Genomic DNA, 53262 nt, shown 5'->3' on the forward strand with positions numbered 1-53262 from the left:
CACCGCACCCGGCCCGCCCACGGCCCCCCGGTGCCCGTTCGGCCCCCGGCTTCGGGGCCACGAGGCCCCTGTCGCCACAGGCGCGGGCGCGCGATCCTGAAAGGTGTGGTTCCGCAGGCCATAGCGGTTCCTGCTGGGAGGCGAGGGCAATGATGTGGTTCGACGGCGGATGGGGGTGGGGCGGCGGCTGGTTCATGATGGCCTTGCTGATGGTGGTGTTCTGGGGGCTGGTGATCGCTGCTGTCATCGCGGTCGTCCATTACGTCCGTGCCGCCCCCCGGGACGGCCGGCCCGGTCCGTCCGGTCAGCGAGAGTGGGGCTGGGGGCAGGGGCGCGCCGAGGACCTGCTCGCCGAGCGGTTCGCCCGCGGGGAGATCGATGAGGACGAGTACAAACGCCGGCTCACCCTGCTGAGGGAACATCGGTGATCGCGAGGCGCCTGCACGGTGGGGCTCGACCGTGATACTCGCGGACGGCCGGCTCCGGCAACCATGCACCCCTCCAGGAGGCCGGCTCGTCCTCAGTCGCGTTCGACGGTCAGGTCGAGGAAGCGTGTGGACCACGAGATGCACGGATCGTGGTTGCGGATCACTCGTTCACCCAGGGTCGTCAGCTCGGCATCGGTGGGGTGGGGGCCGGCGCCGAGGCGTGCTTGCACCGTGCGGCGCAGGTCCTGCTCGATAGCGAACCTCCTTCCGGACAGAGCAACTAGACGAGTAAGTCCTCTCTCCCTTCTGGCCTACGGGCGGACGAAGGGAGAGAGGACTTACTCGTCTAGGGCTCGATGTCGAGCACCTCCGCCAGCGGGCGACGGGGGGTCGCGGTGCCCCGCGGGCCGTAGCCGAGTCGCAGCACCATCTGCACATACCCCGTACCGAACACGGGGTCGCGCAGCGTCCATCGAAGGTCGGGCCATTCGAGGGCCTGCGTGGCAGGTGCGCTGGAGAGTCCTTCCCGGGTGGCCAGCAGCAGGACGCGCTCCATGGCCTGACCTGCCCGGAGCCAGTCCTCGGGACGGTCACCGGACGTACTCAGCAAAGCCAGATGAGGCGAGGCTTCGAAGGTCGCGGCGTCGCGGCCGGGCACCTGTCCGGTCCCCGCGAAGTCACGGACGGGAGCCTTGCCACCGCGCTTGCGTGGGCCGAAGGCGTACGCCGGCACCCCTTCCCCGGTCGCGCCCCCCGCTGTGGCGTCGGTGCGGGTCCAGCGTGACAGGTCCGCTGCCTGGCCGCGGTCGGTGCGGCTGCGTGTCTCCCCCTCCTCGACCAGCTCCAGTACCCACTTCAGATGCCATGCGGTGGGGAAGTCCAGCGTGGCGCCCTCCCTCCGGGCGGCGTCGCTCAGGGCCGACCGCACCGTCCCGGGTATGTCGGTTTCGGCGAACGGGTAGCGGCTGGTGTGCCGGCGGTGGACCGCCGGATACAGCGCGTCGAGGTCGCTCTCGCCACTGCCGAGGCCGGTCAACTGCACCGTGGCGAGGAGAGCGGGATCCCCGGGGTCCGGGAGCAGCCGGGTCGCCGGGTACCAGCCCGCATGGGCCACGGCCACCCGCAGGTTCAGCACGGCCGCGCCGCAGCCGAGGTGGAGGGCACGGTTGTCGGGGTCGGCGTGCGGCAGGACGCGATCAAGGTCCGCACGCACGTCGAAGGCGCGGCTGTGCTGCACGTATCGGAAGTGCCACGGCTGCGCGTTGTGCAGGGACGGGGCGGTGGCGGCGTCATCCGCCAGCGCCGCTACGCGCTCCTCGGAGAGCACTCGTGTGGTCACTGGAGCCTCCCTCGGCTCTTCCCCCCACCGACTCAGTCGTTGTCGATGCGTCGCCCGGTGACGCGCTGGGGTTCGATCAGTACCCAGAGCGGGCGGTCGCCTCCGGCCCAGGGCTTGGTGTGCGCCCTCTCGGTCAGCCGACGTACCGCCTCGGGTTCGGTGACGGCCCGGGCCGGGCCGAGGGCGAGCACGCTCCAGCCCTGGCTCATGGCGTCGTCCACGTGGTCGACCTCGAAGGCCACGTCCGTTCCCACGGCCGCTGCCGGAGCCGCGCCGGGCGCGGTCCGGAAGGCGATCCCGTCATCGACGACCTCGTAGTTCACCGGGAGCACCGCCAGCCCGTCGGCCGTCGCCACGGCGACCCGCCCCACACCGTGGGTGGACAGTCGGTCCCGGCACTCCTCGGGACCGAGTTCCCGCAGTTCGGGGTGGTGGCCGGCCTCCCCGCCGCCGGGCGGGAGATCGACTCCTCCGCCGCGCAACCGGGCCACCGTCGTGCCCAGCGCACCGGCCAGCCCGGTGAGCGCGGCGAGATTCGGATTCGCCGGCCGCTCCTCCAGGTAGGCCAGGTAGGACGCGGCCATACCGGCGCGATCGGCCACCTCCGCCCGGGTGAGCCTTTGCCGCCTGCGCTCATGGGCCGCACGGCGGCCTATGTCGCCGGGGTCGAGCGGCCGGCGGGAGGGCTTGTCGGACACCGGCCGCTCGGCCCGTACGGGATCGGCCTCGGGCCGGTGCTCGAAGTGCTGGACATGTGCGTCAGCGCCCGGGAACACGAGTGTCACGTCATTCGTGTCCGACCAGCGCACCTCGTAGGGAGGAGTTCCGTCCTCGTGGTGAATTCCGACGATTTCCCCATCCCGCCTGGTGGCGCCCGTGGCCGGACTTTCCACCACGAGTTGATCGCCGATGTGAGCCCGCATGTCCTCACCGCTCTCCGGCTCTGGGTCCCTGCCACCGATGTTCCTCCTCCAACCTGGCACGGCGGCTCGTCGACGGCAGGTGACCAGAAGGCCTCATCAGAGGGCCGAACGGACCTGATGAGGCCGTCCGTCCCGGAAGGGGGCCGGTCGGCTCATTCGGCAGGGAACACCTCGGTTCAGGATGGAAGGGCGGCCGGGCGACCGGCTGTCACGATCCGCCCGGAGGGAGAAGGCCATGCAGCACCGAACGGTCGGAGAACTCATGACCAGGGGCGTTGTCCAGGTGAGGCCGCAGACGCCGTTCAAGGAGATCGTCAAGACGCTGACGGAGAACGACGTCACCGCCGTCCCTGTAGTGGATGCCACAGGCCGTCCGATGGGTGTGGTGTCCGAGGCGGACCTGCTCCGCAAGTCAGCCGGTTACGCCGACCCGTCCGGCCGGACGCCGATTCCGCATCTGGAGGCGTGGGAGCGCGCCAAGGCCGAAGGAGCAAGGGCGGAGGAGCTGATGTCGGCTCCCGCCGTCTGCGCGCGAGCGGAGTGGACCGTGGTCGAGGCGGCCCGCCTCATGGAGGTCCAGAACGTCAAGCGGCTGCCCGTGGTGGATGAAGCCGACAAGCTGGTGGGCATCGTCAGCCGTGGTGACCTGCTGCGGGTCTTCCTGCGAAAGGACGTGGCGATCCGCGAAGAGATCACACAGGATCTGCTGCACCGGGCCCTGGGCCTCGCCCCTTCCGGGGTGACCGTCGAGGTGCGCGACGGTCAGGTCACGCTCAGCGGAACCGTCCAGGACAGAAGCCTGATCCCCCTCATCGAGCGGCTGTGCCGCAGCGTGGACGGCGTGGTCTCGGTCTCCGAGCACCTTGCGTACGAGACCGACGACACCCGACGCGCTGTGTCCGGAGCATGATCGGAACATGAGAGGTCACAGAGCTTCGTGGACCTCCTCCACACCCTGGCACTCCGGAGCATTTGACGACACATCAGGACGTCGGCAAGGAGTCGGCAGGAGCGCGACCGGACATGGCCGGAGTCGCTCAACCTGAGTCCTGGCACGAGCCGGGGTGGGCCTCGCGACCTGGTCAGACGCAGGTCGCGAGGCCCACCCCGGCCTCGCCCACGCCCGATTCGGGCGATCCCCCGCGTCGCCCGAATCGGGCAGCTTGACCGGATTCCTGTCCTGGGACGGATTTCCGGAGTCGTCCTGAGTATATTGGCCATCAGCCAGTCAACGCAGGAGTATTCAGCATGTCCCCCCGCAGCGCATCGGTCAACGAAGAATTGCGGCGGCGCTCCCGCGAGCGGCTGCTGCGGGCGACGGTCGAACTGGTCGGGGAGCGCGGCTTCGAGGCCACGACGCTCGGCGACATCGCCCAACGGGCCGGAACCGCCCGGGGTTTGATCTCCTACTACTTCCCCGGCAAGCGCCAACTGCTCCAGTCGGCCGTGCACCGACTGATGCATCTGACCCTGCAGGAGGCGCTGGAGCGGGAGCCGCGGCCGAGCGGACCGGACGCGGGCCGGGAGCTGCTGGCCCGTGCCATCGACGCCGTCCTGGGGCTCGCCCATGACCGGCCATTGCTGATGCGGACGCACATGGCGGGAATTCTGACCGCCGAGGGATTCATCCAGTGCCCCGAGCAGCAACGGCTGGCGCACTTGCTGCGCGAGACGGTCGTGGCGTACGGATCCCCAGCACCCGACACCGACTATCCGCTACTGAGGGCCCTGTTGATGGGTGCGGTGGTGCCGATGCTGCTGCCGGGCGCGCCGATGCCGCGCGTACGACTGCGCGCGGAGTTGTTCCAACGGTACGGGCTGGAGTGGGAGTTGGGTTTTCCTCCGGGCGAGGAACCGCCCCGGGTGACGCGCTCGCAGGGAACGGTACGGGGGTAGCCGGTCAGCGGCGAGCGGGCGAAACGGGCGGCGTTGCGGCGCGGATCACCGCAGCCCCGTATACCGGAACCGGCGCCACGGAAGGCAAGTTGCGCGGCCATGGCACACCGCACGGCACCTCGGCCGGTTCATCGTCACGGCGCGGGCGGATGCGTACGGGCGCAGGCGGGGTACGGGCGCGGACGGGTACGGGCTCAGGCGGCCCGGCGTCCTGGCGTCGTCGCGGCGCTGCGCTAGCGCTTGTTGTGACGTGGCGCCAGAAGACCCTCGTCGCGGGCGCCGGCGATCAGCCGCAGCGACCTCCGGCGGTTCCGGCCGGTGGCCAGCATGACGGCCAGTACCGGATCGTTCCCTTCCCGCTGGGCCTGCCGGTAGGCGTCCGCGGCGATCCTGCGGCGCTCACCGGACCGCGACCGGGCGAGGACGGCGGAGCGCGTCCGCTCGGCGGGCGGGACGACGGGAGCGGACGGCTCGGCGGAGGCGTCAGCGGGCAGTTCGGCCGACGGCCCGGCGGAGGACGTCTCGGCGGAACGCCCGGCGTCCGATGCCGTCGAGTCGGCCGCACCGTCACCCGGAACCGTGCCCGTCGACGCCACTGGCGTCTCCCCCGCTGCCGCCGCCTCCGTCGCCGAAGATGTCGGGCTCTCCCCCGCCCCGGCATCCGCCGGTTCCGGCGCGCGCTCCGGGAGTGGCCCGTGCACCGGCTGCGGTGGCGGCGCCGGTTGGTGCGGCGAAGGCGGCCACGGGCCCGACACCGGACAGGACGTCGTGCCGTCGGCCGGCTCCGGGTGGGACCCGGCCGGCAGTGCCTCGTCGCACGCCGCCGGGACATCCACGGGGCCGGGCTGACGGGGCGCGGGCCGGGCCTTTTGCGGCCGGCCGGTGGCCGCCCGGAAGGCGTCGTCCAGGGGGCCTTCGATCCAGCGGGCCAGGCCGGCGAGGGCGGCGAGGGTCAGCGGCGGGTCGGCCCGTACGTCCTCGACGGTGAGGCGTTCGTCGGAGACCGTCACCAGCACATCGATCCGGGCGCCGTCGGCGAAGGTCAGCCGGGCGCTGCACCACGGGCCCAGCGGATCGAGCCGGGGCAGCGGGCACCCGGAACCGTCGGAGCCGGCCGGATCGTACGGGGTGGCGGACTCGGGGACGGGCGCGGCAGAACCGTGCGCCCGCACCTCCCATGTGGGCCACTCCAGTGGCGCGTCCTGGGCTTCATATCGGTGATTAACGGTATAAAAGTCACTTTCCGACACATTGAAAACCTAGCCTCCAGCTCACCCGGCCCAGTAGCGCGGCACGCTCATCCCACCGGGAGCAACCCCGATAGCGCATCTCCCGTCGCGCGCCCACCGGTGCGACCCTGGGGGTATCCCGCGGAAGGGGCCACCCGTGCTTCGTGTCGCAGTGATCGGTTCCGGACCCAGTGGCGTCTACACCGCCCAGTCCCTGATCGAGCAGGAGGCCGTCCCGGACATCGAGGTCTACGTCCTGGACCGGCTGCCCTGCCCGTACGGCCTGGTGCGCTACGGCGTCGCGCCCGACCACGAGAAGATCAAGTCGCTGCAGAACAATCTGCGGATGGTCCTTGAGCACCCCAGGGTGCACTTCCTGGGCAATGTGGAGGCGGGGGCGCCGGGGCTGGGCGTCGAGGAGCTGCGGGAGATCTTCGATGCGGTGGTGTTCTGTGTGGGCGCCGCCACCGACCGGCATCTGGGCATCCCCGGCGAGGAGCTGCCCGGCAGCCATCCGGCGACCGAGTTCGTCGCCTGGTACAGCGCGCATCCGGATGCGGCCGCGGTCCGCTTCACGCTCGCGGCGCGGTCCGCGGTCGTGATCGGCGTGGGGAACGTGGCGGTGGACGTGGTGCGGATGCTCTCGCGCGGCGCCGCGGAGCTTGCCGCCACCGATATGCCGCAGGGGCCGCTCGGCGCGCTCGCGGACAGCCGCGTCGAGGACGTCTGGATGGTCGGCAGACGCGGCCCCTCCCAGGCCAAGTTCACCACCAAGGAGCTGCGGGAGCTGGGCTCCCTGCCGGATACGGAGGTGTGCGTCCGGCCCGAGGAACTGGCGCTGGATCCGGCGTACCGGGATCCGGGCGAGCTGCCCGCGGTGGCACGTCGCAACGTCGCGGTACTGCGCGGCTGGGCGGAGCGGACGGCGGCCGGACCGGCGGACGCGGGGCCGGCGGCCCGGGCCCGGCGCCGCATTCATCTGCGGTTCTTCCTGCGGCCGGCCGAGGTGCTCGGGGACGCCTCGGGGGTGCGCGCGGTCCGGTTCGAGCGGACCGCGCCCGACGGCCGTGGCGGGGTCACGGGAACCGGTGAATTCGAGGAGATCGAGGGGCAGTTGGTGCTGCGTTCGGTCGGCTACCGGGGCACGCCGCAGCCGGGCCTGCCGTTCGACGAGGCCACCGGGACGGTGCCGCATCTGGCCGGCCGGGTGCTACGGGACGGGGCCCCGCTCCCCGGTGTCTACGCAGCGGGCTGGATCAAGCGCGGGCCCACGGGCGTGATCGGCACCAACCGGCCGTGCGCGAAGGAGACCGCATCGTCGCTGCTCGCGGATACCCCGATGCTGGCGGAGCGGCACACTGCGGGGGATCCGGTCGCGGCGCTGGCACGGGCGGGACAGCGGCCGGTTCCCTGGCCGGGCTGGCTGGCCATCGAGGCCGCCGAGGCCGCTTGGGGGCACGGTCTGGGGCGGGGCACCGTCAAGCTGCCGGACTGGGCGGGGCTGTTGGCGGCGGCACACGCGAACGGGTGAGCCGCTGACCGGACGGGCAGGGACGGGCCGATCCGCCCCGGATCACCGGACCGGACCGGCCTGCTCACTCCTCCCCGAGGCGGCCGGCCTGAAGATCCGCGGCCCGCAGCACGCTGTCGACCAGGCCGGGGAAGAGCTCCTCCAGATCGTCCCGGCGCAGCCCGTTCATCTTGGCCGTGCCGCGGTAGAGCTGGTGGATGACGCCGTGCTCGCGCAGCACCCGGAAGTGGTGGGTGCAGGTCGACTTGCTCACCGGGAGTTCGATGTCGGCGCAGTTCAGCTCGTCCTCGGCAGCCGCCAGCACCCGGACGATCCGCAGCCGCATCGGGTCGGCCAGCGCATGCAGCACGTCGGCCAGCCGGATGTCCGCCCGGTCCGGGTGCTCCAGCGACCGGGCGCCCGACGGCGCACGGGTGGAGGTCGTTTCGGTCGGCATCACGGCTCCTGACTCGTTCCGCGGGCCCGGTCCGGCCTGGTGCGTTGCCCGCACGCCCATTGTACGAGAAGCGTCGTAGTTTGACATCCACCGTAGTACGACGCTTATCGTATGAGCCTGGATCCGACCGGACCCGCTCCTCCCCAGGTACAGGAGTCTGCTGTGAGCGCACTGTTCGAGCCCCTCTCCCTCCGCTCGCTGACCGTCCCGAACCGCCTCTGGATGGCACCCATGTGCCAGTACTCCGCGGCCCCCGAGGGTCCGGACGTGGGCGCGCCCGGAGACTGGCACTTCCAGCATCTGGCCGCGCGGGCGGTGGGCGGCACCGGCCTGATCCTCGCGGAGGCGACCGCCGTGAGCCCCGAGGGACGCATCAGCCCGTACGACCTCGGGCTGTGGAACGACACCCAGACCGAGGCGTTCCGGCGCATCACCGGCTTCCTCAAGGCGCAGGGGACGGTTCCGGGAATTCAGCTCGCCCACGCCGGCCGGAAGGCGTCCACCGAGCGCGGCTGGGTGAACCGTGGCGGGCCGATCCTCCCTGGTCAGCGCTACGGCTGGGAGCCGGTCGGGCCGAGCCCGGTGCCGTTCGACGAGGGATACCAGGCCCCCGCGGAGCTGTCCGTGGCCCAGATCGGCGAGATCGTCGCGCAGTTCGCCGCCGCCGCGCGGCGAGCGCTGGCGGCGGGCTTCGAGGTGGTCGAGATCCACGGTGCGCACGGCTATCTGATCAATGAGTTCCTCTCGCCGTTCACCAACCGGCGCACCGACGAGTACGGCGGTTCGTACGAGAACCGGACCCGCTTCGCGCGGGAGGTCGTGGACGCCGTGCGCGCGGTGTGGCCCGACGAACTGCCGGTCTTCTTCCGGATCTCGGCGACCGACTGGCTCACCGAGGACGAGAGCGATGCGCGCGTGGGCTGGACCGGCGACGACACCGTGCGCTTCGCCCGTGATCTGCGCGAGCGCGGCATCGACCTGCTGGACACCTCCACGGGCGGCAACGCGCCGGACGCGAAGATCGCCACCGGCCCCGGCTACCAGGTGCCGTTCGCGGAGCGGGTGAAGAAGGAGAGCGGTCTCGCGGTGGGCGCGGTCGGTCTGATCACCGAGGCGCGGCAGGCGGAGAAGATCCTCGCGGACGGCCAGGCCGATGCCGTGCTGCTCGGCCGCGAGCTCCTGCGCACCCCCAGCTTCGCGCGGGACGCGGCGCGGGAGCTGGGGGCGCGGCTCACGGTGCCGCCGCAGTACCTCCGGGCCGCCTGAGCACGACGACCGCGCGGCCCCGCGGCAGGAGCGGGGGCGCACCGCGCGACCTGCGCGGACATCCTTCGGGGCGCCTTTGTCAGTGGTCGGGTGCAGACTTGCCACTGTCTGAGACAACGGCGTCCCGGAGGTGTTTCCGGCATGACTGACGTACTCCTCGCGGTGGGCACCCGCAAGGGCCTCTTCCTCGGCCGTCGACGGCACAGAAGCTGGGAACTGAGCGGTCCGCATTTCCCCGCCCAGGCGGTGTACTCCCTCGGCATCGACACCCGGCGCGCGACGCCCCGGCTGCTGGCCGGAGCCGACAGCGCCCATTGGGGCCCGTCGGTGTTCCACTCCGACGACCTGGGCGACACCTGGCACGAGCCCGCCCGCGCCCCGATCAAGTACCCGTCGTACACCGGGACTTCCCTGGAGCGGGTGTGGCAGTTGCATCCGGCCGGCCCCGCCGCCCCCGATGTGGTCTATGCGGGCACCGAGCCCGGCGGCCTGTTCCGCTCCGAGGACGGCGGCGAGACCTTCGACCTCGTCCGGGCGCTGTGGGACCACCCGAGCCGGGAGAAGTGGGTCCCGGGCGGCGGCGGACTCGCGGTCCATACGGTGCTCACGGACCCGCGGAACGCCGACGCGGTCACCGTGGCCGTCTCGGCGGCCGGGGTCTTCCGCACCCTCGACGGGGGTGCCAGCTGGGCACCGTCCAACAAGGGCGTCAAGGCGGTCTTCCTGCCGGATCAGCATCCGGAGTTCGGCCAGTGCGTCCACAAGATCGCACCGGACCCGGTCAACCGCGACCGGTTGTATCTGCAGAACCACTGGGGCGTCTACCGCAGCGATGACGCGGGCGCGACCTGGCAGGACATCGGCAGCGGGCTGCCCTCGGACTTCGGCTTCGCAGTGGCCGCTCATCCGCACACCGGAAGTGTGGCCTACCTCTTCCCGATCACCGCCGACATCGACCGGGTGCCTGCCGGGAACCGCTGCCGGGTCTACCGCACCTCCGACGCCGGCGGAAGCTGGGAGCCCCTGAGCGACGGCCTGCCCAAGGAGAACCACTACGGAACAGTGCTCCGGGATGCCTTGTGTGTCGACGACACCGATCCCGCCGGGGTGTATTTCGGCAACCGCAACGGTGAGGTCTACGCCAGTGCGGACGACGGCGACAGCTGGCAGCAGCTCGCCTCCCATCTGCCGGATGTGCTGTGCGTACGGGCGGCCGCCGTGGCCTGAGGAGAAGCAGGCCCCGGGGGGCCGTGCGGGCGGGGCGATCCGTGTGCGGACGGCGATCCGCGTGCCGGACAACGAGGTGTGAGGGAGCGGCAGTTGGCGTCGGAGGTGTGGGAGAGCGGCGGTGCACCGGGGTCGCGTCCTCCTGGGCGGCTTGGGCATGGCCATCGATTGAAGGGGAGCGGGTCCGGGCCAGTAGGGTGATCCCGTGGCTGCACGACCTCTCCAAGACATTGTCGAACCAGGCTGGGCCAAGGCACTTGAGCCCGTTGCCGACCGGATCGCCGCGATGGGCGACTTCCTGCGGGCGGAGATCGCCGCGGGACGGAGCTATCTGCCGGCCGGCAACAATGTGCTGCGCGCCTTCCAACAACCCTTCGACGAGGTGCGGGTGCTCATCGTCGGGCAGGACCCCTACCCCACACCGGGGCATGCGGTCGGGCTCAGCTTCTCCGTGGCGCCGGAGGTGCGCCCGCTGCCGCCGAGCCTGGAGAACATCTTCCGCGAGCTGCACTCCGACCTCGGACTGCCCCGGCCGTCGAACGGCGATCTGACCCCGTGGACGCGCCAGGGCGTACTCCTGCTGAACAGGGCGCTGACGACAGCGCCCCGCAAACCGGCCGCGCACCGCGGCAAGGGGTGGGAAGAGGTCACCGAGCAGGCCATCCGCGCGCTGGTGGCCCGCGGGCGCCCGCTGGTGTCGGTGCTGTGGGGACGCGATGCGCGCAATCTGCGGCCGCTGCTCGGCGATCTGCCGGCCGTCGAGTCCTCGCACCCCTCCCCCATGTCCGCCGACCGCGGCTTCTTCGGCTCGCGGCCCTTCAGCCGGGTGAACGACCTGCTGGTACGACAGGGCGCCCAGCCCGTCGACTGGAGGCTGCCCTGACACCGGGCGATAGTGTGCCTGGCATGACGAATGCGAACATCCCTGCGGGTTGGTACGCCGACCCGCAGGGCACCCCCCACCAACTTCGCTGGTGGGACGGGTCCCAGTGGACGGAGCACACCCACCCGGGACAACAGCCCGCGGCCCCGGCCCAGAACCAGCCACCGCAACCGGGCCCCGGGCCAACACCCCAGCAGCAGCCGATGCAGCAGCAGGCGCCGCAGCAACAGGCCACCCAGCAGCCGCCGCAGCAGATGCCGCACCAGTCCGCGCCGCAGCAGCAGATGCCGCACCAGCAGGCGCCGGGGCAGCCGACGCCCGGTCAGGCCCCGGGCCCGCAGCAGGGCGGCGCACCGTACGGGCAGCAGGGCTACGGGCACCCCCAGCAGGCGCCCGGCCAGCAGGCGCCCGGCCAGCCGATGCAGCAGCCGTACGGACAGCAGCCGATGCCGGGGCAGCCCGTCGGGAACCCGGGCGCCGTGCAGCGGCAGGTGCAGCAGCAGGCCGGGGTGGCGCCCGGCGGGCCGGGCGGCGGCAGCCTGTTCACCGAACCGGTGCTGGTGGTCAACCAGAAGGCCAAGCTCATCGAGGTGAGCAACGAGTACAGCGTCTTCGACCAGCACGGCAACACCATCGGTACGGTCGTCCAGGTCGGCCAGAGCACGGCCAAGAAGGTGCTGCGCGTCGTCTCCAGCCTCGACCAGTACATGACCCACAAGCTGGAGATCCGGGACGCCTACGGCCAGCCGCAGCTGGTGCTGACCCGGCCGGCGAAGATCCTCAAGTCCAAGGTGATCGTGCAGCGTCCGGACGGCTCGCCGGTCGGCGAGATCGTGCAGCAGAACGCCATCGGAAAGATCAACTTCGGGATGATGGTCAACGGCCAGCAGATCGGCGCCATCAAGGCCGAGAACTGGCGCGCCTGGAACTTCGCCATCGTCGACCACGCCGACACCGAGATCGCCCGGATCACCAAGACCTGGGAGGGCCTGGCCAAGACGATGTTCACGTCGGCGGACAACTACGTCCTGCAGATCCACCACCAGCTGCCCGACCCGCTGCTGAGCCTGGTCGTCGCCACGGCCCTGACCGTCGACACCGCCCTCAAGCAGGACGCCCGCGGCCTTGGGTGAGCCCTCCGGGCGCGGCCGGGGGGCCGTCGGCGCCGGTCATGTTCTCGGGGTCGACTCGGGCGGGTCGGGCCTGCGGATCGCCGTCGCCCACGCGGCCGACGAGGCGCCCCGTCCGCTGGCCGTACGCACCTCCCGCGAGCCGGTGCGCATCGGCCCCGCGGGGATCGACGCCGGGCATCTGCTGTCCCAACTACTGCCCGCGGCCGAGGAGTTGCAGCGGGAAGTGCGCGCGGACGGGTTCACCGCGGTGTGCGTGGGCGCGGCCGGTGCGGCCACGCTGGGCGACGAGTTGCGTACCCGGCTGCCCGCCGCGTTGGCCACTGCCTTCGGTGCGCGGTACTGCGCCCTGGCCGCCGATGCGGTCACCGCGTACGCCGCGGCACTGGGACAGCGGCCCGGTGCCGTGATCGCCGCGGGCACCGGCCTGATCGCCCTGGGCACGGATCCGACCGCGGCGGGCGGCTGGCGCCGCGCGGACGGCTGGGGGCATCTGCTGGGCGACTGCGGCGGCGGTGCCTGGATCGGCCGCGCCGGACTGGAGGGCGCGCTGCGGGAGTACGACGGTCGGCCCGGTGGCTCGGCCGCCCTGCTGGCGCGCGCGGAAGCGGTGTTCGGGCCGGCCCGCGCACTGCCCGGCGCGCTCTATCCCCGCCCCGACCGGCCCGCCGTACTCGCCTCGTTCGCCCCGGAGGTGGCCGGCTGCGCCACCGACGGCGACACGGTGGCGCTCGGCATCCTGCGGGCCGCCGCGGGCCATCTCGCCGATGCCGCGGCCGCGGTCTGCCCGCCGGCCGCGGACAGCGTGGTGGCCTGCACCGGCGGGCTGTTCGGCCTGGGCGAGCCGCTGCTGGCGCCGCTGCGGCAGGCGCTCGCCGAGCGGCTGCCGCGGGCGCGCCGGACGGTCGCCGCCGGGAGCCCGCTCGACGGGGCGCTGGCCATCGCCGCCGCACTGGCCGGCGACCGTCTGACGCTCCCCGCCGACGCCGAGTTGTTGCAGATCACACGGCCTGCGCCGGGCCCGTGACCCCTGACCCGCGGGATAAAACGGGACGGATACCTCGTCACCGAACCCTCCCTCCGCGCGGGTATGACCCGAGGCGTTAGCATGCGGCGCCATGAGTTCCCCCACTGGGCCCGCACCTGGCTCGCCCCATTTTGACGCCGCACCCCCGAGCCCGGGAGCCGCACCCGGCCTGCCTGTACGAATGCCGCGCGCGCGGCAGTCCGGCCGTCACCGCAAGCCGGAACCCCTGGCCGCGCCCGAGGGCGCGCCCGCCCTGGTGCTGGCCGTGCCCGGCACCCCCTCGTCCGCCGCGCGCAGCCTGGCCGACGAGGTCTCCAGCATCGCCCGCTCCGAACTCCCCGGCCTCGACGCCCGTATCGGCTACGTCGACGGCGGCGACGACGAGTTCCCGTCCCTGGAGGCCGTGCTGGCGCACGCCGCCACGGAGCACAAGGCGCGGGAGGACGCCGACGGGCAGCCCGACCCCGGCCCCGTCGCCGTGGTGGTGCCGCTGCTGGCCGGGCCGGACAGCGCCCTGCTGCGCCGGATACGCCAGGCCGTCATGAACAGCGGCTCCGGCGCGGAGCTGACCGATGTTCTCGGCCCGCATCCGCTGCTCGCCGAGGCGCTGCACGTCCGGCTCTCCGAGGCCGGTCTGGCGCGCGCCGACCGGGCCCGGCTGTTCACGGTCGCCACGGCCGCCGACGGCATCATCCTCGCCACCGTGGGCGGCGAGGAGGCCGTGCAGGCCGCCGGGATCACCGGCATGCTGCTCTCCGCGCGGCTCGCGGTGCCGGTGCTGGCCGCCGCCCTCGACGAGGAGGGCGCCATCTCCCGTACGGCCGACCAGCTGCGCGAGTCCGGTTCGCAGCAGCTGGCGCTGGCCCCGTACCTGATCGGCCCGGAGATCGCCGACGGCCTTCTGGGGGCGGCCGCGGCGGAGGCGGGCTGCGCCTCGGCCGAGGCGCTCGGCGCCTACAGCACGGTGGGCCGGCTGGTGCTCTCGAACTACGCGGCGGCGGTGGGCATCACCCTCCCGACGCAGTCGCAGGGGGTACCGGTCCGCTAGGACCCCTCCCCTCCCGGAGGCACGGCTTCGAAGGGCCGTCCTCGCGCGCCGCGCGGGGGCGGCCCTTCGCCCCGTCCGGTCGGAGGCGCGTGCCGGCGGAGGCGCGGAATCCGTTCCCCGTCCCGAGCGGCACAGATGCCCGTCAGACGGCCCGGGAGGGCAGTGGCCGAGGCGCCGAGCGCCGGCCGGCCGTACGGCTGCCAGAACAGTGCGCAGGGCGCCTGCCCTACGCCTGACGCGCCGGGCGAGGAGTGCGGTAACCCGCCGGCGACTAGCGTCCTGCACAGGTCACTCGCCGGCCGCGCTCTCCCGGGCGCGAGCGGGCCGCCCACGGAAGGAAGTTCATGTCGCACGTCGATGTCGTCCGCGCCGCCTTCGAGGCCTATCTCGCCCAGGACCGCACGGCAATGGACCGGCTGCTCGCCGAGGACTACGTCTTCACCAGCCCGCAGGACGACCACATCGGCAAGGCCGCGTTCCTGGAGGTCTGTTTCCCCACCGCGGACCGGCTGCGCCGGCAGGTGATCCTCGATGCGGTGCCCCTCGACGACGAGCAGGTCTGTGTGCGCTACGAGTACGAACTGAAGACGGGCGAGCGGCATCGCAATGTCGAGGTGACGACGGTGCGGGACGGCCGGCTCACCGAGACCCAGGTGTACTTCGGCGGGCGCTTTCCGCAGGGCTGAGCGGCCGCGCGGCCGCTCAGGCGAAGGCGACGCAGGAGGCCGCGGGCGCCGCGACGGATCCGGTGCGGGCGGGGATGCCGGTCGCCGGGTCGACGGTGAACCAGGTGACGTCGCCGGAGCGCTCGTTGGCGGCGTACAGATGCCGGCCGCCGGGGTGCATCGCCAGGTCCCGGGGCCAGTGGCCGCCGCAGGGGACGGTGGTGACGAGGGCTGCGGCAACGCCGTCGAGGGCGAGGACGGAGAGGCTGTCGTGGCCCCGGTTGGCGGCCCAGGCGAACCGGCCGTCCGGGGAGACGACCAGTCCGGAGGGGAAGGTGCCGTCCGTGGCGGCGCCGTCCGGCAGCAGGCCCGTCTCCGCCACCGGCGTCAGCGCACCGGTGCCGGCGTCCCACCGGCAGACGGTCACCATCGGAGCCAGCTCATGGATGACGTAGGCGAGGTCGCCGCGCGGGTGGAAGGCGAGGTGGCGCGGGCCGCTGCCGGGCCGCAGCCGGGTCTCGCCGCGTACGGTCAGCGCCCCGTCGGCAGCGGCCAGGGTGCAGCTGCGGACCGAGTCGGTGCCCAGGTCGACGCTGAGCAGCCAGCGGCCGCTGGGGTCGGGCAGCACGGCATGGGCGTGCGGGCCCTCCTGGCGGTCGGTCCGCGGGCCGCTGCCCTCGTGGGCGAGCACGGTGGCGGGGCCGGCCGGTGTCCCGTCGTCCCGTACCGGGAGCGTACTGACGCTGCCGGAGCTGTAGTTGGCGGTGACGAGATGGCCCGCGGCCAGGGTGAGATGGGTGGGGTCGGCGCCCTGGACGGGCACAGCGGGGGTGAGCAGTTCGGGTCCGCCGGGGGTGAGCGCGAAGGCGGCCGCGGCGCCGTCCGGGGTCTCGCTGACCGCGTAGAGGTACCGGCCGTCGGGACTCGGCACCAGGTAGGAGGGGTTGGGGACGGCATCGGTGGAGTGCAGCGGAGTCAGGGCGCCGGACTCCGGGTCCACGGCCGCGGTGGTGATGCCCAGGCCGCCCGCCGAGGTGAACGATCCGATGTACGCCCGTAGTCCGCTGTCGCCCGTCGCCACGGCTCCACCCTTCGTCCGCCTGCCCGTTGAGGTGCTCGGGCGACGCTAACAGGCACGGACGGCGCGGCCGGGGCGATGACCGGTTCCGCCCACGGGCGCGCGCCGCCGTATGAGCGGGACCGTGGCCGTGGATCAGGCGTCGACCAACGGGGAGCGCGGGGAGCTGCGCAGGGGTGTGGAGAGTTCGGCCAGCGCCCGCTCCAGGCCGTGCAGATGCATCAGCGCGGGTTCCGCCTCGGGAGGGTGCGCCACGGACACCGTGGCGGCGGCCGCGTCGCCCGGCAGCTGTGGGGTGGTGAGTGCCTCGACGGCGGCCTCCACCCGCCGGCAGGCCGCAGTGAGCCGCGCGTCGTGGGAGGCCTCCGGGTCGGCGGCGACCGCAGCCAGCCCGCGCACCTCACGGGCGCAGTCGTCGAGCAGGGCGAGCACCTGGCGGGCCCGCGCCTTGCGGGCACGCAGCGGGCTCAGGGGGTGCACGAGCGGGGCGAGGGAGAGCCGCACCCTGCTCAGCAGGGGCTCCAGTGCGGCGACGTGCGGGGTGGGGTCGGCGGTCCGGGAGCCCGCGAGGCGGGCGGCGGCCTCGGCGGTGCAGAGGTGCACACAGCGCAGGGCGCGCTGGATCCAGGCATCGGTGGTCGCGTGGGTGGTGACGGGTAGCACGCAGAGCACGGCGAGCGCGGCGCCGAGCGCCCCGACACCGGTCTCCGCGAGGCGCAGCGCGAGCAGCGCGGGATCCAGCACCCCCAGGAGCCCGTACAGCAGCCCGGCCAGCAGCGTCACCGCGAGCATCATCCAGGTGTAGGACACCGCCGCCGTGTAGAAGATCCCGAAGACGCTGACCGCGAGCAGGGCCACCGTGGGGACGACGGCGCCGTGCAGCGGGACGGCGACGAGCAGTCCGAGGGCGATGCCGAGCACCGTGCCCAGGGCCCGGCGGAAGCCCCGGACCAGGGTTTCGCCGCGCGAGGCGGTGTTGACGAAGATCCACCATGTGGCGCCGACGGCCCAGTACCAGCGCTGGTCGGAGAGCAGCTGGCCGGCCACGAGGGCGAAGGTGGCGCCGGCGGTCGCCTGGATCGCCTGGCGGGTGGTCGTCCGGGCGAGCCCACGGCCCCCCGGCGGGGCGGGTACGGCAGCCGGGGACAGCCGGCGCTCGTAGCACCAGAGGCCGAAACGGACGGTGGAGGAGACGAGCAGGGCGAGGGTGACCGCGGCGTACAGCTCGGGCAGCCGGCCCGGCTCGGTGTGCAGGAACTGCGCCGCGAAGAACGTCATGAACGCGAAGACGCCCAGGGCGTGCCCCCGCGGCCCCCACCTGCGGGCGTAGACCCCGGCACCGACCACGGCGAGGAAGACCGTGTCGCGGGTCACCGGGTGGTCGTGCAGCACCGCCGCGGCGGCGAGCACCGGGAAGCCGACGGCGGGCAGCAGTGCCGTGGTGACCAGCTGGCCGCGGACCGTCGCGTCGGTGACCGTGAAGAGGGCGAGCAGTGCCGCCAGCCCGCCGGTGACGGCGCCGACGAGCGAGTGACCGGCGAGACCGCACACGGTGACCGCCAGGCCGATGCCGAGGACGGCCCGCACGGCGCCGCGCAGCCGCAGCCGCCCCGGATCCGGAGCCACGAACACCCTCTTCAGCACGGCTTTTGCCCCTTCGACGGTTCGGCATGAAAAAGGCGCCGCGGAGTCCGCAGCGCCATCGACGGGGACATCAGAGCATCACCACGACACCTTGCTCAACAGGGGCTGGAATCGCTGTGCCATTGGTATAGCGTGCGCCGCTTCCGCCGGGCCAGAAGGGGGCCATTGGGCGGGAGTGCGGCCATCGGCGGCCTCTCCCCGCGGATCCGCACCAGGCGGCCGGGACGGACGGAAGCAGGACCACTGGCCCGGCCATCACCCACATCTCTGAGCCATTGGTAGCGTCATCAGCAGATTTCGCCGACCGTGAGGAGCCCTGGGGCCATGGCCGTGGATGCGCTGGACGCCAAGATCCTTCGGCTGCTGCTGGAGCAGCCGCGCACCAGCGTGCGGGAGTACGCGCGCCTCCTCGGGGTCGCCCGGGGAACGGTGCAGGCGCGCCTGGACCGTCTCGAACGGGACGGTGTGATCACCGCGTACAGCCCCCGGCTGTCCCCGGCCGCGCTCGACCACCCCGTTCTGGCCTTCGTCCACATCGAGGTCACCCAGGGGCATCTGGAGGAGGTGGCCGACGCACTGGCGGAGGTGCCGCAGATCATCGAGGCGTTCTCGACGACCGGCGGCGGGGACCTGCTGACCCGGGTGGTGGCCCGGGACGCGGCACATCTGGAGGATGTGATCCAGCAGCTGATCAGCATGCCGGGCGTGGTCCGCACCCGTACGGAGGTGGCACTGCGCGAGCGGGTGCCGCACCGGATGCTGCCGTTGGTCGAGGCGGTGGGCGGCGCCGCCAGGTCGCGCTGAGGGGGCGGATGGGCCCGCTGCGCCGGCCGCCGCGTACGGGGACGGGCCCCACAGACGGCTTCGCACCGCACACAGCTTCGCCCCGTCGGCGGCCGGATGCCGGGCTTGCCGGGCATCGGCTGTCGACGGGGCGGTCATCGCCTGAGAAATCCGGCACTTACCGAAGGGTGCCGGTGTGCGCTCAGTTCAGGCCGAGGGACTTGCACTGCGCGCTGAGGCCGTCGGCGCAGAGCAGGTCGGTGCGCACGACGCCGTCGCGGACGACGGTGTCCTTCATGTTCTTCCTGGTGACGATCTGCGCCTTGAAGAGCTGAGCGGGGATACCGGACTTGCTCTTGCTCTGGGCGGTGGTCGAGGTGAGGGACGTGATGCTCTTCCCGCGCAGGAGGCGGAAGGCGATTTCGGCGGCGGTTTCGGCCTCCGGCCGGACTTCCTTGTAAATGGTGAAGGACTGAGTGCCGGCGACCAGCCGCTGCAGCGCGGGGAGTTCGGCGTCCTGACCGCCGAGCACCACATTCTTGATGCCGGCGGACTCAAGCGCCGCGGCGATGCCGCCCGCCATGCCGTCGTTGGCCGAGTAGACCGCGTCAAATCCCGCCGCTCCACGAGCGTCGATGAGGTCGCTCATCTCCTTCTTGGCCTTCGCCGCGGACCAGTCGGGGATGCTCTTCTCGTAAACAATCTTGTGGACCTTGCCGTCGAGGACCTGATGGGCGCCCTTCTTGTAGGACGGCGCATTCGGGTCGGTCGGCGAACCGTTCATCATGACGACGTCGGAGGCGGCCGCCTGCGAGCCGAGGGCGGCGAGAATTCCCTGCCCCTGGAGCCGGCCGATCTTCTCGTTGTCGTAGGAGACATAGGCCGCGACATCGCCCTCGGCGAGCCGGTCGTACGCGATGACCTTGACGCCCTTCTTCGCGGCCGAGTCCACCCAGCTCTTGGCCGCCTCGGCGTCGACCGGGTCCAGGATGATGACCTTGACGCCCTTCGTCACCAGGGCTTCGAACTGTCTCTTCTGGGCATCGACCTGCTGCTCGGCATTGTGGTAGTCGACTTTGCATTCGAGGCAGAGGGACCCAATGCGTGCCGAAATGATACGGCGGTCGAACTTCTCGTAGCGGGCCGCTTTGTTTTCCGGGAGCAGCAGACCGATGGTGTCTTTGCCCGCACCGGCATCCTGATGATCACTTCCGCAGGCCGCCAAGGGCGCTGCGAGCGAAAGCGCCATCGCGCCGGTGAGGGCGCGCCGCATTATTACATTCATTCCCGGTACCTCCAAAGGGGCCTCCTGACCGGCCCAGAACTGCTGAAGTGAACGTCACCCACGGCGCTTTCGTCAAGAATCGAACCAACAATGATATGAAAGCGAGTTGTGATGTCGCTCTCTGAAGAGGCGTCACTCGGCGGGCGTTCCGGACAGTCCCGAAACGTTCAGTTCGTTCCGTATCGCTCCGGAAATTCCGGTTACGGCTGTGTCATGCGATCCGGGTCACGGCAGCGGCGACACGGCAGGTCGGGCGGCTCCCGGGCGCTCCTGCACAGGTCAATCAGGGGCTGGCGGAGGTTGGTTGTGCAGCGGCTGTCGCGCGGCGACGTCCGCCGCGGGCGCGGATTCGGCCCGCGCCCTGCTTGCCGGACTAAGAGAAGCGAGGGGAAGAGAAGGGAAATGGGTGCTGGGCGCAGCTTTCCCGGGGCAGCGCGGCGCCGGTGCGGGCGCGGACCGCGCACCGAAGTGGCAGTCCGCGGCGCACCGGCGACGACCGCGGCGAATTTTCCCGCTCCGCAACCAAATACGGTGGGGATTATGGGGAATCCCTGGGAATCTCTTTAGCTTGATTCCGCGCCGATCGGCCGGGCCGGAAAGCCTCCCGGATTGACCGGACCGGAAAGCCGCGCGGATTCCGGGTGCAGAACGCAGGTGACAAACAGGGGTCCGCGAAAGCGGTCAGCTCACCCACTGGGCCGTGAGGCCGAGCACCGCCGAGCCGTCCAGGTCGGCGAGCTTGGTGCCGGTGAAGCCGCGCGCCCAGTCCGACGTGTGGATCCGGAACGCGGGCCGGTCCGCGGTGAGGGCCTCCAGCACGGCCTCGGCAGCCTCGGCCGGGGACTGTGCGCCGTTGAGGAACTGCGCGGTGGTGCGGTCCAGGTAGGCCTGCAGCGGCTTCGCGTACGGGCCCGCGGCGTCGACCTCGGCCTGCAGATCGACCCCGATGTTGTTGACGAACTCGGTGGCCACGGCGCCCGGTTCGACGACGGACACGGACACCCCGAGGGTGGCCGCGACCGGCGCCAGGCTCTCCATGTAGCCCTCGACGGCGAACTTGGCCGCGCAGTATGCCTCGTTGAAGGGCTGACCGACGACTCCGCCGACGCTGGTGACGGTGATCAGACGGCCGCCGGCCGCGCGCAGATGCGGCAGCGCCGCCTTCGACACATGCAGCACGCCGAAGAAGTTGACCTCCATGACCGCGCGGACATCGGCCACCGACTCGTTCTCCAGGGTGCCGAGGTGCCCGGCACCGGCGTTGTTGATCACCGCGTCCAGCCGGCCATGGTCGGCGATCACCCCGCTGACCGCGGCGGCGACGGAGGCCTCGTCGGTGACGTCGAGCTGCCGGACATCGAGCTCCACCCCCGCCTCGGCGGCGGCCGCGCGCAGCGCCCCCGCGCGGCCGGTGTCCCGCAGCGTCGCCACGACCTGCCAGCCGGCCCGCGCGGCGGCGATCGCCGCGGCCAGGCCGATACCGGAGGACGTACCGGTGATCAGAGCAACCTTGGGAGCGGTGGAAGACGAGGTGGACGAGGTGGAAGTCATGGTGGTGGGGCCTTTCGGTCTGCTGCGAGGAGCAAATTAAGTGCGTGTACACACACCATAGACATTATGTGTGCGTACACGCAAACGGTAGTCTTGCCCGCATGGCGAAGAGGAAGCTCACCCAGACCGAGATGCCGGCGGCCGATCACGCCTTCTACGGGCTGGTCTGGGCCGGGACCGTGTTGACCGAACGCGTGGACCGCGCCCTGAGCAAGGCCCATGACCTGCCGGTCTCCTGGTTCGAGGTGATGCTCTGGCTCGCCTCCAGCCCGGACCCGGTCCCGGCCTCCGTGCTCGGCAACAGCACCATGCTCAGCCGCAGCCAGGTCTCCCGCGTGGTCGATGCCCTGCAGAGCCGTGGGCTGGTCGTCCGCACCCCCTCGGCGCGTGACGCACGCTCCGTCGAGGTGTCGCTCACGCCGGAGGGCCATCAGCTCTTCCAGGAGGCCGATGCCACCCGCCGCAGCTGCCTGGCACCGGTGTTCACCGACCTCCTCGACGAGGAGGACCTCGAAGCGCTGAGCACGGTGTGGAAGAAGCTCAAGGCCAATAAGGGCGGCCAGTAAGGACGGCCAGGACGGGCCGTAGGGCGGGTTCCGCGAAGACCCCCGCTGACCGCCGAGCGTCTCAGGGGCCGATCGTGCGGGCGATGTCCAGAGTGAGCCGCTGCCAGGGATCCCGTGGGTCGCGCAGGGTGAGCTCGGCTATGCGGCGCAGCCGGTAGCGCAGCGACTGGGGGTGCAGGCCGAGGCTGCGGGCGGCGGCGTTCGCGGAGCCCGCATCGAGGTAGCTGGTCAGCGCTTCCCTGAGGTGGCCGCGGCCCGGCTGGACGAGCGGGCCGAGGATCAGCCGGCTGATCTGCTCCGGGGCGGCGGCGGGGCGGCCGCCGAGCAGTGCCAGCACCTGGGCGTCCCCGTCCGTCAGGACCCGCGCGGGGTGGTGGGCGTGCGCGGGCGCGGTGTCCAGGGCATCGGCCGCGAGCCGGTAGGCGGCGGCGATCCGGTCCTGGCTCTCCCCCGAGATCGCACAGCCGCGCAGGCCCCGCTCCCGCAGCGCCTCCGGCGCGGCCCCGCCGGCCGCCGCCGGCAGCAGCAGGACGAGGCGGGAGCCGCGGACCGTCGCCAGCGAGGTGGCGTCGTGGCCGTGTCCGTCGAGCGCGGCCAGCAGCCCGAGAGCCGCCTCCTGGGTCACCACCGGACCGTCCGCCTCGACCGGCTCCGCCACCAACAGGCAGTACGGGTCCGGGAGTTGACTGCCCAGCCGGGCCGCCCGCGCGGTCAGGGCACCGGCCGAGGCATGCCGGCCGGCGAGCAGATCGTCGAGGAGCAGCCGCAGCGCCCGGTCGCGGTCCGCGGCGAGGTCGTCGCTGGTGGCGGTGTACGCCGTGGCCATCTCCTCGGCGAGGGTGTCCAGGGTGGTCAGGGCCATGCGGACGAGCGCGAAGGCGTCCGGTACGGCCGGCGCCGGCGTGCAGGCCGCGACCTCGTCCGTGAGGACCGTCGCCGCGACCCGGTAGGCCCGCAGGACCGCCTGCACCGGGCGGCCGTCGGCGGCCCGCGCCGCCGCGATCCCACGGAACCGCCGCAGATCGGCCGGGGTGAGGGCGCCGTCGGTGGCCCACAGCTGGAGCATCCGCTCCAGCGCCCAGGCGGCGATGGCCCGCACCTCGTGGAGCCGGCTGTCGTCGAGGGCGGCGTAGGCCGGTACCTGCGCGCGCACCGCGGTGACGATCGAGGCGGCCACGCGCGGGGAGGCGGTCAGCTGCTGCCGGATGCGCTCCCGTTCCTTCATCACAGGGTGATGATGTCAGCCGCGCGTTGTGCGCACGGTGGTGGACGGGCCTTGTCACTGTCGCCAGGATCTCGGTGAGCATGCGGTTTCAGCGAACGAGAGGCGGGACGTACGGATGGCGAAGCACTGGGCGGACTTCCAGTACGAGATCTATCTCCGCGGGATGACGGGCGCCGTCCCACGGCTGCCGACCGATCTGTCGCGGCTGGAGGAGCTCACCGAGCAGCGGCTCGGCCCCGGCCCCGTCGGCTATGTGGCCGGCAGCGCGGGTACCGGCAGCACCGCCGACGCCAACCGGGCCGCACTGGACCGCCGGCGGATCGTCCCGCGGATGCTCCGGGACGTGGCCGAACGCGACCTGTCCGTGGAGGTCTTGGGCCACTCGCTGCCCGCGCCGCTCGCGCTGGCTCCGGTGGGCGTGCTGTCGCTGATGCATCCGGACGCCGAGCCCGCCGCCGCCCGGGCCGCCGCCGCGCAGGGCGTGCCGTACATCCTGTCCTCCGCCTCCAGCACCCCCATGGAGCAGGTCGCCGAGGCGATGGGGGACGGGGAGCGGTGGTTCCAGCTGTACTGGGCGAAGGACCGCGAGGTGACCCGGAGCTTTCTGCACCGGGCGAAGGCGGCGGGCTTCACCGCGCTGTTCGTCACCCTCGACACCCCGCTCCTCGCCTGGCGGCCACGCGATCTCGATCAGGCGTACCTCCCGTTCCTGCGCGGCGTGGGCACCGCCAACTACTTCACCGACCCGGCGTTCACCGCCGGGCTCGCCAAGCCGGTGCACGAGGACCCCGACGCGGCCGTGATGCACTTCGTGGGGATGTTCGCCGATCCCGCCAAAACCTGGCCGGATCTGGCCTTCCTGCGCGAGAACTGGGACGGCCCGATCGTGCTCAAGGGCATCCTGCACCCGCAGGACGCGCTGCTGGCCGCCGAGGCCGGTATGGACGGGGTGGTGGTCTCCAACCACGGCGGCCGCCAGGTGGCGGGCTCGGTCGCCGCCGCCGACGCACTGCCCCGGGTCGCGCAGGCGGCCGGGGACCGGCTGACCGTCCTCTTCGACAGCGGGATCCGCACCGGCGACGACATCCTGAAGGCGCTGGCCCTGGGCGCGAAGTCGGTGCTGGTGGGGCGCCCTTACGCCTACGGTCTCGGCCTCGACGGCCAGGCGGGCGTGGAGCACGTCATCCGCTGTCTGCTCGCCGAGTTCGATCTGACCCTCGCCCTGTCCGGGCACTCCCGCCCCACCACCCTGACCGCCGACGACCTCATCGAGGAGTCCGCATGACCCCCACGACAGATCCGGCCGCGGACCCCGGGACGCGGCCGGTGAAGAATGTCCTCGCCGTCATCTCCCCGCACGTCGGCGGCCGTACCGCCGGCGCCGCGCTGACCGGTCTCTTCCCCGGTCAGGCCCGGGTCACCGTCGTCGAGACGGCCGACGAGGACCCCGCGGCCCTGCGCGCGGCGAACGTCCTGATCACCGGTCTGAGCCCGGTCACCGCCGCACACCTCGCCGCCGCGCCCGATCTGGAGCTCGTCCAGTGCGCCAGCCACGGCTTCGACTACGTCGATCTGGACGCGGCCCGTGCGCGTTCCGTCCCGGTCTGCACCATCGGCTCCAGCAGCGCCGAGAAGCAGAACGTGGCCGAGCAGACCTTCGCCCTGATGCTCGCCCTCGCCAAGCAACTGGTCCCCGCGCACACCGCCCTGGTCGAGGCCGACTGGGCACTGCCCCGCCTCCAGCAGTCCCTCACCGAACTGTCCGGCAAGACCCTCGGCATCATCGGGCTCGGCCAGATCGGTACGGAAGTGGCCCGGCGCGCGGTCGCGTTCGACATGAGCATCGTCTATGCCGGGCCGAGTCCGCTCGCACCCGAGGCCGCGGCCCGGCTCGGCGGCGCCCGTCATCTGAGCGTCGACGAACTGCTGCGCACCGCCGACTACATCAGCCTGCACGCCCCGCTCACCGAGCGGACCCGCCACCTTCTCGACGCGGAGCGCCTCGCCCTCCTCAAGCCGACCGCGTTCGTCATCAACACCGCCCGCGGCGCCCTCATCGACCAGGACGCCCTCGCGGACGCGCTGGAGGCCGGCACCCTCGCCGGCGCCGGCCTCGATGTCTTCGATCCCGAACCGCCCACGGCGGCCCTGCGCCTGCTCAAGGCCCCGAACGTGGTCCTCTCCCCGCATGTCGCGGGCGTCACCCGCGAGACGCTCGTCCGCATCGCCCTGGCCGCCGTACAGAACGTCCTCGACCATCTGGCGGGCAAGCCCGTGCGGGACGTCGTCTCCTAGTCACCTCCCAGGGGAGGCCCGCAGGGGCGTTGGCCCTGGGGCGGTGCGCACCGTGCCAGGGCCCTGCCCCGAATTTCGGCCATTGTTCGACGCGTGGGGCGCGCGGTGCCGGCCATCCCGGCGGGGCGATGCGGCCGGCAGCCTCCTGACCGGACACCGCCAATTCTCGACACCCCGCGGCTGCCGGCCGCGCCACAGGAGTAGCGTCCGCCCGGAATCCGGGCGTCCCGCCGGTCGGTTCGGGCCGTCCGGTCCGTTCGTCAGCGGACCGCTGTGCCCGGCGGGACCTCCGGCCCGGACATCCGAGGGCCGTCCCGGTAACCGGCGACGGCCGCACCAGGAAAGGCGGACGCACGCTCGTGGAACCCCGTGGACGCACCCGTTGGGCGATCGGCGGATTGCTGGCCGGCGGTATCGTCGTCAACTTCCTCGACCGCACGGCGATATCGGTGGCGAGCTCCTCGATCGCCGAGGACTTCGGGCTGGACCTCCAGCAACTCGGGGTGGTGCTGTCGGCCTTCACCTGGTCGTACTGCCTGGTCCAGTTGCCCGCCGGGATGCTGGTCGACCTCCTGGGCGTCTCCCGGCTCACCCGGATCGCGTCCGCGTTATGGGCCGTTGCCGGCCTGCTGACCGCCGTGGCCAGTGGGGTCGGCCCGCTCATCGTGGCCCGGCTGCTGCTCGGGGTGGCCGAGGGGCCGTCGATGGTCGGCGCCTCCAAGGCGACCGCTGCCTGGTTCCCCGTCGGTGAGCGCGGCATGGCGACCGCGCTGTTCGACGGAGCCACCAAGCTCGCCAACATGATCGCTTTCCCGGTGCTGGCGTTCGTGATGAGCGAGTGGGGCTGGCGGGCCGGGTTCCTGTTCAGCGCCGCGGTCAGTGTGCTGTTCACCGCCGTGTGGTGGTGGGGCTACCGGGACCCGTCCGCGCTGCGCTCACTGCGTCCGGCAGAGCGGGACTTCATCCTTGCGGGCGGGGCACGGGACGCCGACCGGGGCGGCGCCCGGCAGTTCCTCGTGGCCCTGCGCTCCCGCAGGATCTGGATCCTGTCCTGCGGCTTCGCCTGTTACGGCTACACCATCAACATCGTGCTGACCTGGATGCCGGAGTTCCTCCAGCGGCAGTTCCATGTGCGGCTGCTGCAGTCCGGCCTGTACTCGATGATTCCGTGGGCGGTGGCGACAGTGGCCGAACTCGCCTTCGGGGGCTGGCTGGTGGACCGGCTGGTGCGCCGGGGCCGTCATCCGTGGCGGGTGCGCAAGGCCGTACTGACCTGCGGGCTGGCGCTCGGCGCGGCGATCGGCGCCGCGGGGAGCGCGGCCTCGCCGGCGGTCGCGGTCTGCTGGATGTCGGCCTCCCTCGCGGGGCTGGCGATCGCCGCGCCCGTGGCCTGGAGCCTGCCCGGCCTGCTCGCCCCGCCGGGGACGGTGGGGGCGGTCAGCGGGCTGATGAACTTCCTCAATACGGCGGCCACCGCCGGCGGTGTGCTGCTCACCGGCCGGCTGGCGCACGTGACCGGATCGTTCGCCGCGCCCTTCCTGTTCGCGGTCGCCGTCCTGGCCGTCGGCGTCGCCCTCTACTGGTGGGCGCTGCACCCGTCCTCGGTGCCGGACGACGCCCCGCCGACCCGGCAGCCGGCCCGCGTCTGAGGCGCGGAGCCGCACTTCCTGCGCAGGTAGTGCAGCTGCATCGCCCAGGCAAGAGCTGTGGCTGTCGTCACAGATTCCGTGTCCCGCCCGGGGGCATGCCTTGTACGCACCGGTAGTTCTGGCAGGGGAGCGTGGAAAGCAGCTATGCACACCGTCGGTCCGATCCGGCTCAGGTCCGGCCTCACCCGGGGACCGGCCGGGCAGTCGCCGGAAGCGGCCGTCCCCGCTCCGGCGACCAGTGCACCGGCGCCGAGGGCGGCCGCGGCCGAAGGTGTCCGCCGATGACCGATACCTCCTTCTTAGCCTCGTGTCTGGCGCGATTATCCTGGCCGCCGGAGCGGCTGGCCCGTGAGATCAACAGACGCTGCGGCAGCGGCACCATCAGCAGCAAGGCCCCCTACAACTGGCTGAAGGGTTCCTGTCCCCGCCGCCGGCTGCCGCACATCGTCGCCCGGATCCTCTCCGAGCAGCTCGGTGAGCCGATCGCGGTCGAGGCGCTGTGGCCCCAGCACTTCCCGGCCGGCACCCCGCCGCTCCCCCAGGGCCCCACCCATCGTCCCCCGGTGGCACCCCTCCATCTGCCCTCCGATCAGGACCCGTTGACGGCATCGGTGGACTGGCTGGTGACCGACGACCCGCCACCGCCCTCGCGCAGCCGCGGCGACGAGGTCCCCGATGCCGCGGTCGGCATGCTGACCGTCCGGATCCAGCAGCTGCGTCAGCTCGACGACAGCGCCAGCAGCGGACTCGTACTGGACTGGGCACTCCAGGACCTGCAGTGGGCGCAGAAGCTGGCCGCCAAGTACTCCTACGGCGCCGAGACCGGGCTGCAACTGCACCGCATCATCGCCGAGCTCGGCCAGCTCACCGCGTGGCTGACCGCCGATCAGGGCATGGACGCGCTGAGCACCTCGCGTTTTCTGAACGCGCTGAGCGCCGCCCGTGCCGCCGGCGACCGGCCGCTCGCCGCGTACATCATCTCCTGCATGAGCTACCGCGCCGGCTGGGCCGGCCGGGCGGAGGAGGCGCTGCGGCTGAGCCGCATCGCCCGCAAGGGGGCGGCGCACGAGGACATGGGCATCGGCCAGGCGCTGCTGGCCACCCGCGAGGCCAGAGCCCATGCGAGCCTCGGCGACGAAGCGGGCTGTCAACGCGCCCTGGAGGAGGCCGCCGAGCTCAGCCGGGCCGGCCGGCCCTCCTGCGAGCCGCCCTGGGCGTACTGGCTCACGCCGGCGGTCATGGTGGCCGACGCCGGACGGGCCTGGCTGGAGCTGGGCCGCCCCCAGCGGGCGGAGTCCCATCTGACCCGCGGGATCGACATGCTCAAGGGCAGCCAGCCGCGCAACCTGCTGCTGCACAGCGCCTCGCTGGCCGAGGCGCGGCTGGCGCGCTGTGAGCTCGACGGCGCGGCGGAGGCCACCGCGGACGCGCTGGCGCTGACCGGGAACGTCACCTCACAGCGCGCCCACACCCGGCTCATGAGCCTGCGCCGGAGGTTTCTGCGGTACGACAGCGCGGTGGCGCGCGAGATCGTGCAACGGGCGGACGAGCTGCTGCATGCGGGCCGGCCACCGGCGGTGTGCCAGGGCCGGACACCATGACCTCCTTCGGCAGGTCAGCGGCCTGCGCATACAGTGCACGTACGCGCGAGCTCCCCATGGCCGGCACGTACTGAGCGCGGGCTGAGCCCCGCCGCTGCGCAACCGCGCCCCCCTCTGACACGGAACGGCATCCAGGAGAAACAGGACCCTATGCGAGTCACTCACGCGGTACCGCTTGCCCCGATGACGACACTGGGCATCGGAGGACCGGCCGCGGCCCTGATGGAGCTGCACGATCCGGCGGACTTCCCCGAGTTCGTCGCGCTGGCCGACACCCTGCCCGGCGAGCCGGTCTGCCTGGGCGAGGGAAGCAATGTGCTGGTCGGTGACGCCGGATGCGACTGCGCCGTGCTGCGGATGAGCACCAAGGGCGTACGGATGGCGGGGAACACGGCGGACGGCCGGGTGCGGGTCGAGGTGCAGGCCGGTCATCTGCTCTCCGACCTGGTCGACACCACCATCGCCGAGGGCCTCACCGGTATGGAGATGCTGGTGGGCATTCCGGGGACCGCCGGCGCCACCCCGGTCCAGAACGTCGGTGCCTATGGTCAGGAGACCGCCGACACCCTGGTGGAAGTGACCGCGTGGGACTGGACGTTGCGCCGCATGGTCACCATGGATGCCGCGGCGTGCGGGCTGGGCCACCGCACCAGCGTCTTCAAGCGTTCCCGCCGCTGGACGCTGCTGACCCTGGTCTTCGCGCTGCGCCGGTCCGAACTCAGCGCGCCGGTCGGCTACCGTACGGTCGCCGCCGAGCTCGGTGTGCCGGTCGGGACCCGGGTCCCCCTGGAGGAGGTGGCGCAGGCGGTGCTGGCCGTCCGGCGGAGCAAGGGCATGGTGCTGGGCTGCAGTGGCACCGACGACCGGTCGGTCGGCAGTGTGTTCCTCAGCCCCGAGATCTCCCCCGCCCAGGCCGAGAGCCTGCGGGCGCAGAACGCTCCGGTGAACCACTTCCCGGACGGCTCGGTGCGGGTGAGTGCCAGCTGGCTCATCCGGCAGGCCGGCTTCGAGCTGCGCCGCCCGATCGTGCCGGGCGTCCGGCTGTCCTCGCTGCACTACACGCTGGTCGCCGACGAGGGCGCGAGCGCAGCCGGCTTCACCGAGGCGATCGACATCGTCTTCCAGGAGGTCCTGCGCCGCACCGGGGTACGGCTGACCTCGGAGATCGACTTCCTCTGAGGGCGGTGTGGCGGCCGGGCACCGGCCGGCGCGGTTCTCAGGAGCCGGTGAGCGAGCGGGGACCGGAACCCTAGCGGACGTCGAAGCCCGTCAGGCCCTCCGGTTCCTCCTCCTGGACGGACACGGCGCCGACGGTCGCCAGGGGCGGGCCGTCGTGCGCCCAGTCCACCAGCTTCTGGACCCCCTCGGGCGGCCCCTCGAACACGGCCTCCACCGTCCCGTCCGGGCGGTTGCGCACCCAGCCGGCCACGGCGTGCTCATCCGCCGTGCGCCGGCAGGTGTCGCGGAAGAACACCCCCTGTACGTCCCCGGAGACCACCACATGTCGGCGGATCATCCGTGTCTCACCTCGCTTCCTCGCCCTGGCGGTACCCGCGCAGATATATCCCGGCCCCGTGGTCAGCCCGCGGCGCCACGCCCGGTCGGCGTACGGCTCACACGGCGGCCGGCGGCCGCGACGGCGCGGCCGAAGTGCGCGGCGTCCAGGACGGCCGCGCCGTACAGGTCGTTGTTGAAGTACGCGTAGATGTCGGCCCGCTCCGGCCAGGTGTCGCTGAGCCGCCGCACCCAGGTGCTGAGCGCCTGTCGGCCGTAGCGCGGCCAGGGGTCCGCACGGCCCGCGTGGAAGCGCAGATACCCCCAGTCGGCGGTCCGCCAGAGCGGCGTCACGGGCCGGGAGCCGCGGTCGGCCCAGCACAGCGCCGCGCCCCGCCGCTCCAGCACCGTACGGATCTCCGCGGTCCACCACGAGTCGTGCCGGGGTTCGACCGCCACGCGTGTGCCGGCCGGGAAGCAGCCGAGGCAGGTGTCGAGCAGCCGGGCGTCCGCGGGCAGGGTGGGCGGCAGTTGGAGCAGGACGGGGCCGAGCCGGGGGCCGAGGGCGGCGGCCCGCGACATCAGCCGCCCGACCGGCTCCTCGGGATCGCGCAGCCGCTTGATGTGGGTGAGGTAGCGACTTGCCTTGACGGCCATCACGAACCCGTCGGGGGTCCGCTCCCGCCAGTCGGCGAAGGTCTTCTCCTCGGGCAGCCGGTAGAAGGCGGCATTGCTCTCGACGGTGGCGAAGTGCCGCGCGTACTCCTCCAGCCACAGCCGCTGCGGCCGGTCGGGCGGGTAGAGGACCGTACGCCAGTCCTTGTACTGCCAGCCGGAGGTTCCGACGAGGACGGTCATGTGCGGATCCCTGCCCGGCCGGGGTCCGGACGTATCAGCCGCCCCCCTTACGGTCCGGCGGCCGGGTGGGCGTCAGGCCGCGGCGGGTGACCCGGCCGCACCGGATCCCCGCTGGTCCGCGTCATGGTGAATCGGCCGCCGCGAGCCGGTCAGCGGCACGCCCGTGCCGCCCCGCCGGGCCGCGACGATCTCCGCCGCGATGGACAGGGCGGTCTCCTCGGGGGTACGGGCGCCCAGGTCGAGGCCGATCGGGGAGTGGAGCCGGGCCAGTTCGGGTGCGGTGAGGCCGGCTTCGCGGAGTCGGCGGTTGCGGTCCTCATGGGTACGGCGTGAGCCCATCGCGCCGACGAACCCGACCGGCAGCCGCAGGGCCACCTCCAGCAGGGGGATATCGAACTTGGCCTCGTGGGTGAGCACGCACAGCACCGTGCGGCCGTCGGTCTCGGTGCGCTGGAGATAGCGGTGCGGCCACTCGACGACGAGCTCGTCGGCCTCGGGGAAGCGGGCCCGGGTGGCGAAGACGGGGCGGGCGTCGCACACGGTGACGTGGTAGCCGAGGAACCTGCCGGCGCGCACCAGCGCCGCGGCGAAGTCGACCGCACCGAAGATGATCATGCGGGGCGGTGGCGCACTCGATTCGACGAAGAGCGTCACGGCGGGCTCACAGCGCGATCCGTCCTCCGCGAGGTCGCAGCTCCCGGTGCGCCCGGCGTCCAGCAGCGCGCGGGCCTGCTCCGCCGCCGCGCGGTCCAGCTCCGGTGGTCCGCCGAGGCCGCCCTCGTACGTCCCGTCGGGGTGGACGAGCAGCGGTCGGCCGAGGAGTTCGGACGGGCCCCGGGCGACCCGGGCGAGGGCCGCCGCCGTGCCCCGGGCGGCGGCCGACAGCGCCGCCGCCCACACCCCCCGGTCCGGCGCGGCCGCCGCCACCGGCGTGACCAGGACCTCGATCTCCCCGCCGCAGGTCAGCCCCACCGCGAAGGCGTCCTCGGCGCTGTAGCCGAACCGTTCGCGGACCGTCACTCCGTCCCTGAGCGCCTGGACGCACAGGTCGTAGACGGCCCCCTCCACACAGCCCCCGGAGACCGAGCCGAGGGCCGTGCCCCGGCTGTCGACGGCGAGGGCGGCGCCGGGCCGGCGCGGTGCGCTGCCGCCGACGGCCACGACGGTGGCGACGGCGAAGTCCCGGCCCTGTTCGACCCAGCGGGTCAGCTCGTCGGCGATGTCCAGCATCGTGGTCTCCTCGTGGTTCGTGGTCCGGCGGGGCGGCGGCACCGCGGACGTGCGGACGGGCTCAGCCGGCGGCGCGGTCGCCGCCTCCCGCCAGCAGGACACGGTCGGGGCGGATCGGCAGGTCCCGGTGGCGCACCCCGGTCGCGTGCCAGACCGCGTTGGCGATCGCCGCCGCACCGCCGACGATCCCGATCTCACCGATCCCCTTGATGCCGACCGGATCGTCCTCGTCCGGGTCGTCGACCCAGTCCGCCTCGATGGGGGGTACGTCGGCGTGCGCGGCGACGTGATAGCCGGCGAGGTCGGCGCCGACCGGGGCGCCCGAGGCGCGGTCCCGGACCGCCTCCTCGTGCAGCGCCATGGAGAGTCCCCAGGTCATGCCGCCGATGAACTGGCTGCGGGCGGTGAGCGGATTGACGATCCGGCCGGCGGCGAAGATGCCGAGCATCCGGCGTACGCGGACCTCACCGCTCGTGACGTCGACGGCGACCTCGGCGAACTGGGCCCCGAAGGCGTGCCGTTCCTTCTGGGCCAGCGCGGCGATCGCGGCGGTGGTGTCCGACCGCACCGTGATCCCCTGCGGGGGTATCCCGCCGCCCAGGGCGAGTTGCTCCCGCAGTTCGCGCGCCGCGGCGGTGACCGCCCAGGCCCAGGAGCGGGTGCCCATCGAGCCGCCGGCGATCATCGCCGGGCCGAAGTCGCTGTCCGCGATCCGCATCCGGATGCGCTCCGGCGTCACCTCCAGCGCGTCCGCGGCGATCAGGGTCAGCGCGGTGCGCGCGCCGGTCCCGATGTCCGCCGCGGCGATCCGTACGATGAAGTCGCCGTCCGCTTCCGCCGTCACGGACGCCGTGGATGGGGCGGCCCGCGCGGCGAAATGCGCCGCCGCCGTGCCGGTGCCGAGCAGCCAGCGCCCGTCCCGCCGCCGGCCGGGACGCGGGTCCCGGTCCGCCCAGCCGAATCGGCGGGCGCCTTCCTGGAAGCAGGCGAGCAGCTTGCGGCTGCTGAACGGAAGCCCGGAGACCGGACCCGCCGCCGGTTCGTTGCGGGCCCGCAGCGCGATCGGGTCCAGTCCGCACTTCTCGGCGAGTTCGTCGAGCGCGGACTCCAGCGCGAACGAGCCCGGCGCCTCGCCCGGCGCACGCATCCAGCTCGGGGTCGGCACATCGAGCCGTACGACGCGGTTGACGGTGTGGTGCGCGGCGGCGTCGTACATCACCCGCCCCATGTCGGCGCTCCGCTCGATGAATTCACGCACCGTCGAGGTGACGGACTCCCCTTGGTGGTCGAAGGCGCGCAGCCGTCCGTCGGCGTCGGCGCCGAGTCTGATCCGCTGCGCGGTGGGGCTGCGGTAGCCGACGACCGAGAACATCTGGCGGCGCGTCAGGACCACCCGGACCGGGCGCTGGAGGACGGTCGCCGCCATGGTGGCGAGCACCTGGTGCGGGCGCAGGGCCTTGGAGCCGAAGCCGCCGCCGACGTGCTCGGACCGTACCCGTACAGAGGCCGGGTCGAGGGAAAACAGGTTCGCGAGTTCCTCCGCCACGAATCTGCTGCCCTGGTTGGAGTCGACGACCTCCAGCCGGCCGCCGTCCCAGCGCGCCATCGCCGCATGCGGCTCCAGTGGATGGTGGTGCTCCTCGGGAGTGGTGTACTGCGCGTCCACCACCACGGCGGACGCGGCGAGTTCGGCCGCCAGGTCGCCCTTCTCGGTCTCCGCCGGGGACTGCGGGGAGTTCTCCGGCGTGTACCTGTCCGGATGCCCGGCGGCGAACGCGACCTCGTGCGGCTCCTGGTCGTAGCGGACCACCAGCGTCTCGGCGGCCTCCCTCGCCTGCTCGGGCGTTTCGGCGACGACCAGCGCCACCGGCCAGCCGGCGTACGGCACCCGGTCGTGCTGGAAGACCTGGACGACCGGGTCGGGCGCCCCGAGAGGCCCGGTGTAGTTGCCGTCGACGCGCGGGGCGTTGCCGTGGTGGAGCACGGCGAGCACTCCGGGCATCGCCAGCACGGGGGCGGACTCCACGGCGCGGATGCGTCCACGGGCGATGGTGGACAACACCAGCCAGCCGTGGGCGAGTTCGGCGAAGGGGATCTCGCCGGCGTAGCGCGCCGCGCCGGTGACCTTGGCCAGGCCCTCCAGGCGGGTGTGGGCGGCGCCGACCGCTCCCGTCACCGCGGTGGTTCCCGTGGTCGTCGTGGTCATCGCGCGGCCTCCTCGGTGAGCTCGGTCAGCAGGGCGACGACGAGGTTGCGCATCAGCGTCACCTTGTAGCCGTTGTGGGGCAGCGCCTCGGCGGCCGCCAGCTCGGCATCCGCGGCGGCGGCGAACGCCTCGGCGCTCGCCGGCCCCCCGGTCAGCACCCGCTCGGCCGTCCGGGCCCGCCACGGCCGGGACGCCACCGCCCCGAAGGCGAGCCGGACCTCGCGGACCGTGCCGTCGTGGACGTCGAGGGCGGCGGCGAGCGAGCCGATCGCGAAGGCGTACGAGGCGCGCTCGCGCACCTTGCGGTAACGGGAGACGGCGGCGACCGGAGCCGGCGGGAGACGGAGCCCGGTGATCAGCGCGCCGGACGGCAGCGCGGTCTCCAGATGCGGGGTGTCCCCCACCGGGAGGTAGAACTCCGCCAGGGGCAACTCCCCCGGCCCGTCTGCCGTTTCGTACCCGACGACGGCGTCGAAGGCGGCGAGCGCCACCCCCATGTCCGAGGGGTGCACGGCGACACAGTGCCCGGAGGCCCCGAGGATCGCGTGGTTGTGGTGCTCGCCCTCGATGGCCGGACACCCGGCGCCCGGGACGCGCTTGTTGCACGCCGCGGCCGGGTCGGTGAAGTAGCCGCAGCGGGTGCGCTGGAGCAGATTGCCGCCGACCGTGGCCATGTTGCGCAACTGCCCCGAGGCACCGGACAGCACGGCCTGCGCCAGCGCCGGATAGCGGCGCCGGACCTCGGGATCGGCGGCGAGTGCGCTGTTGGTGACCGTCGCGCCGATGCGCAGACCGCCGTCCTGGGTGACCTCGATCCGGTCGAGGGGAAGGTCCTGTACGTCGATGAGCAGCGCGGGCCGCTCCACTCCGGTCTTCATCAGGTCGACGAGATTGGTGCCGCCGCCGAGCAGGCGCGCCTCGGGCTCGGCGGCGAGCAGCGCGACCGCCCCATGGACGTCGTGCGCCCGCCGATAGCCGAATTCCCTCATGCCGCCGCCTCCCCGTCCGCCGGGGCGCCGGCGTCGCCCGGGCCGGTCCCCTGCCGCGGCACCACCGGGGCCCCCGCGGCCCCGGCCGCCCGGGCCACCGCCTGGACGATCGACACATACGCGCCGCAGCGGCACAGGTTGCCGCTCATCCGCTCCCGGATCTCGTCGGCGGTGAGCGCCGGCACGCCCGCCTCGGGCCGTACATCGGCGGTCACGGCGCTCGGCCAGCCGGCCGCATGCTCCTCGATCACCGCGAGGGCCGAACATATCTGCCCCGGCGTGCAGTAGCCGCACTGGTAGCCGTCGAGGTCGAGGAAGGCCTGCTGCACCGGATGCAGCCGCTCGCCGTCCGCCACCCCCTCGATGGTGGTGATCTCGCGCCCCTCGGCGGCGACCGCGAGCTGAAGGCAGGACACCGCCCGGCGCCCGTCGAGCAGCACCGTGCAGGCGCCGCACTGGCCCTGGTCACAGCCCTTCTTGGTGCCGGTCAGATCGAGCTGCTCGCGCAGCGCGTCGAGCAGGGTGGTGCGGTGATCGACGGGCAGCGTGTGCTTCTCGCCGTTGATGCGCAGGGTGACGGCGCTGGACGTCGGTGGGGCCATGGTCAGCCTTCTTTCGCGTGTGTCAGGCGCGGCGGGCGTCGGGGCGCGGGCCTGATGCCGGCGGGTCCCTCGGAAGTCGGACGGTCCCCGTGCCGCGGAACCGGGAGCGCCGGGCGGGAAGCTCACGGGCAGTCAGGGAGGAAGGGCTCTGTGCAGGACGACTCGGTGCGGGCGGCGTCAGCTCGGCGGCCACGGCGGGGGCGACGGGAGACGGACCGGCGACGGGCACCATCGGTCACCACTCACCGACCCCCGTCACCGACCACCACTCCGGCCGTATCTGCCGCTATGGTGGACCTAAACGGACAACTGTCCACTCCATTGAAACTACCGGACAACTGTCCGGTTAGCAAGACCGGCTTTCCCGTGATTGCCGGAAGGAGGACGAGTGCAGCAGCACAAGGACGCACCCCTGCGCTCGGACGCGCAACGGAATCGCGAGCGCATCCTGGAAGTGGCGCTGGCGGAGCTGACGCACTCCGCGGACGCCCCGCTGAGCGCGATCGCGAAGAAGGCGGGCGTCGGGCAGGGGACGTTCTACCGCAACTTCCCCAACCGCGAGTCACTCGTCCTGGAGGTCTACCGCTACGAGGTGCAGCAGGTCGCCGACGCCGCCTCCCAGTTGCTCGAAACCCGCGCACCCGAGCAGGCCCTGCGGGAGTGGATGGACCGGCTCGCCCAGTACGCCATGGCCAAGGCCGGCCTGGCCGATGCCATGCGCAAGGCCACCAGCGCCCGCGGCAGCCTGGCCGGCCTGGGCCACGGCCCGGTGACCTCGGCCGTGACCCTCCTCCTGAAGGCGAACGAGGAGGCCGGCACCATCCGCCCCGACGTGACGCCCGACGACTTCGTCCTCGCCATCGCCGGCCTCTGGCAGATCGACCCGCACAGCGACTGGCAGTCACGCGCCGGCCGCCTCCTCGACCTGGTCATGGACGGGCTCCGGACGGGCGCTCCGGGGGCGTGAGGGGCCGGCACCGCACCGCGGCAGCCGGACGTTAGCACTCCGTTAGTGAACCGACAGTGATCGCCGGAAGGGTTGTCCCTGCTCGCCGCAACACCCGGCCCCACCTGACCGCCGTACGCGTCAGGGGTGTTGCGGCGCCTGCCCCCAGGGAGCAGGTACCCGAGTGCAGCACAGCTCATCTGCCAGGCCGAAGATCAGGAGCACCATGTCCCCCCAGCCCTCCCCCCGCCACACCCGCACCCTCGCTGCCGCGCTGCTCGCCGTGACGGCCGCGGCCGCGCTCACGGCGTGCCAGGACGGCAAGCCCGCCAGCGCGAAGAGCCCGTCGTCCGCCGCCTCGGACGGCAGCTCTTCGGGCGCGGCGTCCGGTGCCAACGGGGGCGGCACCGGAGCCGGTTCGCAGCACACCGGCGGATCGGCGGACTCGGGGCAGCCCACCGCCGCACGGGGCGCCGCGTCCACGGACCACTCGTCGAACCGCTGCACCGCGGCGTCGCTGCGCATGTCGCTGGGGCAGCCCGACCAGGGCGCGGGCAACATCCGCTACGCGCTGACCTTCACCAACAGCGGCAAGGCGTCCTGCACCCTGCGCGGCTTCCCCGGGGTCTCGCTGCTGGCCAAGAACGGGCAGTCGGTCGGCAAGCCGGCCACCCGTGAAGGCGCGGCGGGCGCGGCCGTCACGCTCGCTCCCGGCAAGAGCGCCCATGCGGTGCTGCACACGGTCGCCCAGGGGACGAAGGGCTCCGGCTGCTGGCCGGCCGGGGCCTCGGTGCAGGCGTACCCGCCCGGTTCCAAGGAGTCGATGACCGCTCGCGCCTCCGGACTGCAGGTCTGCGGCGACGAGTTCAGCGTCACCTCCCTGGCACCCGGCGCGGCGGCGTAACTCCGCATCCGGGGGCGTGCCGTCTCCCGCCGCGTAAGCGACCAACGCGGCCTCGGCGCGAGGCTCGGCACTGCGATGCCCGCCCCGTACCGGCTCCGGCCGGCGTACGGGCCCGTACGGAGGGCGGGCCCGCACACGGGCGGGCGTCGCTGGGCGCGGGCGTGGAGGCGGGCGACTACGGCTCCGCCCGCGCGTACCCGGTCTCACAGGGGGTGTACCGGGGAGGACGAGGAGGCGTGGCGCACACGGGGAACGCCCGCCGCGCGGTGAGCTGCCGGGTGGCTGCGGATGACCACCGCACGCCACCACGCACTCGGCACCGGCACCGGCATGACCCGCCGGTGCCGAGTTGCCGGAGGTCACGGGCCCTGGGCAAGGTGGAGAGCGGACGGGGGTGCGGCCCACCGCCGTCGGAACGGCGTGGCGGCCGGGCGGTGACACACCGCGCAGGTCCGGCTCCGTCGCCGGTCCCCCGACCGCCCCGGCCCGCACGGGCCCGGCCCGGGACCGGGGCGCCGTACCGGGGAGACGCCCTGCCCAGGAACGTCCTGCCCTGGAGCGTCCGACGCCACGGAGCGGAGGAACCATGGCGACAACGCACACCTCCCGAACCGTTACGGAGTGGCCGCAGTTGCGGGTGGCCGACTGGACCGACACCCGCGAGACGCTGCACATGTGGACCCAGATCGTCGGCAAGGTCCGGCTGGCGCACGCGCCGCTCGTCAACCACTGGTGGCAGGTAACGTTCTACGTCAGCCCGCGCGGACTGACCACCTCCGCCGTCCCCCACGGCACGGGCGCCTTCGACATCGAATTCGACTTCCTCGACCACACGCTGCACCTGCGCACCAGCGACGGCGGCACCCGTCGCATCACGCTGGAGTCCATGCCGGTGGCCGATTTCCACGCCCGTGTCCTGCGGGCCCTGGAGGAGCTGGACGTCCCCACCACGATCCAGGGGCATCCCAATGAGATCGAGCCGGCGATCCCGTTCGCGGAGGACTACCGGCACCACACCTACGACCCGCGTGCGGCGCAGCTGTTCTGGCGACAACTCCTCCAGGCCAACCGGGTGTTGGGGGAATTCCGCAGCGCCTTCGCCGGGAAGGTCAGCCCGGTCCACTTCTTCTGGGGCGCCATGGACCTGGCCTGCACCCGCTTCTCCGGGCGCAGCGCTCCCCGGCACCCCGGCGGCGCGCCGAACTGCGGCGACTGGGTCATGGTGGAGGGCTACTCCCGCGAACTGAGCAGTTGCGGATTCTGGCCCGGCGGCGGGGACGAGGGCGCCTTCTACGCCTACGCCTACCCCGAACCGGACGGCTTCGCGGACGCTCCGGTGGCCCCCTCCGAGGCGTTCTACAGCCCGGAAAACGGTCAGTTCCTGCTGCCGTACGAGACGGTGCGCGGCGCCGACGACCCCGACCGGACGCTCTCCCGCTTCCTGTACAGCACCTACGAGGCAGCCGCCGACCGGGCCGGATGGGACCGGGCGGCGCTGGAAATCGATCCGGAGCGCTGGAACGCCGTCCGGTAGCGGCGGCCCGCCGCGGTGTGGGACGTACACGGGGTTCCCGCACCGGCACCGGACGGCTTCGACGGCACCACGGGGAACGACAGCGCGCCCACCCAGCCGAAGGGATCACCTGATGACGCATCACGACGACTGGCCGACACCCGCTGAGGGGCTCGTCCTGACCCACTTCCTGACCGTGCGGGACGTCGCCGTGTCCCGCCGCTTCTACGCGGAGGTGTTCGGCGGTGAGGTGGTGCTGGCCGAGAACCCCTGCATCGTGAAGATCGCCAACGGCTGGATCATCATGAACCCCGGCGGCGGCCCGACCCCCGACAAGCCCGAGGTCACCCTCACCCCGCCCGAGCCCGGCGACCCGGTGTCGGCGTTCCTCAACGTACGGGTGGCCGACATCGCGGCCTTCTACGAGCAGGCCGTCGCCAAGGGCGCGCGGTTCCTGACCGAGCCGATCGACCGCAAGGCCGAGATCCGCTGCTACCTCCGCGATCCGGACGGCCATCTGATCGAGGTGGGCCAGGTCACCGGGATGCTGGAGGGCATCTTCGCGGACCCCAGCGGTCCGCCCGCGTCAGGCGGAAGCTGACGAGTCCTCGCGGAGGGCATAGGTGAGCGTGCGTTCCCCCAGCAGATCCTCGACGAGATCGAGGAGTTCCAGCACGGCCGCCGCGATGGTGTCCGGCTTTTCGCCCGCCACGAGGCGTCGGCCGATCTCGCTGTAGACCAGCGAGTGGAACCACCCGATCTGGGAGGCCACCGCGCGCGGCGTCTGGTCGTCCGGCGCGGCCCCGGTCTCCTCGGCCAGGACGACGCCGAGTGCCTCGGTCATCTGCCGGCCGAGGTCCTCCAGGCGGGCGGTGAGCGTGGGGGCGGCCCGCATCATGGCGAAGACCGGGCCGAAGCCCGCGGTCAGGCCCACGGTGCGGTCGCGGCGGCGCAGTTCGTCCCGGAGGTGGGCGAGCACGGCCCGGGCCGCGGACTCCCCGGGCTGCCGGGCGCGCACGATATCGGCGAGCCGTTGCGGGGAGGCCTCGTCCGGCGGCAGGACGAGGTCTTCCTTGGCCTCGTAATAGTTGTAGAGGGTGTTGACCGAGACCTCGGCCGCCGCCGCGACCTCGGCAATGGTGACCTGGTCGAAGCCACGCTCCACGAACAGGCCGATGGCCACCTCGGAAAGGTGTTGCCGTGTCTGCCGCTTCTTGCGCTCCCGCAGCCCTTCGCTCATGAAAGGAGCCTAACCGCGCTGCTCATGGGCGTTCATGCACCGACCTGCCCGTCCCCGCGGACGTTCCCCGGAAGCCACCGGGCGGAGACTTTCGCGCGCGCTGCGAGGTGGGCGACATAGGCATCCCGGACCTCGTCCGGCGTGGCGAAGCCCGGCTCCTCGCGCAGCCATTCGTCCGGGACGGCCGCGACGACCTCGCGCAACAGCCGTGCGCTCACCCGGGGTGCGAGGTCGGCGTCCGCCTCCGCCACGTCCGGGAACGGGGAGCCGAGCACGTGATGACGGAAGTCGTAGGCCTTTCCCACCGCGTCCGCCGCGCTCTCCCACCGGTGGTGGAAGACGAGCGCGGCGCCGTGGTCGATGAGCCACAAGCGGGGCTCCTGGTGACCGGAGGTCGGCCAGACCATGAGGTTCGAGCTGTGCACCGTACGGTCCACATTGGCGGTGAACGCGTCCAGCCAGATGATCCTGGCGGCCTCCACCGGATCGGCCTGCGGCGCGTGCGGCGTGACGTCGGCGGCTCCCGGCAGGTAGTCCATCCCGAGATTGAGCCCCGCACTGGAGCGCAGCAGATCCTGGACTTCTTGATGCGGTTCCGCCTCGGCCACCGCGGGGTCGAACTGCACCAGCACCAACTCCGGTACCCGCAGCCCGAGTCGCCGCGCCAGCTCCCCCACGATGACCTCGGCGACGAGCGCCTTGCGCCCCTGCGCCGAGCCGGTGAATTTGACGACGTACGTCCCCAGGTCGTCGGCCTCGACGATGCCGGGGACCGAGCCGCCGCTCCTGAGCGGGGTCACATACCGGACGGCCGTCACCGTACGCAGCTCGTGCGTTGCCGTGGCCATGCGTGCCCGCCCCGTTTCCTCATGAAGTGCCGCCCCACCCCGGAAAGCCGACGGCCGAGATAAATTGAACCCTACTCCAAATATGCAGTCCATTATAGTTTTCTGGGACGGCGTCGGATTCGGGCCGTCAGCACAGGACGGACCGCTTCGACAGGAGATCCGAGCATGGCAACGCCACAGGCGCACGACGCGGCGGTCACCCGCGCCAACGAGGCCCTCCGGACGTACACCCTCTCCGCCGAGGGCTGGCACCGCAGCCCTGGCGAGACCTTGCAGCACGCCCTCACCGACTTGCTGCACTGGTGCGACGACACACAGCGCGACTTCGACGCCGCCCTGGAGCGCGCACGACGCCGGCACGCCGGGGACACGGGTCAGGCGGACGGCACGGGCTGACGGTTTGTGGACCGTCACATGAGCTGTGGTGGCCCGCAGTTGCCTCTGCGGGCCACCACAGCGCCCCCGCGGTCACGTTCAGGAGACGGGCACCATGTTCCACGTCAGTTCCTGCCGGTGGGGCCGTGGCGCCAGCCACGGGTGTGCGCGGGTCGGCGCACTACGCCCGGACCGGGGAACTCGGCCTCGCCCAGATCGGCAGCGCCCTCCACGCCCGGCCCGGCGGCCCGGACGCGCCGGTGATCGCCGCCTTCGTCCTCGTCCTCACCGGTCTGCTGGTCAAGGCCGCGGCGGTGCCGTTCCACTTCTGGTGCGCGATGCCCGGGGTTCCCTGCACGACACCTGGCCGGTCAGGAGTGGGGAGCGCCGTAGTAGCCCGTGAGCCTCTGGTGGTAGTCGTCATCGTCGATGTGCTTGTCCTTGTCGAACTCGGGGGCGTGCGCGATGTCGTCCTTGGTGCGGGAGAGGTAGATCGTGGTCGCTTCGACGTCGATGGAGGAGATGGTTCCGGCCGGCAGCAGGACATGCCTGCCGAAGATCCATATCCCGGTGTCGACGACCAGGTAGGCGGTGCCGACCTCCTCGGAGTGCTTGTCGACCTTGCCGATCCTGCCGTCGATCGCCTCGACGTCGAAGCCGGTCAGGTCGGTTCCTGCCTGGTAGCCCGTCGTTCCTTCGAAGCTCCAGATGGTGTCCGTCATGGGAACCCTCCCGTCGTGGTGGGCCGCCCGGCGGCCGGAAGGGCGGAACGCCGGCGGCTGCGCATTTCCAGGGGAATTCAGCGGCCTTTTTGCGCGCGGTCTTTTTTGCACGATCTTTTTGCGCGCGGTCTCCTTGTGCACCGCCTCTTTGTGCTCGCCGAATCGGTTTTCTTCATTCTATTGCGGCGGCGCGGGCTCCCCGCAGCAGTCAGCTGCGAGGAGCCCGCGCGGACGGTGAAGTCACCAGCGGTACCAGCGGCCGCGCCGACCGGCGGCGCCCGTCGACCGCATCAGGAAACCGAGCAGCCAGAACGCCAGCACGACAACGGCGACGATCCATAGGGCCTTCAAGGCGAATCCGGCACCGAAGAGAAGGAGCGCCAGAAGCAGGACGAGAAGCAGGGGAACCATGAGAGTCAACCTCCGAACAGGGGACTTCGACTCCACGCAGTGAGTTCGCCCTCCGGCGGAAAGCGCCGGATGTGGCGACCGGGAGTATTCAGGTGTGGTGAGGGAGGCGGGGTCGGCTCAGATACGGCCGTGGGCAAAGTCGCGTCAGGGGGCCTTGGCACGATCACCGGCCGCCGCGGTTTCCTCGGTGGCGACGCGAGCCGTATGTTCGGCAGCCTTCCTTCCCTTGGAGGCAGCCGCCTTGGATTCGCGCTGCACCGCCCCCCAGGGGCCGTCGGACTTCTTTCGTTCGTCACTCATACCATTCGTCTCGCCACTCCTGCCTTTTTGAAACCCCGGACGTTTGCTCGCTGTTACCGGTATCCGTTGATTCCTCGTCAGTGGCGCTGCCACCAGCGATCATTTACTGCCGCCAGATGCTGCTCCAGGGGCGGCAGGGAGCGCCTCAGCCGTCGCCACGCATACGTTCGACGCCGTCGGGCAAGCGGTGTTCTACCGCCCAAACGGCCACCCGCACTTGGCACTTGGGACTGCAACAGGACCACCACACCACGACGTGCAACGGACGGGATCATGGAAACGACGGAGAGCACGGAAGGAAAGAGCGGCCCGAAACGGATCGGCGCTCCCGCGGCGATACGTCACGCCGCCGCGCAACTCGCCCAGATGCTCCCCTGCGAGCCCGACTCGGTATCCGCACTCAAAGGCACCGACGACGGCTGGTCGGCGGATGTGGAAGTAGTGGAGATCCGACGCGTTCCGGACACCACGAGCGTGATGGCTTCCTACCGCGTCCACCTCGACGAACAGGGTGAACTCGTGGGATACGAGCGCACCCGCCGCTATGCCAGGGGTCACATCGACCGATGAGGTGAACGGAAAGACGCTCGCCAGATATCACGAACGTTCCAAGACCCGCTCCAACGCACTGGAAGGGGAGATCGATCGTGACTGTCGTCCAGCAATCCAATGCACCGAGCAGTGGGAGTGGTTCAGGAAATCTCTACGATGTCCTTGAGCTGATACTCGACCGAGGACTCGTCATCGACGCCTTTGTCCGCGTCTCCCTCGTCGGGATCGAGATACTCAAGATCGACGTACGTGTCGTCGTGGCGAGCGTGGACACCTATCTGCGTTTCGCCGAGGCATGCAACCGACTGGATCTGGAATCGGGCCGCAAGGCGCCCAGTCAACTCACCGATCTGGTCGGCGAGGTGACCGAGGACGGCGCCAAAGGAAAGTCCAAAGGCGCACTGACCGGCGCCATCGAGGCTTTCAGTGATTCCTTCCAGAAGGGTCACGAGGAACCCGAGCAGGAGGAGGAAGCGGAGCGCCCGGCACGCAAATCTTCCGCGTCCAGCAAGCGCCGAACGGCCCGCCGCCGGGAGGAGTGACCGTGCCGACCTACGTCTACGCCATCACCGATGCCGACCACCCGCTCCGTCTGGACGGCATCGCAGGGGTCGGCAACCCCGCAGCGGAGCTGCGCACCGTCCGGACCGAGCAGCTGAGCGCAGTGGTCAGCGACGCGCCGGCGGATCTGCGGGCCAAGCGCAGGGATCTGGTCGCCCACCAGAGCGTGCAGGAGCGCCTGCTCGCCGACGGCACCGCGCTGCCGATGCGGTTCGGCCTGGTGGGGCCCGACGACGACCAGGTCGCGGCCGTCTTGGAGGAGCAGCGCGACGCCTACACCGAACGCCTCAAGGAGATCGCCGGCTGCCTGGAGTTCCATCTCAAGGTCGCCCGCGACGAGGACGACCTGCTGCGGGAGATCATGGCGGAGTCCGTCGCCGTACGGCGGCTCAACGAGCGCACCCGGCGCGATCCCGGTGCGCACCACGACCGGGTGGCACTCGGCGAACTGGTCTCCCAGGAGGTCCATGCCCGGCAGGACCGTATGTGCGCCGAGATGGTGGCCCGCCTCACGCCGGCAACGGAACGTACCTCGGTCGCCGACCCGACCAAGTCCCACTTCCTGAACGTGTCGTTCCTGGTCAGGCGGGAAAAGACCGCAGCGTTCTCCGAGGCTGTCCAGCAGGAGGCCGAACAGCGCGGCGTGGCCTACACGTTCCGCCTGAACGGCCCGCTGCCGCCGTACAGCTTCGTCTGAACCGGCTGCCCACACCCGCCCACGCCGTCGAGCGGAGACACCCCCATGGGCCTCCTCACGAACATCCTGACCCTTCCGCTGGCCCCGGTGCGAGGCACGGTCTGGGTACTCGACCAGGTGCTGCTCACCGCGGAGCGCGAGTACTACGACCCGGAGCCCGTACGCCAGGAACTGCGGGACATGGAACGGCAGTTGCTCGACGGGAGCATGACGCCTGCAGAGTTCGACCGGCGCGAAGACGAACTACTGGACCGCCTGGAGTGGCTGGAGGCCCACCAGCAGCGGCTGCGTACCGACTCCTGATCACGAGGAGAACGAGGTGTACGAGAGATGATGAGCAACGCCAAGATAGGTGTGGCCCTCGTAGGGGGCTACGTCCTGGGACGTACGAAGAAGGCCAAGCTGGCCATCGGACTGGGCATGTACCTCGCCGGCAAGCGGCTGCCCCTGGACCCGAAGCAGCTGAGCAAACTGGTGGCCGATTCACCGGTCCTCGGTCCTCTCCACGACCAGGTCCGCAGCGAACTCGTGGACGCCACGAAGTCGGCGGTCAGCACCGCGCTCACCCAGCGCATGTCTGCGCTCACCGACTCCTTGCAGGAGCGGACCCTGGAACTCGGCGACGCGGACCTCGACTCGACCCCGGAGGCAACGACAAAGGCAACGACAAGGGCATCGACAAGGGCATCTGCGAAAACGGCCGAGTCGGCCGGTGGTGCCAAGGCCGCCGCCACGGACAAGGCGGCTCACGGGACGGGAAAGGCCGCCTCGCGTGCGCGAAAGACCGCCACGGGCGCCCGGAAGAAGGCCTCCGGGGCGGCACGCAGGACGGCTGACCGCGGGGGCCGCAATGACTGAGTCCACTTTCAGCAAGGTGAAGGACGACGTGGCGGCGAGCCCGGCCGCGGACGAACTCAAGGAAGAATTCCAGCGGTACCTCCAGGCCCGGGCGCAGCACGCCATCACCGGCCTCGGCCGCCGGCTGGGCGAAAGCGTCGCCCGACTCGGCGAGCCCGGCCACGGCTCGGGCGCGCTCCTCAACGGCCTCGCCAAGGGCGGCAAGGCGCTCGGTGCGGGCAGCTCACCGGCACAGGCCGCGCTGACCGCTGGCGCCTCGCAGCTCAAGGACACCGTCAAGGACAAGATCAAGGGCCTGTTCGGCGCGGGCCGCAAGAGCGGGGGCGGCGCGTCCAGGAGCGTGACGATCGTCGAGGACATCGATGTGGGTGTGCCGGTGCGCGACGCGTATGACCAGTGGACGCAATTCCAGGAATTCAGCACCTTCGCCAAGGGTGTCGTGAGCGTCGAGCCGTCCGACGACACCACCAGCAACTGGAAGGTGAAGGTCGCCAAGTCCACCCGCAGTTGGCGGGCGAACGTCACCGAGCAAGTGCCCGACGAGCGCATCACCTGGACCACCGAGGGCGCCAAGGGAACGGTCAAGGGCGTGGTGACCTTCCACCCCCTCACCGAAGACCTGACGCGAGTGCTGCTGGTCCTTGAGTACTTCCCCAAGGGCCTCTTCGAGAAGACCGGCAACCTCTGGCGCGCCCAGGGCCGGCGCGCCCGCCTCGACCTCAAGCAGTACCGGAAGTTCCTCATGATGCGAGGCGAGGCCACCGACGGCTGGCGGGGCGAAATCCGCGACGGCAAGGTCGTCGTCGAGCACGCCGACGCCGTGGAAGACGAAGAGGGCGCATAGCCCTGTCCGCAACCCCTCACCAGCCCTGTCCCACCTGAACTGACGCACAGATGAGGCTGATCACGTGTCTGATTCACTGGCCGGCCGTATGGGGCCGTCCTCCGGGATGTCCCCGTACGGCGGGCAAGGCTCGTCCGCCAACCTGGCTGACATTCTCGAACGCGTCCTGGACAAGGGCGTCGTCATCGCGGGCGACATTCAGATCAACCTGCTCGACATCGAGCTGCTGACCGTCAAACTGCGGCTGCTCGTCGCCTCCGTCGACAAGGCCAAGGAGATGGGCATCGACTGGTGGGAGCACGATCCCTCGCTCTCCTCCCGTGCCCAGCCCCGCCAGAAGGTCGCGGACGCACCCGCCCCGGCGGCGGGCAGCGACCGCCTGGCCGAGGAGAACTCTCGGCTGCGCGCCGAGCTCGCCGAACTGCGGGCTGCCGTCGGTCTGCCGAAGAGCTCCCTCAGCGACGGAACGCCGCAGCCGCAGCAGGAGGAGGAACGGTGAACACGGTGCACACCGACGCCCAGATCACCGAAGTGGACGCCGCGCCGACCGAAGCGGGCGCCACTGCGACCCAGGCGGGCGCCACTCGACTCGCCCGACCCGACACCCCCACGGATCCCGGCACCACGGTCTCGTACGTCTACGCCCTCAGCCGCGCAGGCACGGCACTCGATACGAGGGCCCCGCAACTCACCGGGTTGGACAACGGCCCCCTCCGGACGGTCACCTGCGGCGAGTTGTCCGCACTCGTGTCCTCCGTGCCGGCCGACGCATACAGCGAGGAGGGCATGCGGGCACGGCTGGAGGACCTGTCCGAGCTGGCGGCCGTCGCCCGTACGCATCACGCGGTGATCGAAGCCGCATACGCCACCACCACCGTGCTCCCCATGCGGCTGGCCACGGTCTACCTGGACGACGCCCGGGTCCGGTCGATGCTCCACGAGCGCCGAGCGGACTTCGGCGAGCTGCTCACTTGGCTCCAAGGCCATGTCGAGCTGGGGGTCAAGGTCTACGCGGACCCACGCGAGGCGGCCGCGACCCCACCGGCCGCGGCCCCACCAGCTCCGACCCCGGCACCGGCCCCCGGCTCCGCCTCCGCGCCGGTCCGCTCCGGCCGTGCGTACCTGCAACAACGCCGGGCGCAGCGGCGCCGTCACCGCGATGCGTACCGTGCGGCGGGGGCGGTCGCGGGTGCCGTACCGGACCGGGTGTCCGCGCTCGCCCGGGCGAGGGCCGCGCACCGTCCACAGCAGGGCGATCTGGCTTCGGGCCCGGGCGAGAACATCTCCAACGAGGCCTATCTGGTACCCGCCGAGCGGACAGGACAGTTCCACCAGGCGTTGACGGGTCTGGCCGACGACGTGCCCGGCGTTCATGTCGAGATCACCGGCCCGTGGGCACCGTATTCCTTCGCCACACCCCCCACGGCGGGCGCGGGCACATGAACGACATGGAGGTTGCGACGGACCGCTCCGTGGCGGAGCCGCTCGCCGGGCGTCAGGTCGCCCTGATCGACCTTCTCGACCGCCTGCTGAACGGTGGCGCGGTCCTCACCGGAGATCTCGTCCTGTCGATCGCCGATGTCGACCTGGTCCGGATAAATCTGCGTGCGGTCATTCACTCGATCACGCCCGACGACCCGGCGCCGTGGTGATCGGACGGACCAACTCCGTTGCTGTGCACGGCAGTTCTCTGCAACGACGACAACGAGGAGGAGGACGGCCCCGTGCCGGAAGACCCTCACACCGCACCCCACCCCGCCTTCGCAGAGGTCGCCCGAGCCGCGGCCCGGGCGTTCGATCTGATACCGGCCGGGACGAACGACCGGCGGTCGGGCAGCGACCTGACCCAGCGGCTGAAGACCGATCCGGAGACCGTCGAACGAGATCTCATCAGATTGGTGCTGACCATCGTCGAGCTCTTGCGGCAGCTCATGGAGCGCACCGCATTGCACCGCGTCGACCAGGGCGATCTGAGTGCGGACCAGGAAGAGCGGATCGGAATGACGCTGATGATTCTCGAAGACCGGATGTCGGAACTCTGCCGCCGCTACGGACTCACCATGAGCGACCTCAATCTGGACCTGGGACCGCTGGGCTCACTGCTTCCCGGAACAACTCCGGACTCGACCGCGACCCACGTGACCCACCTTCGGTAACCGATTCGTCGCCATGAGTGAGAAGGGCGTGGACGGGGACATTGGCAGGCATCTGACCACCCCCTCGATGCCGCTTTCCGCTGAAATGCCGACATCGGGACGCGCACCTATAGTGAATTGGGACCGTTCGCAGGGCTGTCAGGCGAGTCCTCCCAGGTCATGCCTGACAGCCGGGCAACATCGCGCGGACGGTCGCGCAGTGGCACCGACGCCCGGCTCGCCGGGCAGTCAGGACGGAGGTCCGCCCATGTTGAGCGCGATCGCAGATGTGATCCGGGCGATCGGCGGCGCCATCGCCACCGTCGTCACCCTGCCCTTCCGCGCGGTAGGCCGGCTCTTCGGAGGAGCCGCAGACTCTGCACACGGCCGCCACTGAGGCGGTCCGCCACCGAGACGACCGCCCGCCCGCCGTAACCGCGCCGCGAGCGGTGCGAAGTGGCGGGCCCTCCCACTCGCCACGTCAGACCTCCGCCCAGGAGGACACGTCAATCATTCGCCCCAGATCTTTCGGTAGGCCTGCCGGTAGCCCTCGGAGTCCCAGGAGAGTGCGCCGCCGCTGTTGGCGTCGGTGGTGATGTGGACGGGGGCGACGTACCCGCTGTCCTTGGCGCCGGTGAAGGCGCGGTTGAACTCGTCGACGATCTGCCAGCCCTGTTCGGAGAGCGGCTCGGGCACGGTGGCGGCCTGGAACTCCTTGCCGTTGACGCGCTGGAAGGCCGACGGGTCGCCGTCACCGGCACCGATGTTGAAGGGGGCGCCGGCGCCGTCCTTGCCCGCGGCGCGCAGGGCGGGGGCGGCGTGCTGGAAGTACAGGTCGTTGATGGCTGCGGAGTAGGTCCACTTGCGGCCGAAACGGGCCATCAGGGAGCGGACTTCCCCGATGGCGCGGCTGTTGACCTGGGGTATGGGCATGTTGGTGTAGCTCAGCAGCTTGGTTTCGGAGCAGGTGGCGAGTTCCTTCTTGATCAGGTCGGACTTGTGCTTCGCGAAGGGCACCGTGGCGTCGGTGAACAGCACGACGCCCGCACGGCCGTTGGACCGGGCGATGATCCAGTCGGCGCTGATCTTCGCGACGTCCTCCACCCGGGAGGTGACGTTGCTGAAGAGTTTCGGGTCGTCAACGGGACCGGGGGCCGGGTTGGCGTGCCAGCCGATCAGCGGAATTCCCGCCGAATTGGCCTTTTTGACCTCGTCCGGGGCCACGCCGGGATCGAAACCGCTGATGACGATGCCGTCCGGCTTGAGGTGAATGGCCTGCTTGAAGGCGGCCCGGAGGCCGGCGGGCGTGCCTTGGCCGTTGAGGGTGCGGGCGCGCCATCCGACGATCTTGGCGGCTTCCTGGACACCTTGGGCGACTCCGGCGACGCCGGGGTTGGTCAGGGTCTGAGCGATGTAGACGACGGACTTGCCGTGGACGGCCTTGGGACCGGTGGTCGGACCCCTCCAGGGGGCGTTGACCGCCTCGGCCTTCTTGACGGCTTGCTTGGCTCTGGACAGGGCGGTGGGGCACCCCGGCTTGGCGGCGCTCCGGTGGGACGCGGTGGCGCCGCCGCCGGGTTCGCAGCCGGCGGCAGTGGCCATGACCAGGAGTGCGGCGGCTGTCACGACCGCCTTGCGGGTGGGGTGCACGGGTCTCCTCGCAGGGCAGGATGAGGATACGGGTTGGGGTGGGGGGAGACAGGTTACGGGTGGCAATTCCCCGAGAGGCATCCGCCTTGGGGAGAGTCGGTGTAGCCGCCTGGGTCCGAACCCCGTACGGGACGACCCGGCCGGGGCCTGCCATACCCCTGGACACCAGCCCCTACGGGCAGCGGCCCCCTACGGACACCGGCCGCCCCTCGTCTCGTCCGGCGCTGCTCGCCCCGTGGGGGCAACGTGCCAAAAGTGACAAAGAGTTGAATACCTCTTGGCCATTGCTGAGGCACGTCTTGCATGCCCGAGCCCACGCGGTAGTGTTCACGGCCGGTTGGACATGTGGCGCAATCTTTTCGCTCGCATTTCGGGCGAAATTCGCAAGCGTCGCAGTCCCCCCGTCGTCGGCGGTCGGCAACAACACCACCTCGGTCACCGCTCAGGAGCACGTCGTAAGGAGGCCTGGGTGTCTGTGGACACAGTGGACCCGCCACACGGACCGGACCCGTCCCGGCGTTCACCGTGGAGGCCGAGGTTCCGTCAGCAGACGAGTGCCCTCCTGGACAGATGGCCGTTCCGGCGGAAACTCAACGTTCTGGTGATCGCGCCCGTCGCGGTCGTCGGCGTACTGCTGGGCATCGGCGTCGACACGCAGATCGACAAGGCCATGGACGCCAGCCGGACCGCGGAGCTGGTGCGTGACAGCGAGCACGTCACGAGGCTGATCAACGACGTCGAGGCCGAACACCGGCAGGCGCTGCTGCTGTCCGTGGAACAGGAGTCGGCCCGGCCCGGCGCCGCGCTGCCGTCGACCGCCGCCTACCGTCGTACGCAGCAGGACACCGACGAACAGGTCACCGCCGTGCGTGCCGCGTTCGGCGCGGGGCTGTCGAAGGACGAGGCGCGGGCCCTCGCGTACATCAGGAGCCTTGCCGTGCTGCGCGACAAGGTCGAACGGGGATCGGTTCCGGCCGCCACCATCGACCCCGCCTACGCCGCCGCGGTCGGCTACCTGATCGACGGCATCGGCCTCGACCGCTTCGTCGGCACCTCGTCGTCCTCGGTCACCAACCTCCTCGACACGGTACTGCGCGCCGACGCCGCCCACGCGGCCTTCGAGAGCGGGGTGTTCTCCGCCCAGACCCGGGATGCCAACGCGCTCACCGAGTACACCCGCGCGGTCGGCGCCCACAAGCTCTACGAGGAACAGTCCGCACGCTTCGGCCGGATCGCCTCCCCGGACCAGGTCCTGCGCCTGAGCGGGATCGAGCGGGACGCCGAGGCGAACGGCATCGCGGCCCAGTACGCGGAGCTCCAGATCGATCCGGGCTCCCTTCAGGGTCAGACCCCGCATGAGCTGCGCAAGGCGATGGCCGCCGGAACCCGGCAGGCCGAGGCCCGCCTCACCATCACCCGGACGCTGATCGACCAGATCGCCGCCCGGTCCGACAGCCTCTCCCGCAGCGCCCTGGACAACGCGCTGGCGATGCTCGCCCTCGCCCTGGTCGGCTTCACCTCCTGGCTGGCCTTCTCCGTCCTGGTCCGGCGCTCGGTCGTCCGTCCACTGGCGGCCCTGACCGGCGCCGCCCAGCAGGTCGTCGACGTGGCCGGCGAGGAACTCGCCAGGGTCGAGGACGACGAGTCGGCGGACGGCACCCCGCTGCAGCCGCGGCCGATCCCCGTCCCGGTCCGCGACGAGATCGGCCACCTGGCCGAGGCGTTCAACCAGGTGCAGGTCACCGCCGCGGCCCTGCTGGAGCGGCAGGTGCTCAGCCGCCGCAACGTCGCCGAGATGTTCGGCAACGTCGGACGCCGGGTCAGCAACCTCACCTCACGCCAGCTCATCCTGATCGACGCCGTGGAACGCGAGGAGACCGACCCCGACGTCCTGGAGCGGATGTACCGCATCGACCACATCGCCGTCCGCCTCCAGCGCAACGCCGACAGTCTGATGCTGCTCGCCGGAATCCGGGACGCCGAGCTGGAGGCCCGGCCGACCAGTCTGGTCAACGTCATCCGGGCCGGGCTCGGCCAGATCGAGGGGTACCAGCGGGTGTCCCTGCGGTCCGAGACGGAGGTCACCGTCGCGCCCGACATCACCGACGACCTGACCCTGATGCTCGCCGAACTGCTGGAGAACGCGGTCTCGTTCTCCCCGTCCGACACCCCCGTCGAGGTGGTCGTCCGGCCCGGCACCGACGTCACCTCGGACGGTGGCGCCCTGATCGAGGTCATCGACCACGGCCTCGGCATGAGCGCGGAACGGCTCGACGAGGAGAACTCCCGGCTGGTCCGCCGGGAACGGCTCGACCTCGTACCGACCAAGGTCCTCGGCCTGTTCGTGGTCGGAAACCTCGCCCGGCGCTCGGGCATCCGGGTCACCCTCAGCCGTACGCCGGGCGGCGGGGTCACCGGCACCGTCTGGCTCCCCTCCGCACTCCTGCTGGCCGTGAACCCGGCCGCCGCGCCGACCCCGGCAGTGGACGCAACCGAGGCCACGGTCGATGCCGATCCCGATGCTGAGGCCGATGTCGGCGTCAGCGCCGACGCCGACGCCGACGCCGCGGCAGAGCGTCCAGCACTGCCCGATCAGGAGCCCACCCCGCCCGGACCCGCCGC

At 71.7% G+C, this 53262-nt stretch carries 57 protein-coding genes and 1 pseudogene; 36 read left to right on the forward strand and 22 right to left on the reverse strand.

Going from position 1 to position 53262, the window contains the following annotated elements; all coding sequences use genetic code 11:
• Positions 1 to 149: 149 nt before the first annotated feature.
• Positions 150 to 428 (forward strand): SHOCT domain-containing protein, encoded by a 279-nt coding sequence (locus tag EST54_RS16565; RefSeq protein ID WP_129248407.1) that lies wholly within the window; start codon positions 150 to 152, stop codon positions 426 to 428.
• 92 nt (positions 429 to 520) lie between these two features.
• Here EST54_RS16565 and EST54_RS34445 read toward each other — a convergent pair whose 3' ends face one another.
• The 3 genes from EST54_RS34445 to EST54_RS16575 all read right to left on the reverse strand — a co-directional run bounded on the left by EST54_RS34445 (position 521) and on the right by EST54_RS16575 (position 2690).
• Positions 521 to 658, reverse strand: a complete 138-nt coding sequence (locus EST54_RS34445; protein WP_154074022.1) for a hypothetical protein — start codon at positions 656 to 658, stop codon at positions 521 to 523.
• A 116-nt stretch (positions 659 to 774) separates the two neighbouring features.
• Complete coding sequence (locus EST54_RS16570; protein ID WP_244942538.1) at positions 775 to 1767, reverse strand: Acg family FMN-binding oxidoreductase; 993 nt, start codon at positions 1765 to 1767, stop codon at positions 775 to 777.
• A gap of 32 nt (positions 1768 to 1799) precedes the next feature.
• Positions 1800 to 2690 (reverse strand): DUF1918 domain-containing protein, encoded by an 891-nt coding sequence (locus tag EST54_RS16575; RefSeq protein WP_129248408.1) that lies wholly within the window; start codon positions 2688 to 2690, stop codon positions 1800 to 1802.
• Between the two features lie 235 nt (positions 2691 to 2925).
• Between EST54_RS16575 and EST54_RS16580 the strand changes: the two genes are divergently transcribed.
• Positions 2926 to 3600: a CBS domain-containing protein gene (locus tag EST54_RS16580; protein WP_129248409.1), complete on the forward strand. Its 675-nt coding sequence runs from the start codon at positions 2926 to 2928 to the stop codon at positions 3598 to 3600.
• A 338-nt stretch (positions 3601 to 3938) separates the two neighbouring features.
• On the forward strand, positions 3939 to 4586 hold the full coding sequence (locus tag EST54_RS16585; RefSeq protein ID WP_129248410.1) for a TetR/AcrR family transcriptional regulator: 648 nt from the start codon (positions 3939 to 3941) through the stop codon (positions 4584 to 4586).
• A gap of 233 nt (positions 4587 to 4819) precedes the next feature.
• On the opposite strand, the gene EST54_RS36170 is transcribed toward EST54_RS16585, so the two are convergent.
• Entirely contained in the window at positions 4820 to 5758 is a 939-nt protein-coding gene (locus EST54_RS36170) for a DUF6214 family protein (protein ID WP_203525419.1), read from the reverse strand.
• Positions 5759 to 5972: 214 nt separating this feature from the next.
• On the opposite strand from EST54_RS36170, the gene EST54_RS16595 reads away from it, so the two are divergent.
• The gene (locus tag EST54_RS16595) at positions 5973 to 7346 is read left to right on the forward strand and encodes an FAD-dependent oxidoreductase (protein WP_244942539.1); all 1374 of its coding nucleotides are present in this window, start codon (positions 5973 to 5975) and stop codon (positions 7344 to 7346) included.
• A gap of 64 nt (positions 7347 to 7410) precedes the next feature.
• On the opposite strand, the gene EST54_RS16600 is transcribed toward EST54_RS16595, so the two are convergent.
• Positions 7411 to 7782 carry an ArsR/SmtB family transcription factor gene (locus tag EST54_RS16600; protein WP_129248412.1) on the reverse strand — a complete coding sequence of 124 codons (372 nt, stop codon included), beginning with the start codon at positions 7780 to 7782 and terminating at the stop codon, positions 7411 to 7413.
• Between the two features lie 162 nt (positions 7783 to 7944).
• Between EST54_RS16600 and EST54_RS16605 the strand changes: the two genes are divergently transcribed.
• The 7 genes from EST54_RS16605 (at position 7945) to EST54_RS16635 (ending at position 15049) form a co-directional block, all read left to right on the forward strand.
• The gene (locus EST54_RS16605; RefSeq protein WP_129248413.1) at positions 7945 to 9048 is read left to right on the forward strand and encodes an NADH:flavin oxidoreductase/NADH oxidase; all 1104 of its coding nucleotides are present in this window, start codon (positions 7945 to 7947) and stop codon (positions 9046 to 9048) included.
• Positions 9049 to 9189: 141 nt separating this feature from the next.
• Positions 9190 to 10275 (forward strand): WD40/YVTN/BNR-like repeat-containing protein, encoded by a 1086-nt coding sequence (locus tag EST54_RS16610; protein WP_129248414.1) that lies wholly within the window; start codon positions 9190 to 9192, stop codon positions 10273 to 10275.
• 205 nt (positions 10276 to 10480) lie between these two features.
• Positions 10481 to 11158: a uracil-DNA glycosylase gene (locus tag EST54_RS16615; RefSeq protein ID WP_129248415.1), complete on the forward strand. Its 678-nt coding sequence runs from the start codon at positions 10481 to 10483 to the stop codon at positions 11156 to 11158.
• 23 nt (positions 11159 to 11181) lie between these two features.
• The gene (locus EST54_RS16620; RefSeq protein ID WP_129248416.1) at positions 11182 to 12291 is read left to right on the forward strand and encodes a phospholipid scramblase-related protein; all 1110 of its coding nucleotides are present in this window, start codon (positions 11182 to 11184) and stop codon (positions 12289 to 12291) included.
• The gene (locus EST54_RS16625; RefSeq protein ID WP_129248417.1) at positions 12284 to 13315 is read left to right on the forward strand and encodes a BadF/BadG/BcrA/BcrD ATPase family protein; all 1032 of its coding nucleotides are present in this window, start codon (positions 12284 to 12286) and stop codon (positions 13313 to 13315) included. Before EST54_RS16620 ends, EST54_RS16625 begins: the two co-directional genes overlap by 8 nt.
• A gap of 91 nt (positions 13316 to 13406) precedes the next feature.
• Positions 13407 to 14363, forward strand: coding sequence for a sirohydrochlorin chelatase (locus tag EST54_RS16630; protein WP_372448138.1), 957 nt, complete (start codon positions 13407 to 13409; stop codon positions 14361 to 14363).
• A gap of 344 nt (positions 14364 to 14707) precedes the next feature.
• Entirely contained in the window at positions 14708 to 15049 is a 342-nt protein-coding gene (locus EST54_RS16635; protein WP_129248419.1) for a nuclear transport factor 2 family protein, read from the forward strand.
• Between the two features lie 16 nt (positions 15050 to 15065).
• On the opposite strand, the gene EST54_RS16640 is transcribed toward EST54_RS16635, so the two are convergent.
• Positions 15066 to 16109, reverse strand: coding sequence for a lactonase family protein (locus tag EST54_RS16640; RefSeq protein ID WP_129248420.1), 1044 nt, complete (start codon positions 16107 to 16109; stop codon positions 15066 to 15068).
• Positions 16110 to 16241: 132 nt separating this feature from the next.
• Entirely contained in the window at positions 16242 to 17750 is a 1509-nt protein-coding gene (locus EST54_RS16645) for an FUSC family protein (protein WP_129248421.1), read from the reverse strand.
• 324 nt (positions 17751 to 18074) lie between these two features.
• Between EST54_RS16645 and EST54_RS16650 the strand changes: the two genes are divergently transcribed.
• Positions 18075 to 18554, forward strand: a complete 480-nt coding sequence (locus EST54_RS16650) for an Lrp/AsnC family transcriptional regulator (RefSeq protein ID WP_093487089.1) — start codon at positions 18075 to 18077, stop codon at positions 18552 to 18554.
• Positions 18555 to 18735: 181 nt separating this feature from the next.
• Here the strand turns inward: EST54_RS16650 and EST54_RS16655 are convergent, their stop codons facing one another.
• Together EST54_RS16655 and EST54_RS16660 are read right to left on the reverse strand one after the other, a co-directional pair.
• Positions 18736 to 19818: a sugar ABC transporter substrate-binding protein gene (locus tag EST54_RS16655; protein WP_129248422.1), complete on the reverse strand. Its 1083-nt coding sequence runs from the start codon at positions 19816 to 19818 to the stop codon at positions 18736 to 18738.
• 681 nt (positions 19819 to 20499) lie between these two features.
• Positions 20500 to 21369, reverse strand: coding sequence for an SDR family NAD(P)-dependent oxidoreductase (locus tag EST54_RS16660; RefSeq protein ID WP_129248423.1), 870 nt, complete (start codon positions 21367 to 21369; stop codon positions 20500 to 20502).
• Positions 21370 to 21470: 101 nt separating this feature from the next.
• Between EST54_RS16660 and EST54_RS16665 the strand changes: the two genes are divergently transcribed.
• On the forward strand, positions 21471 to 21935 hold the full coding sequence (locus tag EST54_RS16665) for a MarR family winged helix-turn-helix transcriptional regulator (RefSeq protein WP_129248424.1): 465 nt from the start codon (positions 21471 to 21473) through the stop codon (positions 21933 to 21935).
• 61 nt (positions 21936 to 21996) lie between these two features.
• On the opposite strand, the gene EST54_RS16670 is transcribed toward EST54_RS16665, so the two are convergent.
• Positions 21997 to 23160 (reverse strand): helix-turn-helix domain-containing protein, encoded by a 1164-nt coding sequence (locus EST54_RS16670; protein WP_239012793.1) that lies wholly within the window; start codon positions 23158 to 23160, stop codon positions 21997 to 21999.
• A 115-nt stretch (positions 23161 to 23275) separates the two neighbouring features.
• On the opposite strand from EST54_RS16670, the gene EST54_RS16675 reads away from it, so the two are divergent.
• The 5 genes from EST54_RS16675 to EST54_RS16695 all read left to right on the forward strand — a co-directional run bounded on the left by EST54_RS16675 (position 23276) and on the right by EST54_RS16695 (position 29884).
• Positions 23276 to 24445, forward strand: coding sequence for a lactate 2-monooxygenase (locus EST54_RS16675; RefSeq protein ID WP_129248426.1), 1170 nt, complete (start codon positions 23276 to 23278; stop codon positions 24443 to 24445).
• Entirely contained in the window at positions 24442 to 25455 is a 1014-nt protein-coding gene (locus EST54_RS16680) for a 2-hydroxyacid dehydrogenase (protein WP_129248427.1), read from the forward strand. Before EST54_RS16675 ends, EST54_RS16680 begins: the two co-directional genes overlap by 4 nt.
• Before the next feature lie 359 nt (positions 25456 to 25814).
• Positions 25815 to 27104: an MFS transporter gene (locus tag EST54_RS16685; protein ID WP_244942540.1), complete on the forward strand. Its 1290-nt coding sequence runs from the start codon at positions 25815 to 25817 to the stop codon at positions 27102 to 27104.
• 281 nt (positions 27105 to 27385) lie between these two features.
• On the forward strand, positions 27386 to 28705 hold the full coding sequence (locus EST54_RS16690; RefSeq protein WP_129248428.1) for a hypothetical protein: 1320 nt from the start codon (positions 27386 to 27388) through the stop codon (positions 28703 to 28705).
• Positions 28706 to 28738: 33 nt separating this feature from the next.
• Positions 28739 to 29884: a UDP-N-acetylmuramate dehydrogenase gene (locus EST54_RS16695; protein WP_275543271.1), complete on the forward strand. Its 1146-nt coding sequence runs from the start codon at positions 28739 to 28741 to the stop codon at positions 29882 to 29884.
• Positions 29885 to 29954: 70 nt separating this feature from the next.
• Here the strand turns inward: EST54_RS16695 and EST54_RS16700 are convergent, their stop codons facing one another.
• The 6 genes from EST54_RS16700 to EST54_RS16725 all read right to left on the reverse strand — a co-directional run bounded on the left by EST54_RS16700 (position 29955) and on the right by EST54_RS16725 (position 36084).
• Positions 29955 to 30221 carry an acylphosphatase gene (locus EST54_RS16700; protein ID WP_174857448.1) on the reverse strand — a complete coding sequence of 89 codons (267 nt, stop codon included), beginning with the start codon at positions 30219 to 30221 and terminating at the stop codon, positions 29955 to 29957.
• Positions 30222 to 30283: 62 nt separating this feature from the next.
• Positions 30284 to 31057: a DUF72 domain-containing protein gene (locus tag EST54_RS16705; RefSeq protein WP_129248430.1), complete on the reverse strand. Its 774-nt coding sequence runs from the start codon at positions 31055 to 31057 to the stop codon at positions 30284 to 30286.
• A gap of 72 nt (positions 31058 to 31129) precedes the next feature.
• Positions 31130 to 32287, reverse strand: coding sequence for an XdhC family protein (locus EST54_RS16710; protein WP_129248431.1), 1158 nt, complete (start codon positions 32285 to 32287; stop codon positions 31130 to 31132).
• A gap of 61 nt (positions 32288 to 32348) precedes the next feature.
• Positions 32349 to 34493 carry a xanthine dehydrogenase family protein molybdopterin-binding subunit gene (locus tag EST54_RS16715; protein WP_129248432.1) on the reverse strand — a complete coding sequence of 715 codons (2145 nt, stop codon included), beginning with the start codon at positions 34491 to 34493 and terminating at the stop codon, positions 32349 to 32351.
• Entirely contained in the window at positions 34490 to 35482 is a 993-nt protein-coding gene (locus EST54_RS16720) for an FAD binding domain-containing protein (RefSeq protein WP_129248433.1), read from the reverse strand. Before EST54_RS16720 ends, EST54_RS16715 begins: the two co-directional genes overlap by 4 nt.
• Positions 35479 to 36084, reverse strand: coding sequence for a 2Fe-2S iron-sulfur cluster-binding protein (locus tag EST54_RS16725; RefSeq protein WP_129248434.1), 606 nt, complete (start codon positions 36082 to 36084; stop codon positions 35479 to 35481). Before EST54_RS16725 ends, EST54_RS16720 begins: the two co-directional genes overlap by 4 nt.
• Positions 36085 to 36472: 388 nt before the next feature.
• On the opposite strand from EST54_RS16725, the gene EST54_RS16730 reads away from it, so the two are divergent.
• The 4 genes from EST54_RS16730 to EST54_RS16745 all read left to right on the forward strand — a co-directional run bounded on the left by EST54_RS16730 (position 36473) and on the right by EST54_RS16745 (position 40048).
• Entirely contained in the window at positions 36473 to 37051 is a 579-nt protein-coding gene (locus EST54_RS16730; protein ID WP_129248435.1) for a TetR/AcrR family transcriptional regulator, read from the forward strand.
• 205 nt (positions 37052 to 37256) lie between these two features.
• Positions 37257 to 37934: a DUF4232 domain-containing protein gene (locus EST54_RS16735; RefSeq protein ID WP_129248436.1), complete on the forward strand. Its 678-nt coding sequence runs from the start codon at positions 37257 to 37259 to the stop codon at positions 37932 to 37934.
• A gap of 586 nt (positions 37935 to 38520) precedes the next feature.
• Positions 38521 to 39468: a DUF5996 family protein gene (locus EST54_RS16740; protein WP_129248437.1), complete on the forward strand. Its 948-nt coding sequence runs from the start codon at positions 38521 to 38523 to the stop codon at positions 39466 to 39468.
• Between the two features lie 112 nt (positions 39469 to 39580).
• Positions 39581 to 40048 carry a VOC family protein gene (locus EST54_RS16745; RefSeq protein ID WP_129248438.1) on the forward strand — a complete coding sequence of 156 codons (468 nt, stop codon included), beginning with the start codon at positions 39581 to 39583 and terminating at the stop codon, positions 40046 to 40048.
• Here EST54_RS16745 and EST54_RS16750 read toward each other — a convergent pair.
• Entirely contained in the window at positions 40034 to 40687 is a 654-nt protein-coding gene (locus EST54_RS16750; protein ID WP_129248439.1) for a TetR/AcrR family transcriptional regulator, read from the reverse strand. The two genes, EST54_RS16745 and EST54_RS16750, sit on opposite strands and share 15 nt — an antisense overlap.
• 32 nt (positions 40688 to 40719) lie before the next feature.
• Positions 40720 to 41535, reverse strand: coding sequence for a HipA family kinase (locus tag EST54_RS16755; protein WP_129248440.1), 816 nt, complete (start codon positions 41533 to 41535; stop codon positions 40720 to 40722).
• Between the two features lie 165 nt (positions 41536 to 41700).
• Here EST54_RS16755 and EST54_RS16760 point away from each other — a divergent pair, with 165 nt between their 5' ends.
• The gene (locus tag EST54_RS16760) at positions 41701 to 41931 is read left to right on the forward strand and encodes a hypothetical protein (protein ID WP_129248441.1); all 231 of its coding nucleotides are present in this window, start codon (positions 41701 to 41703) and stop codon (positions 41929 to 41931) included.
• 161 nt (positions 41932 to 42092) lie between these two features.
• Positions 42093 to 42275 (forward strand): annotated as a pseudogene (locus tag EST54_RS36175) (proton-conducting transporter transmembrane domain-containing protein); the annotation flags it as partial.
• A gap of 6 nt (positions 42276 to 42281) precedes the next feature.
• On the opposite strand, the gene EST54_RS16765 reads toward EST54_RS36175, so the two are convergent.
• From EST54_RS16765 to EST54_RS34080, 3 genes are all read right to left on the reverse strand, one after another.
• Positions 42282 to 42632, reverse strand: a complete 351-nt coding sequence (locus EST54_RS16765) for a PRC-barrel domain-containing protein (protein WP_129248442.1) — start codon at positions 42630 to 42632, stop codon at positions 42282 to 42284.
• Between the two features lie 240 nt (positions 42633 to 42872).
• Positions 42873 to 43043, reverse strand: a complete 171-nt coding sequence (locus EST54_RS16770; RefSeq protein ID WP_030983248.1) for a hypothetical protein — start codon at positions 43041 to 43043, stop codon at positions 42873 to 42875.
• Between the two features lie 144 nt (positions 43044 to 43187).
• The gene (locus EST54_RS34080; RefSeq protein WP_154074023.1) at positions 43188 to 43343 is read right to left on the reverse strand and encodes a hypothetical protein; all 156 of its coding nucleotides are present in this window, start codon (positions 43341 to 43343) and stop codon (positions 43188 to 43190) included.
• Positions 43344 to 43616: 273 nt separating this feature from the next.
• Here EST54_RS34080 and EST54_RS16775 point away from each other — a divergent pair, with 273 nt between their 5' ends.
• The 11 genes from EST54_RS16775 to EST54_RS35910 all read left to right on the forward strand — a co-directional run bounded on the left by EST54_RS16775 (position 43617) and on the right by EST54_RS35910 (position 49387).
• On the forward strand, positions 43617 to 43913 hold the full coding sequence (locus tag EST54_RS16775; protein ID WP_129248443.1) for a gas vesicle protein GvpO: 297 nt from the start codon (positions 43617 to 43619) through the stop codon (positions 43911 to 43913).
• Positions 43914 to 43990: 77 nt separating this feature from the next.
• Entirely contained in the window at positions 43991 to 44437 is a 447-nt protein-coding gene (locus EST54_RS16780) for a gas vesicle structural protein GvpA (protein ID WP_093487028.1), read from the forward strand.
• Positions 44438 to 44439: 2 nt separating this feature from the next.
• The gene (locus EST54_RS16785) at positions 44440 to 45153 is read left to right on the forward strand and encodes a GvpL/GvpF family gas vesicle protein (RefSeq protein ID WP_129248444.1); all 714 of its coding nucleotides are present in this window, start codon (positions 44440 to 44442) and stop codon (positions 45151 to 45153) included.
• Positions 45154 to 45198: 45 nt separating this feature from the next.
• Positions 45199 to 45456: a gas vesicle protein GvpG gene (locus tag EST54_RS16790; protein WP_129248445.1), complete on the forward strand. Its 258-nt coding sequence runs from the start codon at positions 45199 to 45201 to the stop codon at positions 45454 to 45456.
• A 30-nt stretch (positions 45457 to 45486) separates the two neighbouring features.
• Positions 45487 to 46011 carry a hypothetical protein gene (locus EST54_RS16795; protein WP_244942541.1) on the forward strand — a complete coding sequence of 175 codons (525 nt, stop codon included), beginning with the start codon at positions 45487 to 45489 and terminating at the stop codon, positions 46009 to 46011.
• Positions 46004 to 46855, forward strand: coding sequence for an SRPBCC family protein (locus EST54_RS16800; RefSeq protein ID WP_244942542.1), 852 nt, complete (start codon positions 46004 to 46006; stop codon positions 46853 to 46855). The genes EST54_RS16795 and EST54_RS16800 overlap by 8 nt, the downstream gene beginning before the upstream one ends.
• Before the next feature lie 64 nt (positions 46856 to 46919).
• Entirely contained in the window at positions 46920 to 47354 is a 435-nt protein-coding gene (gene gvpJ, locus EST54_RS16805) for a gas vesicle protein GvpJ (protein ID WP_244942543.1), read from the forward strand.
• On the forward strand, positions 47351 to 48298 hold the full coding sequence (locus tag EST54_RS16810) for a GvpL/GvpF family gas vesicle protein (RefSeq protein WP_244942544.1): 948 nt from the start codon (positions 47351 to 47353) through the stop codon (positions 48296 to 48298). Before gvpJ ends, EST54_RS16810 begins: the two co-directional genes overlap by 4 nt.
• On the forward strand, positions 48295 to 48507 hold the full coding sequence (locus EST54_RS16815) for a gas vesicle protein (RefSeq protein ID WP_129248447.1): 213 nt from the start codon (positions 48295 to 48297) through the stop codon (positions 48505 to 48507). The genes EST54_RS16810 and EST54_RS16815 overlap by 4 nt, the downstream gene beginning before the upstream one ends.
• Before the next feature lie 72 nt (positions 48508 to 48579).
• A complete protein-coding gene (locus EST54_RS16820) occupies positions 48580 to 49011 on the forward strand; it encodes a gas vesicle protein K (protein WP_129248448.1) in 432 nt (143 codons plus the stop codon).
• Between the two features lie 247 nt (positions 49012 to 49258).
• Positions 49259 to 49387, forward strand: a complete 129-nt coding sequence (locus tag EST54_RS35910) for an LPFR motif small protein (RefSeq protein ID WP_006601851.1) — start codon at positions 49259 to 49261, stop codon at positions 49385 to 49387.
• 113 nt (positions 49388 to 49500) lie between these two features.
• On the opposite strand, the gene EST54_RS16830 is transcribed toward EST54_RS35910, so the two are convergent.
• Positions 49501 to 50640, reverse strand: coding sequence for a substrate-binding domain-containing protein (locus EST54_RS16830; RefSeq protein ID WP_129248450.1), 1140 nt, complete (start codon positions 50638 to 50640; stop codon positions 49501 to 49503).
• Between the two features lie 601 nt (positions 50641 to 51241).
• Between EST54_RS16830 and EST54_RS16835 the strand changes: the two genes are divergently transcribed.
• The coding region (locus EST54_RS16835) for an ATP-binding protein (protein WP_135796890.1) at positions 51242 to 53262 on the forward strand (2021 nt) is incomplete at its 3' end.

It is taken from the genome of Streptomyces sioyaensis (assembly GCF_004122735.1).
Taxonomy (GTDB): domain Bacteria; phylum Actinomycetota; class Actinomycetes; order Streptomycetales; family Streptomycetaceae; genus Streptomyces; species Streptomyces sioyaensis.

What these genes read in the sequence shown, in the direction of transcription:
- EST54_RS16800 (WP_244942542.1), top strand. Translation starts at nt 46,004, where the DNA reads ATGACTGAGTCCACTTTCAGCAAGGTGAAGGACGACGTGGCGGCGAGC.
- EST54_RS16790 (WP_129248445.1), top strand. Translation starts at nt 45,199, where the DNA reads ATGGGCCTCCTCACGAACATCCTGACCCTTCCGCTGGCCCCGGTGCGA.
- EST54_RS16650 (WP_093487089.1), top strand. Translation starts at nt 18,075, where the DNA reads ATGGCCGTGGATGCGCTGGACGCCAAGATCCTTCGGCTGCTGCTGGAG.
- EST54_RS16760 (WP_129248441.1), top strand. Translation starts at nt 41,701, where the DNA reads ATGGCAACGCCACAGGCGCACGACGCGGCGGTCACCCGCGCCAACGAG.
- EST54_RS16585 (WP_129248410.1), top strand. Translation starts at nt 3,939, where the DNA reads ATGTCCCCCCGCAGCGCATCGGTCAACGAAGAATTGCGGCGGCGCTCC.
- EST54_RS16665 (WP_129248424.1), top strand. Translation starts at nt 21,471, where the DNA reads ATGGCGAAGAGGAAGCTCACCCAGACCGAGATGCCGGCGGCCGATCAC.
- EST54_RS16745 (WP_129248438.1), top strand. Translation starts at nt 39,581, where the DNA reads ATGACGCATCACGACGACTGGCCGACACCCGCTGAGGGGCTCGTCCTG.
- EST54_RS16565 (WP_129248407.1), top strand. Translation starts at nt 150, where the DNA reads ATGATGTGGTTCGACGGCGGATGGGGGTGGGGCGGCGGCTGGTTCATG.
- EST54_RS16765 (WP_129248442.1), bottom strand. Translation starts at nt 42,632, where the DNA reads ATGACGGACACCATCTGGAGCTTCGAAGGAACGACGGGCTACCAGGCA.
- EST54_RS16710 (WP_129248431.1), bottom strand. Translation starts at nt 32,287, where the DNA reads ATGCTGGACATCGCCGACGAGCTGACCCGCTGGGTCGAACAGGGCCGG.
- EST54_RS16660 (WP_129248423.1), bottom strand. Translation starts at nt 21,369, where the DNA reads ATGACTTCCACCTCGTCCACCTCGTCTTCCACCGCTCCCAAGGTTGCT.
- EST54_RS16655 (WP_129248422.1), bottom strand. Translation starts at nt 19,818, where the DNA reads ATGAATGTAATAATGCGGCGCGCCCTCACCGGCGCGATGGCGCTTTCG.
- EST54_RS16690 (WP_129248428.1), top strand. Translation starts at nt 27,386, where the DNA reads ATGACCGATACCTCCTTCTTAGCCTCGTGTCTGGCGCGATTATCCTGG.
- EST54_RS16770 (WP_030983248.1), bottom strand. Translation starts at nt 43,043, where the DNA reads ATGGTTCCCCTGCTTCTCGTCCTGCTTCTGGCGCTCCTTCTCTTCGGT.
- EST54_RS16750 (WP_129248439.1), bottom strand. Translation starts at nt 40,687, where the DNA reads ATGAGCGAAGGGCTGCGGGAGCGCAAGAAGCGGCAGACACGGCAACAC.
- EST54_RS16680 (WP_129248427.1), top strand. Translation starts at nt 24,442, where the DNA reads ATGACCCCCACGACAGATCCGGCCGCGGACCCCGGGACGCGGCCGGTG.
- EST54_RS16670 (WP_239012793.1), bottom strand. Translation starts at nt 23,160, where the DNA reads ATGAAGGAACGGGAGCGCATCCGGCAGCAGCTGACCGCCTCCCCGCGC.
- EST54_RS16735 (WP_129248436.1), top strand. Translation starts at nt 37,257, where the DNA reads ATGTCCCCCCAGCCCTCCCCCCGCCACACCCGCACCCTCGCTGCCGCG.
- EST54_RS16775 (WP_129248443.1), top strand. Translation starts at nt 43,617, where the DNA reads ATGGAAACGACGGAGAGCACGGAAGGAAAGAGCGGCCCGAAACGGATC.
- EST54_RS16600 (WP_129248412.1), bottom strand. Translation starts at nt 7,782, where the DNA reads ATGCCGACCGAAACGACCTCCACCCGTGCGCCGTCGGGCGCCCGGTCG.
- EST54_RS16575 (WP_129248408.1), bottom strand. Translation starts at nt 2,690, where the DNA reads ATGCGGGCTCACATCGGCGATCAACTCGTGGTGGAAAGTCCGGCCACG.
- EST54_RS16720 (WP_129248433.1), bottom strand. Translation starts at nt 35,482, where the DNA reads ATGAGGGAATTCGGCTATCGGCGGGCGCACGACGTCCATGGGGCGGTC.
- EST54_RS16630 (WP_372448138.1), top strand. Translation starts at nt 13,407, where the DNA reads ATGAGTTCCCCCACTGGGCCCGCACCTGGCTCGCCCCATTTTGACGCC.
- EST54_RS16755 (WP_129248440.1), bottom strand. Translation starts at nt 41,535, where the DNA reads ATGGCCACGGCAACGCACGAGCTGCGTACGGTGACGGCCGTCCGGTAT.
- EST54_RS16580 (WP_129248409.1), top strand. Translation starts at nt 2,926, where the DNA reads ATGCAGCACCGAACGGTCGGAGAACTCATGACCAGGGGCGTTGTCCAG.
- EST54_RS16705 (WP_129248430.1), bottom strand. Translation starts at nt 31,057, where the DNA reads ATGACCGTCCTCGTCGGAACCTCCGGCTGGCAGTACAAGGACTGGCGT.
- EST54_RS16675 (WP_129248426.1), top strand. Translation starts at nt 23,276, where the DNA reads ATGGCGAAGCACTGGGCGGACTTCCAGTACGAGATCTATCTCCGCGGG.
- EST54_RS34080 (WP_154074023.1), bottom strand. Translation starts at nt 43,343, where the DNA reads ATGAGTGACGAACGAAAGAAGTCCGACGGCCCCTGGGGGGCGGTGCAG.
- EST54_RS35910 (WP_006601851.1), top strand. Translation starts at nt 49,259, where the DNA reads ATGTTGAGCGCGATCGCAGATGTGATCCGGGCGATCGGCGGCGCCATC.
- EST54_RS16740 (WP_129248437.1), top strand. Translation starts at nt 38,521, where the DNA reads ATGGCGACAACGCACACCTCCCGAACCGTTACGGAGTGGCCGCAGTTG.
- EST54_RS16725 (WP_129248434.1), bottom strand. Translation starts at nt 36,084, where the DNA reads ATGGCCCCACCGACGTCCAGCGCCGTCACCCTGCGCATCAACGGCGAG.
- EST54_RS16620 (WP_129248416.1), top strand. Translation starts at nt 11,182, where the DNA reads ATGACGAATGCGAACATCCCTGCGGGTTGGTACGCCGACCCGCAGGGC.
- EST54_RS16795 (WP_244942541.1), top strand. Translation starts at nt 45,487, where the DNA reads ATGAGCAACGCCAAGATAGGTGTGGCCCTCGTAGGGGGCTACGTCCTG.
- EST54_RS16700 (WP_174857448.1), bottom strand. Translation starts at nt 30,221, where the DNA reads ATGATCCGCCGACATGTGGTGGTCTCCGGGGACGTACAGGGGGTGTTC.
- EST54_RS16815 (WP_129248447.1), top strand. Translation starts at nt 48,295, where the DNA reads ATGAACGACATGGAGGTTGCGACGGACCGCTCCGTGGCGGAGCCGCTC.
- EST54_RS16610 (WP_129248414.1), top strand. Translation starts at nt 9,190, where the DNA reads ATGACTGACGTACTCCTCGCGGTGGGCACCCGCAAGGGCCTCTTCCTC.
- EST54_RS16715 (WP_129248432.1), bottom strand. Translation starts at nt 34,493, where the DNA reads ATGACCACGACGACCACGGGAACCACCGCGGTGACGGGAGCGGTCGGC.
- EST54_RS16635 (WP_129248419.1), top strand. Translation starts at nt 14,708, where the DNA reads ATGTCGCACGTCGATGTCGTCCGCGCCGCCTTCGAGGCCTATCTCGCC.